The organism is Bacillus sp. RHFS10, assembly GCF_016757475.1.
Taxonomy (GTDB): Bacteria; Bacillota; Bacilli; order Bacillales; family Bacillaceae; genus Bacillus; species Bacillus subtilis_G.
Genome location: NZ_JAESPO010000006.1, coordinates 57,672 through 115,342 on the forward strand (window position 1 = coordinate 57,672; position 57,671 = coordinate 115,342).

Below are 57,671 nucleotides of genomic sequence, written 5' to 3' on the forward strand. Positions count from 1 at the left end.
ATTGAAGCATATTTTATTGCTTGCGAAGGATCGAGGCGTGCCTGTGGAAGAATACAAGAATATGTCATATCGCTGCTGCGGGCTGATTCGTCCGGCGGAGAAAAGCCTATGAACGCATTCGCCAGTGATTTAGACAGAACATTAATTTACTCGAGGCGCATGATCAGCAATCCTGATAAGGAAGCGGGGGTTGAGCTGATAGAAACACTGAACGGCCGTGACATCTCTTACATTTCGGGAGTGACAAAAGAACATTTAAGGCAAATTCAAAAGGATCACTATTTTATTCCTGTCACCACACGCACAAATGAGCAGTACAAGAGAATTGTTTGTTTTCAGCAGGACATTGTGCCCGAATATGCTGTGACTACGAATGGCGGCTGTATTTTAAAGGACGGCCAGCCTCTGAAAGAGTGGGACGAGCTCATAAAAGAGCAGCTTGCATCGTGTCTGCCGATTGAGGCTATGCTGAGAGAAATCGCAAGTCTGCCTGTAGCGCAAGCGGTTGAAAGAACCCGAACGGCACATCATTATTTTGTCTATCTTATCTTGAACGAAGAGAAAATAGCCGGCCTCGATCCCGCTGCTGTGAAGGAGTGGGGGGCTGAAAAAGGATGGCAGGTATCCCTGCAGGGGCGAAAGCTTTACTTTATTCCGAAGCCGCTTAATAAATGGAGGGCGGTCGAATATCTGAAATCGAGGCTTTCGCTTGATGAAATCTATACAGCGGGAGATTCGCTGCTGGATCTTGAACTGATTCAGGAAGCTGATTTCGGCATCGCGCCCGCTCATGGCGAGGTGCTGCGCCACTGTCCGGAATTACGCAAAACGAAAGCAAGCGGCATGATGGCAGGTGAAGAAATCACAGCGTCTGTTTTATCCCGAATAACCCGATTAAAACAAGTATAATGCATACAAACAGACCAGAAAGGAGGATATGATGAGACAAGAAGAGTTAATCATTCATAAAACAGTTCCCGCCGACGGTGATTGGAAAAGCATGTTGTTTCAGACGCTGCCTGAGCGGGACCGCTATGAGAAGGAACACGGGCTGTCTTTTTCGAGGCTCGCCGGACAAATACTGGGTACGCCCATAGATGAAACGGACTATTATAACGACTTGTATGAGCTGTCGATTAAGGATCATATTTATATCTTAAGCGAGACGCTTGATAAAACGATCGCGCCGGAAACGTTTCAGGCGCTTCAGCATATTCATTCCATCAACCAGAAAGAAAAAGGGCTGTCGGTCAGCCGTTTTGTCGCCTTTCTGGACGGGGAGCAGCTGATTGCGAAGCATGCAAACCCCCTCATGCACCGCCACTTGAGAAAAGCATTGATGACGCTTTTACATACCTTTGCAGACCATCATGAGCAGGGGCTGAATCATCCTGATTTTCGCAGAGTATTGCTTGATGTCTCGAAGTTTTCTTTGAATCACCTGAATCCTTGGCTGGAAAAAACCGATATAGAACGGGAGATGCCAAAAGTTGTTTGGTACGGAGACGCAACGAAGAGCCAGCTCTATTTCTTATATTATCTGATGTTAGCCGGCTGCGATGTCCTATTGTTCCATCCGGCGGGAACCGATCAGCTGGCGCTTGTCGATCCGAAGCAGGGGCTCAGTTTTACGGAAAAGCTCCCTGATGTTTCGGAGCTTCAGCCGTTTCCGAAAGAAAAACCGGACCGGAAATCAACCGTAGCCTACCGCTCAACAAAGGAAATTGAACATGTGCTGAATCATGAGGAATCCATGCTGTACAAGCCATGGCAGTTCAGGGATCATACACCGATGTCTGTTACGCTGAAAACGACCTATGATGAACTGTTTTTAATCGCAAAAGAGCGGGCCTTCATTCGGCCGAATTTCAAAGCCGATAAACATTCCATTGAGATTCCGAATGTATTCGCCAAAATCATGGGCGTGTCGAAAGACCATAAAGAATATTGGAACAGGCTTCATACATTAGAGGATTACCAGGAAACAGAAATGATCAGAAGCTTTCCGTTTACAGAAGAAATCAAATCGAACTATCAATTTCATTACAGCCACGCGCTAGACCATGAAGGGAACATTGATCCGGACAAGCTGATGGCAAGCAATGTGTGGCAGTACAAGCAGCTTCCGGCGGGCGTTCAGGCTGCCATTGCCAAAACGATTTCGAGAATGTGCAGGCACCCGCGTCTTAAAGCTTTGCATCAGGAACAAGTCAAGGATGTTCAAATTTACTTGTTTAAACAAACAACGAACCTGTCTGCTAAGCTGCTGAAATTGATTCAGATGTTCGACTATGCGCAAACTGTTCCGAAACTCGTTTTATATCATACGGAAATGAGCGGCGGACTCACGCGTTCAGATGCTGCCGCCCTGCTGTTCCTGAATGAAATCGGAATCGATATCATCATGTATAACCCTCCCGGCCATCAAGACATTGAGCAGTTTATTGAAGAGGATCAGTATGATATCCACTGGCTGGACGACATGGTGTTTCAGCAGGACTATAAGGAGCCTTCACTTGTAAAAAGGCTGTTCAGAACGATTACCCAAAAGTAAGGAGAGAAGAAAAGCATGACAACAGAAAATCAAAACCCGCTTATTCTTGATAAAAACGAAGAAATTTCCCAGCAAAAAGCTGACGATATCCGCCTGCAGCTCCGCCAGGAACCAGAGGTGAAACGGCTAGTACAACAAATTGACGTTAAAAACCAAATGGAGCTGCTTGAGTACGGAAAGGAGCCGGCCGTTGAAATCTCTAAGTTCTCTGACCGCATCTTGGGGATGATGAAAACGACAAGCGTGACAGACTCAGGCACGATGCTGACCCAGCTTGGAAAAATCATGGACCGTTTTGACAAAAACGATTTTGACGAGCCAAAGGGACTGATGGCTAAGATTTTCAAACGCGGCGGCAGCATGATTGAGAAAATCTTTAAAAAGTACCAGACGCTCGGCGGAGAAATTGAAAAAATCAACGTTGAGATTTCTAAATATAAAGATGAGATGACCAAAACAAACTATACGCTCGATGAAATGTATGAAAACAATATTAATTACTATATGGAGCTTGAAAAATACGTTGTTGCCGGACAAATGAAGCTGGAAGAGATGCAGTCCACTCTCCCTTCATATGAAGAAAAAGCAGCAAGCGGAAATCAGCTAGCGCAAATGCAGCTTGATACGCTGCGCAACGGCATTCAGGCGCTTGAGGAGCGGGTATACGACCTTGATATGGCGCGAATGGTGGCACTTCAAACCGCACCGCAAATCCGCCTTCTTCAGCGCGGTAATGCGAAGCTGATCGGAAAAATCAACTCCGCTTTCATCATCACCATTCCGATTTTCAAAAACGGCATTATTCAGGCTGTCACAGTAAAACGGCAAAAGCTTGTGGCTGACTCCATGAGCGAGCTTGATCGCCGGACAAACGAGATGCTGAAACGAAATGCGGAAAACATCTCGAGCCAGAGTGTTGAAATTGCCAGAATGGCCGGCAGACCGAGCATAGATATTGAAACGATTGAATCGTCTTGGAACACGATCGTCAGCGGTATGCAGGAAACAAAACAAATTGAAGAAGAAAACAAACGTCTCCGCGAAGATGGTGCAAGACGAATTGCCGAGCTTCAGGATAATATTAAAAAAGCAGCATTGCAGCAATAAAAAGCCCCCCGCTTGTGAAATATAAGCGGGGGTTCTACATTTACACCATTTAGTTAATGACATTGTGTAAAGACAGTTGTAAACTTAAACGGTAATCATTTTGCATATCAGAGGTGTTGACAATGGGAAAACAACAGCCTATATCCCAGCGTAAGCTGCTGGGTGTCGCCGGTTTAGGGTGGCTGTTTGATGCAATGGATGTCGGAATATTATCGTTTATTATCGCCGCGCTCCACGTGGAGTGGAATCTTGCGCCTGAAGAAATGAAATGGATCGGAAGCGTGAATTCCATCGGCATGGCTGTGGGTGCGTTTTTATTTGGGCTGCTGGCTGATCGAATCGGCCGAAAAAAGGTGTTTATCATTACCCTTTTGTGCTTTTCCATCGGAAGCGGCATTTCAGCTTTTGTGACAAGCTTATCTGCATTCCTTATTCTGCGTTTTGTTATTGGGATGGGGCTTGGCGGCGAGCTGCCAGTCGCTTCAACTCTTGTTTCTGAAGCGGTTGCGCCTGAAAAGCGGGGCAGAGTGATTGTGCTTTTGGAAAGCTTTTGGGCAGTAGGCTGGCTCGTAGCAGCACTGATTTCTTACTTTGTGATACCGAGCTTCGGCTGGCAGGCCGCCCTGCTGTTGACGTCGCTGACTGCTTTTTATGCTCTGTACTTGCGGACGAGTCTGCCTGATTCGCCGAAATATGAGTCGCTTTCTGCTAAAAAGACATCGGTATGGGAGAATGTAAAAAGCGTTTGGGCAAGACAGTACATACGGTCGACCGTGATGCTGTCGATCGTTTGGTTCTGCGTGGTGTTTTCTTATTACGGCATGTTCCTATGGCTGCCTAGTGTCATGCTGCTCAAAGGCTTTAGCATGATTGAAAGCTTTGAATACGTCCTGCTGATGACGCTTGCTCAGCTTCCGGGCTATTTTTCTGCTGCGTGGCTGATCGAAAAAGCGGGACGGAAGTGGATACTCGTCTTTTACCTGATTGGTACAGCAGGAAGCGCCTATTTCTTCGGAACTGCGGATTCATTAGGCCTTCTGCTTACAGCTGGAATGCTGTTATCGTTTTTCAATCTTGGTGCGTGGGGCGTGCTGTATGCCTATACACCGGAGCAATACCCGACAGCAATTCGCGCCACAGGTTCAGGGACGACAGCGGCGTTTGGAAGAATCGGCGGTATCTTCGGGCCGCTACTCGTCGGAACGCTCGCAGCCCGTCATATTTCATTTTCAGTGATTTTTTCAATCTTTTGCATTGCGATCTTACTCGCGGTTGCTTGTATTTTGATTATGGGGAAAGAAACGAAACAAACTGAGCTTGAATAGGAAAAGCACCTCGCGATTGAGGTGCTTTTTTACATTTGAACCCGGGCTGCGGATCATCGTGTTTGTCTGGCAGAGCGCCATGGCAGTATAAACAGAATCGTGTAAAGTACCGAAACGGTGTGTGTTGATATAGAAAACCTGCAAGACATGTGCCGACAGTGGTTCCTCGCCGCAAAATGGATTGAAAGACACCATCACTTCTTATCACGCCTATAAATTTTATAATGTTGAAAATATGAAACAGATATGTATTGAGAAACCTCTATTTCGTCCACGAATCTTTTCGGGGTGCGTCTACCCCGCTTCTCACATGAGTAAGATGCGGTGATTTTGACAATGTTGCATTTTGACCTGCATGTCGGTAGGTGAGTTCTTTTCCGCTGTAATCAAGCGTACGAATAATAGCAAGTCCTGATTTATCAGACAGCATTTTAAAAATTTGGCAGTTGTTTGATCATTTGGTTGTTTCTAGTCGTGAAACTGCAAATAAGTCAACTTATTTTTCCAGATCGAGAGCAATAAGTCCTGAAATATAAAGAACAAAAGATTTTTTGTAAGCGCTTAATAGTAGAAAAAGCCTGAATTTTATCTGCAATATGCACTAATTAAGAAGGATTAAAGAGTATTTAGGAGTATTCACAAGGTTAAGGAGCTATAATAAAGAATATAGAGAAATGATACAGAATAAAAGCGTATATGCTGTTTGTATGGAATGTTACATAAGTGTTACGGTAATAAAGATTGCTTCATATGGAGGGAAAATATGAGTGTAGATGAGAAATCAATTAAGATAAAAGTCGAGAAAGTATCTAAAATTTTTGGGAAACAAACAAAGAAAGCAGCTCAAATGCTTGCCAACGGAAAGACAAAAAAAGAGATCCTGAAAGCGACTGGATCAACCGTTGGGGTAAATCAAGCAGATTTTGATGTGTATGATGGTGAGATATTTGTCATCATGGGTCTATCAGGGAGCGGTAAATCAACATTAGTACGGCTGCTAAACCGTTTGATTGAACCGACTGCCGGAAACATTTACATTGATGGTGACATGATAACAAATATGTCTAAAGACCAGCTCCGGGAAGTCCGCCGGAAAAAAATCAGTATGGTCTTCCAAAAGTTCGCTCTGTTCCCGCACAGAACGATACTTGAAAACACGGAATACGGGCTGGAGCTTCAAGGTATAGACAAACAAGAACGTCAGCAAAAAGCGCTTGAGTCCCTTAAGCTTGTCGGACTTGAAGGATTTGAACAGCAATATCCTGACCAGCTTTCCGGCGGAATGCAGCAGCGTGTCGGCCTTGCCCGCGCGTTGACGAATGATCCGGACATCCTTCTGATGGACGAAGCGTTTAGTGCGCTCGATCCATTGATTCGTAAAGATATGCAGGATGAGCTTCTTGATCTTCACGAAAATGTCGGGAAAACAATTATCTTTATTACGCACGACTTGGACGAAGCGTTGCGGATCGGTGACAGAATTGTTCTAATGAAGGACGGTAACATTGTTCAAATCGGCACGCCTGAAGAAATCCTGATGAATCCATCTAACGAATATGTTGAGAAATTCGTCGAGGATGTTGATTTATCTAAAGTCCTCACAGCAGGCCATATTATGAAACGCGCTGAAACGGTGCGGATTGATAAAGGGCCTCGCGTAGCTTTGACACTGATGAAAAACCTTGGAATTTCTTCGATTTACGCAGTGGATAAACAAAAGAAATTGTTAGGTGTTATCTATGCGTCTGATGCGAAAAAAGCGGCTGAGTCTGATTTGTCACTTCAAGATATCTTGAATACAGAATTTACGACTGTACCAGAAGATACGTATCTGACAGAGATTTTTGATGCTGTTTCTGACGCAAATATTCCAATTGCGGTTGTAGATGAGAAGCAAAGAATGAAAGGGATTGTCGTAAAAGGCGCACTGATTGGCGCGCTTGCCGGCAATAACGAGTATATCAATGCTGAAAGCACTGACGAACAAACACAAGATCCTTCTGTACAGGAGGTGAAGTAAGATGGATAGACTGCCTAGAATACCTTTAGCAGATATCATTGACCGTTTTGTTGACTGGATTACGATGACGTTTGGCGGATTCTTCGACGGAATCTCAAACGGACTTGCCGCTTTTGTAAATGGAATTGTCAGCGGACTTGGATTTATACCATCTATTTTGTTAACGATTATTTTCGCCGCACTTGCGTGGTGGATCAGCACAAGGGGAATTGCGTTATTTACGTTGATTGGTTTCCTCTTGATCGATTATTTAGGATATTGGGACCCAATGCTTCAAACATTGGCGCTTGTTCTGACATCGGTCATTATTTCGATTGTGGTCGGGGTACCGATCGGAGTTTGGGCGTCCCAGAAAGAAACGGTTCGCCGTATTGTAACACCTATTCTTGATTTAATGCAGACAATGCCTGCTTTCGTATATCTATTGCCGGCGATTTTCTTCTTCAACATCGGTGTTGTGCCGGGGGTTGTAGCATCTGTTATCTTCGCGATGCCGCCGACAATCCGCATGACTGTTCTCGGTATTAAGCAAGTGCCGGCAGATCTGATTGAAGCAACTGAGGCGTTCGGTTCTACGACAGCTCAGCGTTTGTTTAAAGTTCAGCTTCCGCTTGCGACAAAAACCATTCTGGCCGGAATCAACCAAAGCATCATGCTTGCGTTATCAATGGTTGTTATCGCCGCAATGGTCGGTGCACCGGGACTTGGTTCTGAAGTATACAGTGCCGTTACACAGCTGAAAACCGGGGTCGGCGTAGAGGCCGGTATCGCCATCGTTATCGTTGCCATTACGCTGGACCGCATTACTCAAAACATTAAAGTGAAGAAGAAAAGCAGGGGGAATGCCTGATGCTTAAAAAAATCATCGGTATCGGCGTTTCCGCTATGCTGGCGCTCTCACTTGCGGCTTGCGGTTCAGAAAGCGATGAAAATGCAACCGCGGCTCAACAGGTGAATAAGACCATCATCGGGATTGATCCCGGTTCAGGGATTATGGCCCTGACCGACAAAGCGATGAAGGATTATGAGCTGAACGACTGGACATTGATTTCGGCGTCAAGCGCCGCGATGACCGCAACACTTAAAAAGTCATACGACCGTAAGAAACCGATTATCATTACAGGGTGGACACCGCACTGGATGTTCTCCAGATATAAGCTGAAATATCTCGATGATCCGAAACAATCATATGGCAGCGCAGAGGAAATCCATACGATCACACGCAAAGGCTTCAGCAAAGAACAGCCGAATGCCGCTAAGCTTCTGAGCCAGTTTAAATGGACGCAAGACGACATGGGTGAAGTCATGATCAAGGTGGAAGAAGGCGAGAAACCTGCCAAAGCCGCTGCTGAGTATGTGAAGAACCACAAAGATCAAATTGGGGAGTGGACAAAAGGCGTTCAGAAGGTGAAGGGAGACAAAATCAACCTTGCCTATGTGGCGTGGGACAGTGAGATTGCCAGTACAAACGTGATTGGCAAAGTCTTTGAAGACTTGGGCTATGACGTAACGTTTACTCAGGTAGAGGCTGGCCCGATGTGGACCGCGATTGCCACGGGAAGCGCGGATGCATCCCTTTCCGCATGGCTGCCGAATACCCATAAAGCATACGCTGCCAAATATAAGGGCAAATATGACGATATTGGCACCAGTATGACTGGCGTGAAGATGGGACTTGTTGTGCCTCAATATATGAAAAACGTTAACTCAATTGAAGATTTGAAGAAGTAAAGATAATGAAGGCTGCCGAGTAATTCTCGACAGCCTTCATTTTTTCCTTCAAGAAAAGCGAAGCCAACAAAGAAAACCTTAAGTGAGAATGTAAAAAGGTTATGATGACTTAGTCACTTATCACTTTTTCCTAATCCAAATGGTCTTTAGGTTTTTCTTTATGATTTCTAGCTTTCACTTCCGTAAATATATTATTTGCAGGTTTTTCAAATTCATTGGAGGGCTTAGAGTGATGTGATTCAATCAGTGATTTTAGCATTTGAATATCCTCTTTCGTCGCGGATTGTTTTTCGGATTTTAACATATAACCTAACTGGCCGTTCGATTCTATTGTAGCCCATTGTAAATCAGCCAAGTGCTGAATATTTTGTTGTCTTAACCTTACTTCAAGCATATCAACTGTTAAGCGCAGTTTTTTTAAATTTTTTTCATTCACTTCGCCGTTTTCGACTACTGTAAGTGATTTTCCATAAATAAACGTCTCAAGGGTATCCGATTTCAAAACGATATATTCAATGAAAAGAAGTGTGAGTACCATTAAAAACGTAATCACCATTGTAATCCAAATGTTCCTGTTGCCAACAGGTTGAATAATTAATGATCCAACAGCTATCATCATGACAGTCTGAGCTACCGTAAGCTGAGAAACGGATTTTCTCCCAGCTAACCGCAAAATAAGAACTCCTCCTGCGACGACCACTATAGATTTCCATATGAAGTTGAAATCCAAAAAAACATCCCCTCTTTTCAACCAATCAATAAATTCCTGCGCTGTTTTTATTGTGGATTAAATTTTGAATTCTATTCTTCAGCGATAATCACCAAACGGAATCTAAATGCAGCAGACTGCTTTTTTAATTTCATTATGCCTAAGGCTTTTTTTTCTTTTCGACATTTTCAATGGTTTCTCCGTGAGCGATTTGATATAACCTGCTTTTAGGTTCATATATTTTTTGAGAAGGCCATAGTCCATGATGTCCTGAAAATAAATAACTAACGATACAAGCGACAAAAAAGTACTCTAACCCCTTTCCGTCAAACATCTCCATTGCCAATAGGAAGGCTGCTATAGGAGTATTGGCACCGCCGCAAAAAACAGCGATCAATCCTAATGCAGCGAGAAATGACATGGGTAAATCCATGAATGTGTGTAAGGTGTTCCCTAATGTTGCCCCCATAAAAAATAAAGGTATGGCCTCTCCGCCAACAAAGCCGGTTCCAAGCGTAACTGCTGTAAAAACCAGTTTGGCGAGGAAGGCAAAAGGAGGAACATCTTCTTTAAAGGATTGCTGCAGCATCTCTAATCCCCGGCCATTGTAATCTTGTGAACCTGCTATTAGCGTTAATGCCACAATGACTATTCCGCCAACAAAGGCCCTCTTCATATGATTTTTTTTGAAAAGCTTCTCCGAAAATGTTTGTATACCGTGTCTCATTTGACAGTATAAAACACTTAATAGACTGAACATAACAGCTGCGAGAATCACTTTTATAAACGTCATAACAGATATTTGAGGCACAATTTGTATAATGAATTTTTCGTGTTTATGTCCCAAAGCTGCTGTTGTCATAAAGTGACCGACAAAGCTGGCCGCCAGACAAGGAACAAGTGCTTCGAATTTCAGCTTTCCTAAAGCAGCCATTTCCATCCCAAAAACAGCACCTGTTATGGGGGCTCCAAAGGCGGCGCCAAACCCGGCGCTTATGCCGCTCATGATGAACAATTTACTGTCGAATATGTTTAAACGAAAAAACCTGTTTACTGCTGCAGCGATACTTCCTCCCATTTGAACAGCCGCACCTTCTCTTCCTGTAGAACCGCCAAAAAAGACTGTTATGAAGGTTCCCAAGTAGACGATAGGTCCCATTCTCCGCGGAACGCTTTTTTTTCCATGAACCGCGTCTATCACTAGATTATTTAATTCAGCAGTATCATTTAAGGTATTATTCAAAAATACCTTTCCGTAGCTCATATAGACGTATCCTAAGACCAACCCGCCTAAAGGGAGAAGGAAAATTAACCAATCCCTTTTTTCTCGTATTTCTCCTAGATAATCGTTTGTCTCTAAAAGAAAAGTTGTTGTCGAGCCAACAATGATACCAATAATGCTTCCAAAAATAATCCATCGAACAAGAACTGAAAAAAAGTTTTTATATCTTAGTATGATTTCATTCATCCATTACCCTCATTTCACACTTGTAGCCGCATTACTTATGTAAGATTCTGATACGCTTGTTTGATTTGCTTTTGGAAATTGGTGGAGAAACGAATTTACAACCATCTAAGCTAACCGTTTGAACCTATTGTTGCCCATTGTTCAAAAATTGATGATCGAAATTTTAATGAAAAAGGAAAAGCTTCTACATGATCAGCTCTTACATAGGCGGTGGCGAATGGTGAAAACCTGGCTGAAGGCCGCAGCCAAGTCCGGGTGCAGATATCTTGTATGGCTGTGCATGCCGCAAGCGGAATTTCGTAAGTGAAGCGGCTTCGGTATATGCTCCTGCTTGCTCTGATTCGGTCTTAATCGGTCTTTGTGTTGAGTTGTAACTAGGGAGCGTTTTTCTATAATGCTGCCCGCCGGCTTGTACGACGGGCTTTTGAGTTATTCATTGCAGAAGCACAGGCTGTTATTGTAAGATGTAAGCCAAAGCCATTCGTAAAAGTGCGGGAGGAAGGTCATGAATAATCTGCGTAATAGACTTTCAGGCGTGAATGGGGAAAATAAGAGAGTAAAAGAAAAAGAACAAAAAATCTGGACGGAGATTGGGATGATAGCGGGAGCGTTTGCACTCCTTGATGTGATCATCCGCGGCATTATGTTTGAATTTCCGTTTAAAGAATGGGCTGCAAGCCTTGTGTTTTTGTTTGTTATGATCTTATATTACTGCATCAGGGCAGCGGCATCTGGAATGCTCCTGCCGAGAATAAACACCGAAGAAGAATTGAAAAAACGGGTGAAGCAGCAGCGATTAGATTCAATTGCGGTTGCTTTTGCGGTAGTGATGCTCACGATGTACGACAGGGGGATTCCCCATACATTCTTCGCTTGGCTGAAAATGATCCTTCTTTTTATCGTCTGCGGCGGGGCACTGTTTCTGCTTCGGTATGTTATTGTGAAGTGGTCTTACAGAAGAGCGGTAAAAGAAGAAATAGAGAAGAAATCATCTTAGGTGAGATGGTTTCTTAACCTTAAGAAACAAACCCAAAAACCCTTTAATATCAAGGGTTTTGGGTCACTTTATCTATTTTTGTGAATTTACATTTACTCCTTTTTACTCCACTTACTAAAAGTTACCGAAAAAAAAGAAAATCCTCCTTTCGTTCAATGAAGAACAAATGAAGGACTTTTTTTATTTATGCGGCTACTCTATCGGAAGCAATCTTTATCGTTTTGTCGTTAGTTCCTACATCAAAATTGGAAAAGGACAGCACGCTAGTTAACACCACTACTGCCAATATAACTCGACTGATTTTCATTAATGATCTCTCCTTTTTTGATTTTATTTTTTGCTTCAACGCTCAGCATATAATATTCACTTGAACGTTGGAAATCCTGTTTTTGATGAAAAAATTGTGCGACTTCAATTGCATAGTTCTCTAAGTCTGCATACATTTTCATTGAATCAAAATATGCAAAAGCCTCACTAATTAATTCATATTCACCATCTGAAAAATAAAGTCCTTCTAATATTTTGAATTTGGAAGTATATTCCGGCTCATTTGTTTTTTTTACAAACTCGTGTCCTTTTTTAAAATAAACAACAGCAGATTCTTTGTCGCCTTGCTTTATCTTCACATGGGTCAAGATAAAAAGAGTTTTTGCAACAAAACTATGATCATTAACCTCAAGCAAATTCAACGCCTTTTTTAGATGGGTAGATGCACTTTCGTAATTTTTCAACTCATCGAAGCAAATACCTATATTGATGTGTGCCATCCCGATTAAATAATCTATTTTAATTTCTTTAGCAATTTTCAACGCTTCCAAAAATGTATCCAAAGCCTTTTCGTATTCTAGAGAGTCAATAAAGTTTCCACCTAATATAAATTGACACCTTAATCTCTGTATAAAGTAATCATCATACTTTATATATATTTCAAGAGCTCTATAAGCATAGTTAAGAGAAAAATATGTTTGCTTCATATAATAATAAACATATGATACTTTAAAAAAGAATTCTGCTTTCTCAATTTCGTCATCTACTTCGGTTAATTTAGATTCCGCTTTTCTATACGAAGTAATTGCCGCAGTTAATTCTTTTCTTCTAAATTCATACATCCCCATAAAGAAATGAAAGTAATATTCCAACATTCCAGTAACATTGCCCTGATCCTCCAACCTTTTCATAGCTAAATATGAGGTTTTTAACTCTTCTGTTTTTTCAGAATTCATATAATTAACTAACAATTCGTGTCGGAATTCGAGCAATTGATAATATAACAAAGCATCTTTACTTTTTTCCATGTTCTTTAGATCTATTTCAACTTCTTTTTTTATTCGCTCAGCTTGATCAAGATGCTCATTTTTTATATGAGTGTACCAATCATTTAATTTTTTAGTAACTACATCATATGGAATTTTATCTTTATCCAAAACACCTCGCAAAAAAATTCCCCCATCCTTACAATAATTGTGCGAATATTTACATTAATTGTATTATGTCAGAACACCCTTTATTTTACAAAGATGAATTGCAAAAAAGGTACATTATATCCACACTTTTGCGGTTTTTTTGCGGTTATAGCAATACTTTTGCGACTTGACGCCAACATCACGGCAATCCTTTTATAAACAGAAAAAAAAGAGGAGCAAACACATGGTTTACTCCTCTAACTTAGTTTCTTCACCTTTTGATTCTTCATAGTCTGGTGTTTTCCTTGATAAGCCAAGACGATCATTTTCACCGTTCATTGGCATACCATCCATCTCTTGATACTTATCGCCGACTTTCTCATAATAGGTATACGAAGTCAGTTCACGAAAAGCATCTTTCGGAAGGTAAAACGCAAATTGAATATATTTGCCTCCGTCATAAACTCTAATTAGTGCATTGTCTCGTTTATATATGGGGTCACTGTCATCTTGTTTTTCTTTATATTGATTGATTACCTCATCAATCGCACTATCATATTTGTTGCCTCCGCATGCAGATAAAACAATCATCATTATTAAACTAAGGAAAATTAAAAGGTTTTTCAAAATAAACATTACCTCCTTTTTCAATATTTAGTATAAACAAACAAATTAATCTTTTCCACTTTTTATCCATTTCCCTTAACCTGCACATTATCGACTAACCAACCATCTTCCTCTTTTTTCATAGTCGTTTGAACAATCAGTACTTGATTCGTAGTAACTGAATTTGCAGTTGTTGAAATTTCAACAATGTTTAAAAACAATTCATGAGATTGATCTAACGGTTTTGAATAACTCTCCAATGAAAGTAATTCACTTTGCACGCTGACTGTGTGCTTTTGATCTGAACGAGAAGGGAATGCATAATCAAACCCTTTTTCGGTTGTATGCTTCTTAACTGTTTCATATCGCTTATCTATGTCGGAATAATTAAAAAATGCTTCGAAAAATGCTTTATTTTCCGAAGCGCTGCTTGTTGATTCTATATGGTTCAATTCCTTGATTTTTTCTGTCAAAACTTCATTCTTATCCTTTAACTTTTCAATCTTATATGTTTGATGTCCATTCGTAAAAAATCCGGTCAGTAATATTAATAATAAACAAGCCGAAATCCATGCAATATGTGTTTTCATGTTTTCACTCCCAGTTATTTAATGCGTCCAAAAGATACAAGGTGCTCTCTCCAATAACCTGATTTCAGATTAGAATATTGGATTCCACTGTCATTTGAATTAAACATTCTGCCATTCCCTACATAGATGCCAACATGAGTAATAGCTTTGCCTTCATATGTGCCGCCAAAGAACACTAAGTCGCCCGCACTCGCTTCTTTTTCACTTATTTTCTTTGTTGCCCCATGTTGTTCTTGTGCTGTTCTAGGTAGAGTGATTCCAGCTTTCGCAAAAGACCACTGAACAAGGCCCGAACAATCAAATCCAGTTTTCGGGTTTGAACCGCCCCAAGCATACGGTTGCCCTTCATACTTCAAAGCTTCTTTCATGACTGTTTCATAAAAGTCCATAGAGCCATTCACAGGCGCTACATTTTTATCAGAACCTTTTACATACCTCATGACATGATCCACATAACTAGGGTCACCATAGCTTTTCCAGCCCATTTTAAATGCTTGCAATCGGCTAAAATCAAGTGCCAATTTCTTTGTGTATTTCCCGCCATTCTTTTTCACATAATCTATAAATCCAGAACCGAAGTTGTAAGCCTGTAAGGTTAAGCGAACATCACCGCCAGCCTGTTTAAAAACCTTCTTAAAATGTTTAATGCCGACTTCAATCGAATATTCAGGATCAGTTATGGAGTTTGGAGGTAAGCCGATACTTTCGGAACTTTGCATTATATCTAAAGAACGCCCACCACTTTCTTGCATGGTGAGCGCCATAATAATATTCACTTGGTCAAAAACGCCTTCCTGACGGGCGTATTTCTCAAATACTGCCCTAAATCGTTCCACTTCTGGTGCAATGCCAACCGTTTCATATTCGCCATCCCCACCACCTATGAAATCGTCTCCGACTTGATTTTCCCTTGAAATCGTCATAACTACTACGATACATAAAGCAAAAAAGAAGATAAAAGGAGCTGAGAACACCAAAGGAAGAACTACCTTTTTACTCATCATCTTGTTCTTTCATCCCTTCTCAGTCGATCTTCTACTTTTGATGAAGAGCGTCTTGCAATTTCATTTAACGATACTTGTTCAAACGTATTCAAGTTTTGTTCAGTTCGCTTAATGGTTTGTGATTGTGGCTGTTTTTCTCTTATTACAGTCTTGCTTTCAGCAGGTGCATCCGTCTGTTTTTTCCCAGCACGAATACCATCTGAATGAACTTTTGCGGGTTCAGATGGTCTGATTTTATGTTCGTTATTGGCAATAGGTTGATTTTCTACTTTTGCAGGTTGAGGGCTCTCAAAGCCATATTGCGGTTCAGATTGATTCGTCATGACTTTTTGGTCTGATCGTTTGATGTCTGCTGTTCTCTCTTGTGCTACAGGCTCACTCTTAGAAACTGAATCATCCTTCTGTTCTTCAAAGTCATGATGTTTTTCAGTTTCAGTATTCTGGTTTAGTCCTTCATGAACATATGCCTTTTGGTCTGTACGTTCTGTATCTTTCTCATTTTCCTGTAAGACTGGCGCTCTATTAGAAGTAGTTTCTTCATCATGTTGTAATGATGCATCGTCAGTTTGTTGCTGATTATCGGGCTGTTTAAGAAGCTGTTCAACATATTCTTTTTGATCTGTTCTGGCTGATTCATCCTTTTTATCCTGTAAGATAGGTGCTCGTTTGGATAACTCCTCATTTCTTTCATTCAAAGCATCTTTCAGCATAGGAGAGTTTATCCCGTCTTTTCTCAATCTGTCTAAATGGGATTGCTGTTTATTTTCTTTTGCATTCGCAAATGCTTCTTTTTGTTTCGCTTGTTCTTTCGATAGAGTTTGAGGATTTCGTTTTAAGTTTCGACTGTTATGACTAGCTATTCCGTTAGCAGTCTCTTTTTGCGGGGTTCTTGCAATGGCATGAGTATTATCATATCCCATAGTTGCCCCACTCGATGAATTACCGCCACTTCCACTTGAATCACCAGTTGCGCCATCAGCATTCGAACTATCTTTTCTTCCCCTAAAATTCTTTGCAAAATTCGTGAATGTGCCTGCCGTTCCTGTACTTAGTGCTCCACCTACTTTTTTCGCATTTTCCCAAGCAGGCTGAACAACGTTTTGTCTCATGTTTTCCAACATATTGTTATCAACTGAAACCACTTTTCCAGCAGTCACAAACTTGATAATTGCATCCCTTTTCACAAAACCAATCCAAAGAATTAAAGCGAGTACAGTAACATTCAGTAGATACTTTCCAAAACCATTTGGAGGAATTAACGTATCAACCATAAAACAAATGACATACACAAACAGAACAATGACTCCCAACATCGCTTTAAGTAGGTAAACACTCCCTAAGCGTCCAAGCGTAACAAATCCCGAATAAGCTAATTGGGGAACATACGCTAAGATGAAAGCAAATGGCACAAAGAACACAATCACGAGAGCGATTATTTGAAGCAAGAAATTAAAAAACGCTAGTGCTAAAAATGGAACACCAATCACAACAGAAGCGATCACAGCAATAAAAGACTCTCCAAGTTGAGCAAAGACATTTCCAGTGGTCATCGACTCGTTTTCATATTTTCGTATTTCCGTATCTTTAATATGGTCTTTTTTTGCTTCCTCTCCATCCTCAGAAAGCTTATATGAGAGAAGTTTATCGACCCTCGATAATTTACTTTTCGGATCGCCTTTTTCATTAATTTTTGCTTCACTCGTTTCACCAAAATTCACGATTAGAAAAGGTTTCATTAAAGCCATGTCAAAGTAAAGGTTACGCATGACCGCAACTGTACCTTCCATTTCCTTTCCTTTTTCAATCGCAGAACCATCTGCAAAATTCCCTTCATCTTGAACAATGCCAACCAACCCATTTCCCGCAGTCAAAAGCTTTCCTTGTGCTTCTACAGACAAAGCATTCAGCGCTTTCATGTAATAACCAGCGTTGGACATCCAAAGCCCGCCGATCACCATGACACAAATAAATAGAATACTCCGCCGCATTGCTTCTTTTGCGCTACCTCTCACACAGAACAGATAGACGACATAACCACACGTGAAGATGAATAATGCTTCACCAAAATTCTTTTTTAGAGTTTTATAAACCGATTTAGAGACATTTGTAATGGAGTTTGCGAACTCGTCAATCGGTTGTAAGTTATACAAAATATCCATTCCCGCATCAACTACACGAACGATGTTTCCCGCAAAAGAAAAAGTGACGTTTGTCAGTCCAACAAACGCCCCCTTTATTAAATCGCCAGATGCTTCATTATTCGCTTGATAGCGTGAGATAGGAAACCTTTTCACCTTTAATTCAACGCCGCCAGCCTTTTCGACTTTTGGCTGCGTGGTGGTATCTCCATCAGCCGAAAATACTGTTACAGTCGAAGCGACAGTTAAAAACAGCAACACAATAGCCGATACAATCAGAATCTTTTTTTTCTTCATCACAGCCACCTCCTAATCTAATCGAGTTAATAAATAAAATTGGTATCTGGCTTTCTCTAAGTCTCTCTGCGTTAGCAGTACGTTTTCGGGATATCGTTCATACAAAGAGAAACAGATTGCTTTTTGATATTTCATATGCCTAAAAGTCTTTCGGTTTTGTTCAATCTTGATGCCTAATAATTTTTGCAGAAACTGTGCCGTTGATTTATGCCCAATAAAACTTTTATATCGACCTTCATAATGATTCAGCCATTGTTTCACTTCGTCCAATGTGATTTTTTCTGCTTTATAAAAGCCTGGACTCGTAACAACGAGAGAGTTTAAGAAAGCTATTTCCATGTACGATTCAACCCCTTTTACAAATATTTTTCTTCCGCATATGCGACAGCTTTTTTCTCAACTGTTTTCAGAGCACCTTGCCATTCTTCGAATAGGCATTCAATTGAAATTTTGGAGGTACGGCCATAGTAATCTTTAAATAAGCATTGACCTTGGAACATGGATTCCATCATTTTTTTGTTTTCTTTTGTGACCTCCATGTTCATCCATTTCAACACTTCCTCACGTTCGTTTGGTTCATCAAAGGCGAAGGCAACGCCAAAGTTTCCGGAATCTTCTTCTTTCAAAGCGTCTTTTGTGGATTGGGAAATGAAGTATTCCGCATTGTTGTATGAGCGACCAATCCGGCGCATTTGTCTTTCTACTTTTTTTCCTTGTTGTGACGTGGTAAATATCCACGCTTCATCTATAAATTCAACAGTCTGTTCATCTTGATTCATGCCGAATAGTTCGCAGAACTTACCAAGCGCAAACATGACGGCACTAGACTTTAATTGTGATATGGTATAGTTCTCAAGTCGCTCAGCATGATCCGGCAAATCCATATTTTCAACTTCTAAAATGGTGATTCGCTTTTCAAGTGACAATGCAGGATTTGAACCATCATGAATACAAAGTTTCAAAATGGAATCTGACACGACCTCATTTAAATAGTCACCAGCTTTTTGTACAGCTTCTTCCGGATGGTTCTGCATCCTCCGAATAATATCAAGTGAGCCGACCTGTTCACCTTTCTGTTTTGCCTCAATTACTTCCGACGTAGCACGAAGGAAGGCTGTGTTCACATCGTCTTTCCCTTTAAAGTCATATACTTGTTCAAAAATGACTTGAACAAGCTCTTTCGCTTTCATAGGAGGGAGAAAGGAGATAGGGTCAAGCGCTCCCCAGTTGTGCGTGTTTTCATGATCTAGCGTGATATAGTTGTATTTCTCTAAATGTGCAATATATAAGGGAAAGTTCTCCCGAATGTACTCATCATTCAAGACTCTTTGAATCCACTTCCTCATTTCCTTTTTAGGGTCTATATACAGAGATTTGATGTTTAACATGCTGATATAGTTAAAGATCAATTTCGCCAAATACGACTTGCCGTTTCCTGTGTCTCCTGTGATCAGACAGTGGGGAGAACGGGTCTTTGAACCCTTTAACTGCTGATTGGCTAAAAACGGGTGAAATAACACAAAATCACGGCTAGACATAATGGCACTTTCTAAGTCAGTGTGTTCTTGGAAACGGTCAACCCAACCAAGGAAGAACCCAATTTTCGAACCAATATCAGAGTTAACAGCGAAAAGACCTTCTGCAACTCCATCTTGTGTCGTTTTTTGAATCCAGTTCTTGTCGGTTATATCCAATTTTTCGCCGGGAAGCATTTTATAAAAAAGGTTCAGTTGATCAGCTACCGGAAGGCGACATGTAATGCCAGCGCCTTTTAAGTGTCTTTTGACAATTGTTGCTTTACCCACACATTCTTTTTTTGTTTTCCCATGAACGACAATCACAGACAGCCAGTTCATCAAATGAACTTCTTCTTTCTTAATCTCATCTTGTAAATGTCTAACCATCGTTGCACTTGTGACAGTGGAGACATCACTTCGATCACCTGTACTTTGTTGTTCTTTTTGTTCTTCTTTTAGTTGCTGTTTTTTGAGGTTGAGGGCAGGTTTTGTGATTGATTTTGATTCCGTTTGAATTTTCATTTGGACTTCGACAGGGAAGGGAAGAGACTGCGCTTCATAAAACAAATCACTTTCAGACATGTTGTGGAGAAATTCATCAATCACCACAAAAGCCGTATAGCCTTCATCTTGATCACTATGCAGATGTAAAACTGATGGGTCAGTGGGGTCTATGATAGTGTTTGTAATAGAGCGAACATCCTTTATTTCACTTTCCTCATTCGTCTGGTGTTTCAATCCACGCACAAAGTGATAACGGTTAATGTATGTCATTTCTGATTCTGCAAGCCGTTCTCCGCGAACAGAAGCCATGATATTGGCTAGTGTTTCTTCGACTTCCTCATATTTTTCAAAAAAAGAGGTGGAAACATTTTGTTCCCACCCGAGCATTTTTACAACAGTATCAGTCGCCGTATTGAATAGAGATAAAATATTATCTTTTAGTTCGACACTAATATTGACAAGACTGCTTTTCAGTTTTACACCTAAAATGAAATCATACTTTGTCAGCCTTCCTAATCGCTGTTCTAACAGCCTTACTGTTTCTTCATTGTAGTAACGAGTCACATCCATTGCGTCTGCCGAAATATCTGTTTCTAAGTCCTTAAATCGTTTTTCCAATTCATACTCACTTGGATACATCATCAAGTGGAAATCCTCATAGGATGTAATTTCTTCAAAAAGATGCTGCCACTTCTTTTTATACGATTCAACTTTTTCTCTATTTTGCATAGGAATCGAATTGCTCTTTATTCGGTAGTACGCCCACACGTCGCCCGTTCTTGTTAACAGCAAATTCTTGTGTATTGCCTTCATAGGCGTTTTTAGTCTCATTCGAATAATCCACCACCTTCACAAGTTTTCGAAACTCAATTTGTTTTTCATTACTTAAATCAACCTTTCGGTCATTGCAAAACTTCTTTTGTGGAAGCTTGATGAAGAAGTAATACTTTGCAAAATCAATGAAGTATAAATAGATGTTTTTGCCTTCCGGCTTTATTTTCGTAACAAGCATTGTTAAAAAAATTGGTATTCCAAAAATCACGATGACGAAACTGTTATCAAAAGCGTGAGGAAAAATCATCCTCACGCCGTACCAAAATCCAAAGCAGATACCAACAAAAATGAAGTAGTTAATAGCCGGTATTAATTCAACTGCAAAAGGTAATGAATAGTTGTCGGTTAATTGCTGAATTTTTTTCGGCTCTCTCATTGCCTTCCGATAGTTGAACACCAGACGACTCATTCAAATGCCCCCTTACAATTTTTCCATTAGTGCATTGATCCAGCCGGAGAATTCTGACCAGTGTTTAATAATCCAAGTCACCGCACTGCCAATACAGCAGACAAAAATAATGCCGCCCATTTTTAATTTAGTAAGATGCTTTGCGGCTATGAACATGACCACGATCGTAATGAATTGGACAACAACATCTGATGCCCATCCTTTTACCCCTCCAAGTGTTGGAAGGTCTGCGCCAAGAATAAAGAAATTCACGAAATCCATATTTAAACCTCCTATTGATGTTTGAGTTTATTTACATAAAACTGACCGCTGTTTTCCGTAATCTCCAAACTGAATTTTTCATTTACCGGAATATCATTTTCTTTTTCCTTAAATCGAACAGCACAAAAAACCTCGAAACCTTTTTTCGTCTCGAAGATTTTCATTGACTGCACTTCCCCAAATAACAAGTTTCCTTCCAACGCTTCCGGCTTTTTCATCATATAAACCATTTCTTCTTTCTTTTCAGAAGCGTATTTCTCAAAGAAAGTATGAAGGAATGATTCGATAGATTCTTTTTTCTCGCCTGCATATTCGTCTCTAGTGTCTTCTTTACCCTTAGAAGCAATATCGCCTTTCAGATCATAAATCTGTGTAAAGTAAGGAACAGCAGACACCGCAAAGGAATCACCTTTATTTGTGACTGAAATATTCAGCAACATTTGTTTTTCGGATTTCTCGTTTGTTTTAACCTTTTCTTTCACCTTCTTTTTCTTCTTTCCGTCTTTAACTTCTTTTTCAACTTCCTTTTCTACAGGATATAAATTTTCATATGTGACCTTATATTGAAAAAGGCTGTTTTTATCACCTTCTTTCACGTTATATAAGCTATAACCCTTTAACTCTCGATCACCTTTTAAGCCATCTACATTAAAGCGATCTTCATCCTCAAAATGGTTATCTTCCTGTTTCACCATGTAGCTTTCAAGGCTCTGCATACGTTTTTCAATAGATTCTTGATCGTTCTTTACATTGACGTATTCATTGATGAACCCTGACAGAAAGTTTTCGGCAGCAGTCACCGAAATTTTTTGTTTGTCGTCATTTGTTGGCTTATTCGCTTCATCTTTAATGTCATTAAGTTGAGAGCGAGTATTAATTGACAGAAGCACAGCGAGCAAGCAGATGAACAGCAAGCCTCCTACACAAGACCACAATGTGACGGCTATCAGCTTCGACCTGTCGCGAGGTACTTTTTGTTTATCTTTTTCCGGTCTTTCAATTCGTTTCAGTTTTTGAAAGGCAGACCGAAAAAATGAATCTTCTTTTTTATCAGAGCTGATTTCTTTATTGAGCAACTTTTTCACACTCCTTCTGTTCAATTTGTTTCGTTCTTTCCAAGAAAGATAAAAAGGATGCTACACGATGTAACACCCTTTTTATGCTTTGATTCTCCATATAAACTTTTAAGCTAGTCATTCGACCGTCCGGCAAATACCTTGTCTTGTAGAATGTGTAACGATATTCAGCAAACCCTTTTACTCGTTCGCCCTCGACAACCAACATGCAGTCTCTGCTTAAACTTCTTACAAAGACTAAAGAGGGAATACCAACATTAAAACCCAAGCTTTTGAATCGTTTGTCTACAGCAGACAACGCACATTTTCACCCCTTATTGGTAGTAGCTAATTCCTTCAAACTCTACTATTCTTTCATCTGTCTCGGCGTCTTCATCCTCCAGTATGTTAAATGTGGCTTGAAGTTTGGCATTCACGTTATCTATAACCGCAAGAGTTTGGACTATGACCCTTTGAGCAACATCACTGTAAAAGACATCTTCCATCATTTTTTCAATCAATTCCTCAGCAATATCTAAACAGCCAAGAGACTCCAAATCACTCTCTAGTCGGGCCTGATTCAAAAGGTTAATATTAAACATGAACAATCCCCCCTTTAGTTCTTTCAATGCCAAGAACCACATAACCGGGACGCTGTTTATAATCAGTAATATATATAATTTGCGCTTCTAATTTCCGCCCAGTAAATTCATCCATCCATTCATGAAGTACCAGCGTATCTCCGACCATATAGAACCTGTCGTTTTTTCGAATTTCAAATTTCTTTACGTCTTTTAATACAGCTTCATAGTACTCTGGATATATCTTAAGATGATGCACTACCATGACAGCACACCTTTCTTATTTAATATCTTGGGTTTCACCCAAACCCACCAACGGAAGCCCGTTGGATTGCTGTTAATCTATCCCCCTATTCCCCCGAATCATCGGGGGACTCCCTCGCCGGTAGGCAGGAACAAACGGTTGTTTGTTCAATGCCAAGAGGGTTTTGGTGGCGCTGAATATGTCAACTCCTTATCCTCACTTCGTTCCGGTACCGTTGACACATACGTTTAATCGCATCACCTGTGTTTATAAAGATTTAGCAGCTTGTTTTTAAACGACCATGTCAGCAACATCAGCTATAAACACATTCAACATTTGTTCATGTTTTTTTGCCAGTTCAGCTTCTACGATCATATCTGACAGATCAGTTTGCCCTAGATGCTTATCAGCTTCAAGCACCATTTTCATAGTGGGAGCGCAAGAGTTACGAAGCCAGTTTCTTGATTTTTGATAGAAGTCTTTTTGTGGTTTGACGTACAAATGAAGTCTCCCAACATCACCTATAAATTCAGACCAAAAAAGGCTCGTTTTCCAATGCTCTCTAGTGATGGTTTCATCAGCATCAACGAACCTTACATAGTTATTAATAATTTGCATAGCGATTAAGGTTAAATCCTTTGTTTTCAATAAAGCATCTATTGCAACTTGTGCACGTTCATTTTTAAGCCGCAGTTCATAACGATTCCAATCGCCTAGTTCTTTCAACGGAATGTTATACTTTTCTGCTTGTTCATAGTTTTTTTCGTAAAAGCAAAGGTACGCTTCTGACTTTTTAGAACCAAAATATATTGTCGTTCCACCTGTATTGCCATCAGATAGATCAAAGGAGCCATTGAAATCCGATTTTCTAAATCGTGAAATACATTCGCCCTTTCGGGCTTTCTTCAATAATTCCGGTATAGAGAAGTACGTCTTTTTATCATCAATCGCCAAGTCAAAGCGAGTAAATGAACCGCCTTGCGCCATGCAATCTTGAAAGAAGTCATACCATGTTTTCTTCCGACATTCCAAGAAGGATTCAAACTGACGACAACCTTGACCGGACATTTCTATCAAAACACCTCTGTTATCATCCGGCGCAGAATAAAAGACTTTGATATAGTCCAGTTCGTACGTGCCAACGTAGCCATAGAAACCAGACGATTTTTCAGTCATAAAGTCTTTGTTAAGGTGAAGAATTCCTTCAATAATTCGGTCAACATCATGAGTTTTAAAAGAGACTCGAATATAGTCAACCATTGATACTAAAGGACTTTCAACGGTTTCATTTTCTTCTTTTACGATTACTACCCCCCTGTTAGCGTGGGGGGGTTGTTTTAGCTCATCCATTCGCTTCGCTCACTCCTTCGCCGCTGGCCGCCTGGTCGCTTACGCTGCCGCTGGCGACTGCCGTCGCCTGCGCTCCCTCGACTCCAGCCAGCGAATCTTTAATAGACGACATAAAATCATATCCTTTCGGCACGATAGGGCTGTAAAACTCCAACACCGAACCAGTACCAACATTGGCATATCCTCGCCCTGTCTCTTTTTTATTCACGTATGCTTTATCAACATCTCCAAACATCATTCCGTAACCCGTATCAGACATTAAACCTAATGACACACGGAAACTAAACTGATCACGGATACCGTCAGCCAAATATTTTGCATCTGGACGTTGTGCGCCTAAAACGAGAAAATAACCCGCCTGTCTCCCTAACATGACTAACTGTTTCATGTAAGAAAGGGCTTCATTTCTTTCTTTCATATCTAACAAATCCATAAACGCCACATACTCATCAAAGAAGATAAAAACCGGTTTTAAGCCTAAATAGGCATAGTTTTCACCTGTCTTATAGTTAGGCATCTGCTTCATTTCATCCATTCGTTCCATCATGCCGTCCACAGACTTTCTCAGACACATAAGAATACCGTTCTTTTGGGAATAAACCTTTTTCGGAAGCACTTCTTCCAAGTCTGCTAAATCAGCATTTTTAGGGTCCAATATTCTTACATCTGCCCCCAGTCCAACACATGCCTTGATGATCGTTAGCATGAAGTATGTTTTTCCTCCACCTGTACCACCCGCAATAAGCATGTGGGGCAACTTATCAAACTGCCATGAAATATGCTTCATTAACGGAAGGACTCCATTCTCTGCTACTGCATCATCAATAGAAATACGATTCTTTTTCACATCGTAAAGAAGCTTAAAGCATACAAAACCTTCTTCCATTTGCTTATCAACCAAGTCACAAAATAAGCCGTTTTCCAAATCCTTTCCTAAGTCTAGGAAGCGATTCTGAAAACGGCTCATGTCCATAGCAATACGAATATAAATGTGATTGTTTTTGACCTGATAATACATTCTAGGAAAGTATGCGATCTTTTCCTTTGTGTCAGTTTCATTTGAGAAGAGTTTTCTTACTTTCACATTTTCTTTCTCGTAATACTTATTGGAGAAAATCATTTTTGCGATCTTTTGTCTATGAAGGATTTTCTTATAACTGTTAAAGAAAAGAAAGTAAGATGCAGCTATACTTCCAACAGCAATTAACACAGAGCATAAAACGCTTTTAATAATCAAAGGCACATTCCACTCAAAGTGTTTTATTACTCGAGATATATCAAAATGAATCAGTTGTTCTCTCCAAAAGATGAACATAGACAATAAAAAAACAGGCACAAAGATGATTGCGCCTGCTAATTTTACGTTATTTCTCATGTACGGGCGGATTCGTTTGCCCCTGTATTTCCATAACCTTTTATTAAAGAAATCACTCATATTGATCATTAGAATTCATACCCCGACGATTTTTCTCTACAAGAGTGACAATACATTTCCCACACATAACCTCTCGGGACTTCTTCTTGATAATACTCTACGGCATTGTCTTCCTCACAACAATGACATTCGCCGAGTTCATTTGTAGGGATAACGACATTTTCAAAGTACACAGATTTAACGGTCTTCACTTCGTCATTACCTCCGTTTCCTTCAACATTAATATATCAACAAATTATTTCTTATCATTCCCGCCAGTTGCCGCCGCAGGTTTCACAGAAGAACCGCCTTTTACAACAATATCATCAGCTTCAAGTTTCCACATCACATTGGCAAAGGTTGAATCCCTTTGACTAGTCGCTATAGCGCTAATTTTTGGGTTTTTTAACTCAATGTCAGCAAAAGCAGGGATTTCTTTTGCTCCTGCATACTCAGGAATAGTTACTTCAATTTGACCACCTTGAACAGCACTAGCAATGTTATAAATCCTAGATTCCAGTATGTCAGTACGCTTATTGTTTTCCCGATCATAAACATATCTTTCTTTGTTAAGTCCCATGAATTTCATGTCTCCAAAAGTCATATTGATATCCGGTACAATAAAGTTTAAGTTCATTTTTCATATCCCCATTTCATTTTTTATTATTTATTTTCAAAAGAACATTAAATTTCAATTTTATACTTTGGATTCGCTCCGGTTCTGTATCCATCTTGGCGCTTATCAGTTGCTAACGGCTTTACGCCCTCATGGCAACCTAGTAGGCTAATTATAGCCATAAAGCTGACTACAGCTATTCCGCACGCTTATTCTAGCCTGCTACAGCATTTAAAGTGATTGCTGTTCATCACTCAAATACTCACGCATGACATTTTTATAAAAGTGCCGTATAATAAAGGTGTCTAATCTTTACACGGCGTTCTTGATGATCATTCGTCAAGGCGCTTTTTTTGTATATGTAGTTTTCAAGGAACAAACACTCCTAGCGACATAAGTTATACAAATCATCGTTATACAAAGTAAACACTTGGTTATCCTTCTTACTCAATGGACGAGTAGACCAGATACACCACCAATTCCAACCTTTTAAAAGCTCAGATATTTCTTCATTAGCCTTCAAATAATTATCAGCATCAACAACAAATGTTTCACACGTGGCATAGTCTTTAAAATGATTTAAATCCTTATCAGCCTTTAAAGCTTCAACATCAGTAATGATTGTTGCATTCACCCTTATTTTCATCGCATCCCCCCTTTCAAAGGATTCTTAACGGCTCCCTATAGTGGTATATAACGTCACACTATGGATGATTGTCGCAGCTTTTCAATGTCTTTTCTTCCAATGCCGTAATGCTTACATAACTTGCGATATGAAACGCCTTTTCGCAGTAATTCATTAACATTTTCATTTGTTAAGGGAAGGTTCAAATGATGATTTATGATGACTGAATTCAGAGCAATTTTCATTCGTGCTATCCAATCGCCTTCCATTTGTCTGGCTAAAGGAACTGCTTCCCGCATAAACGAATGTGTCTGATGTAAGTTCATACAATTTACCCCGTTTTACTTTGATTACTATCATATAAGAAACACTTTTCAAAATAACGTCTGTTAACTCTTCCTTTAACAACCTTATATCCCTGTTGTTTTAATTGTGCATTTAACTGTCTAATGACTTCATATGCTTTACCTTTTTTAACTTTCAGCAATTTAACAATGTCATCTACATTAAGAAAGTCATCCACTTTTCTCCCTCCATTTTGAAACGATATGTTGATAATTTAATTATATTGAAACTTTTTGTATAAGTCAATGATTTTTTGAAACAAAATGATTAAAATAAAAATACAAACACAATATAAAAAAACATAATGAATAAGAAATAATTTCAAATATCTTTTAAAAGCGATTGGATGATATAAAAATGACATTAGGACAAAGATTAAAAGAAGCCAGATTGAAAGCTGGTTATAAATCTCAAACAGAAGCCGCAAAAAAATTAGGTATTACAAGTCAGGTGTTATCTAATTACGAAGGAGGAAGACGCGATCCAGACACACAAACTTTAAAAGCATTAGCAGAGCTTTACAATGTATCCGCAGACCACTTGTTAGGAACTAAAAAAAAGAAGTCCTCAAAATTAGACGAATCAATTAACGAAGCAATAGAAGAATTAAAAAGAGAAGACACTTTATTATTAATGAGGAACGCTGATATAGATGAGGAAACAGCCCAATTGATTAAACAAGCATTAATCAATGGAATAAAATATGTTGATGCCATGAAGAAAAAGAAAGAGTGATTAAAATTTATACAAATCAATCGATAAAACACAAAGCACAGGAGATTATAAAAAAATTCACTTACAATGACCCTTATGAAATTTGTTCTATCCTAAGTATTCCTATTCTTGAAAGTAACTTAGGCCAAAAATTAAATGGTTTTCTTCAGTATTACGAAGAAGAAGATCAATACATTATTCAAGTAGCTAAGCACAGAGAATGCAAGAAGTTCATTGTTGCGCATGAACTTGGACACTACTTCTTACACAAACAATTAAACACGTTTAAAATGCTAAATTGCTCAATTACTTTAGAAGAAAAACTAGAAAGACAAGCTGACATTTTTGCCGCAGAACTTCTTATTACTGACAGGATGATATATGATGAGTTACCTTACATAAAACATTTATCTAACATCCAGTTAGCATCATACTTTAACATCCCACTATCAGTAATGAACTTAAAACTAGAACAAATGAAATTTTTCCCCTTACACAACTCTAATAATATTCCAAATATGATTTTAAATATCATTTGAAGTAAGGAGGTAATTCAAATATGCCTATAAGAAAATTGCCAAATGGTAAATATAGAGTTGATATAAGTTTAGGGATAGACCCAATCACAGGTAAAAGAAGAAGAACAACAAAAATTGCGACGTCTGCTAAAGAAGCAGAAGAAATTTACTATTCAACACGTAGAAAATTTCATAATGGCGATATGCCAAGTAGTGTTAAACGCACCGCATATTCATTTTCGGAACTAACCGAAAAATACTTAACGTTTAAAAAAAACGAAATAAAGTCATCCACGTACAAAGCTGTAGAGAATATAGTAAATAGCAGGATACTCCCTTATTTTAAAAATTCCACAATCAAATCCATTACACACCATGAAATCTTAAAATATAGAGAATCACTCCAAAAAGATAATCTAAAGCATACATACATCAATAAGATTATGTCTTATGTAAAAGATATATTTAATTTAGCGATCGAGGAAAACCTTTTATCAGAGCATCCAACGAAGAAAATAAAAAACTTGCAAATTAAAGACGCTTTGAATGAAGAGGATATTAGGTTCTGGACTCCAGAACAGTTTCAAACATTTGTCAGCATATTTGATGAAAAAAAATATAAGGATTTTTTCAAGAAATTATATTATACTTTTGCTTATTTTACAGGCGTGAGAATGGGTGAACAATTAGCGTTAGAGTGGAAAGATTTTAATAAATATACTTTTGAAATAAAAGTAAATAAAACACTAACAAAAATAAAACAAGGAGATGATTTTCTTGTTACAAACCCCAAAACTCCAAGTTCCAAAAGAGTAATTACAATTAATAAAAAATTAGCATCTTTACTTGTAGAGTGGAAATTAAAGCAAAAAGAAGGTCTTGGAAAATACGGTATAGAACAATCTGAAAAAACAAGGATTTTTAAATTTGATTATAAAACGCCAGACCGCGCATATTTAACAAATTTCATAAAGAGAGTATGCGAGAAGCATAATCTTGATTTACCACCAATTAGCATTCATGAACTCAGACACTCACATGTCGCCTTACTTATTAATAGGGGAGAAGACATTTATATCATTTCACAACGTTTAGGTCATAAGAGAACCACAACAACTTACGATATTTACGGACATCTTTTTCCTAGTCGACAAAAAGAACTTGCAGATCGTTTAGATGAACTATTTTAAATGAGACGCTTACCAATCTGAGTGCTCACCAACTGTACTCCAAAACACACGAGAAAATATAAAAAACAAGAAAAATAAACATAAAAAACACCTGAAATTCCAACATAATTAACTATTTGAAGCCATATTCAATCTTAGGTGAGATGGTTTCTTTTTTTTTGTTTGGGAAAACGGCTCATGTTCCGGGCAGCGTTTTCTAGTTGGATAGGCACATGGATTTGAATTCACTCTACTAAGTTGTTTTGATAGAGTGATTGTGATAATTTAAAATGTAAGCGTTAACAAAATTCTCCAGTCTTCACATCAGTTTGAAAGGAGGAAGCGGAAGAATGAAGTAAGAGGGATATGTTTGACTCCGCATTAAGTCTTTAATAATTAAATAAGGAGTGTCAATAATGTTTGAAAAACGGTTCAAAACCTCTTTACTGCCGTTATTCGCTGGATTTTTTCTGCTGTTTCATTTGGTTCTGGCAGGACCGGCGGCTGCGAATGCTGAAACAGCGGACAAATCGAATGAGCTTACAGCGCCATCGGTCAAAGACGGGACCATACTTCATGCCTGGAATTGGTCATTTAATACGTTAAAACACAATATGAAGGATATTCATGATGCAGGATATACAGCCATTCAGACGTCTCCGATTAACCAAGTAAAGGAAGGGAACCAAGGAAACAAAAGCATGTCGAACTGGTACTGGCTGTATCAGCCGACATCGTACCAAATTGGCAACCGTTACTTAGGTACTGAACAAGAATTTAAAGAAATGTGCGCTGCTGCTGAAGAATATGGCGTAAAGGTCATTGTTGACGCTGTGATCAATCATACCACCAGTGACTATGCTGCGATTTCTAACGAGATTAAGAGTATTCCAAATTGGACTCATGGAAACACACAAATTAAAAACTGGTCCGATCGATGGGATGTCACGCAGAATTCATTGCTCGGGCTGTATGATTGGAATACACAAAATACACAAGTACAGTCCTATCTGAAAGGCTTCTTAGAACGAGCATTAATTGACGGCGCTGACGGATTTCGCTTTGACGCCGCCAAACATATAGAACTGCCGGATGACGGGAATTACGGCAGTCCATTTTGGCCGAATATCACAAATACATCTGCCGAGTTCCAATACGGAGAAATCCTGCAAGATAGTGCCTCCAGAGATGCTGCGTATGCGAAATATATGAATGTAACAGCATCTAATTATGGACATTCCATGAGGTCTGCTTTAAGGAACCGTAATCTGAGCGTGTCGAATATCTCCCATTATGCGTCTGCTGTGTCTGCGGACAAGTTAGTCACATGGGTGGAATCGCATGATACGTATGCCAATGATGAGGAAGAGTCCACATGGATGAGCGATGACGATATTCGTTTAGGCTGGGCGGTGATTGCTTCCCGCTCAGGCAGTACGCCTCTCTTCTTTTCCAGACCCGAGGGCGGCGGAAATGGTGTAAGATTCCCGGGGAAAAGCCAAATCGGCGATCGAGGGAGTGGTTTATTTGAAGATCAGGCTATCGTTGCGGTCAATACATTTCACAATGTGATGGATGGACAGCCTGAGGAGCTCTCGAATCCGAATGGAAACAATCAGATATTTATGAATCAGCGCGGCTCGCACGGCGTTGTGCTGGCAAATGCAGGTTCATCTTCTGTCACTATCAATACGTCAACAAAATTACCTGATGGCAGCTATGATAATAAAGCTGGAGACGGTTCATTTCAAGTAACGAATGGTAAACTGACGGGCACGATCAATGCCAGATCTGTGGTTGTTATTTATCCTGACGATATCGCAAATGCGCCTCATGTCTTCCTTGAGAATTATAAAACAGGGGTCACACATTCTTTCAATGATCAGCTGGCGATCACCCTGCGTGCAGATGCGAATACAGCAAAAGCCGTGTATCAAATCAATAATGGGCAAGAGACAGCGTTTAAGGATGGAGACCAATTAACAATCGGAAAAGGAGCTCCATTTGGCACAACATACACCGTTACGTTAAAAGGAACGAACGGTGATGGTGTAACGAGGACCCAAGAATACACGTTTGTCAAAAAAGACCCGTCTTCAGCCAAAATTATCGGCTATCAAAATCCAAATCATTGGGGCCAAGTAAATGCTTATATCTATAAAGATGATGGAGGCCGCGCAATAGAGTTGACCGGATCTTGGCCGGGAAAAGCAATGACCAAGAATGCGGATGGTATTTACACGCTGACGCTTCCTGCGGATACGGATACAACGAACGCTAAAGTGATTTTTAATAACGGCAGCGCCCAAGTGCCCGGCCAAAACCAGCCTGGCTTTGATTATGTTCAAAACGGTTTATATAACAACTCTGGGTTAAGCGGTTCTCTTCCTTATTGAGGGAAGTGGAAACTCTCATAGAAACCATCATAGATGGTTTCTCAGCGTGTCGACAAACCCTCGCATTCGTTGTCAGTCCTGCGCGTTGGTGCTCACGAATTCCTACATTCGCTGTGCTCCAATGCTCGTCCTTCCTAGACTTCAAAGATTTTCAATCACGCTGAAAAGATGACAAAATGCTAAAATGGTTTTCATTTTAGCATTTTGTCAACAATCTGAGAAACCATCATAGATGGTTTCTTTTTTGTTCATAAATCAGACAAATCTTTTCTCTTGCAAAAGTTTGTGAAATGTTGCACAATATAAATGTGAAATACTTCACAAACAAACACCGAAGAAAAACAACCCTTGGAAGGATGATTAATGATGAATAAACATGTAAATAAAGTAGCTTTAATCGGAGCGGGTTTTGTTGGAAGCAGTTATGCATTTGCGTTAACGAACCAAGCGATCACAGATGAGCTTGTGGTCATTGATTTAAATAAAGAAAAAGCAATGGGCGATGTAATGGATTTAAACCACGGAAAGGCGTTTGCGCCGCAACCGGTCAAAACATCTTACGGAACATATGAAGACTGCAAGGATGCTGATATTGTCTGCATCTGCGCCGGAGCAAACCAAAAACCTGGTGAGACACGCCTTGAATTAGTAGAAAAGAATTTAAAGATTTTCAAAGGAATCGTCAGTGAAGTGATGGCGAGCGGATTTGACGGTATTTTCTTAATCGCGACAAACCCGGTTGATATTCTGACTTACGCGACATGGAAATTCAGCGGCCTGCCAAAAGAGCGAGTGATCGGAAGCGGCACAACACTAGATTCTGCCAGATTCCGTTACATGCTGAGCGAATACTTTGGTGCAGCGCCTCAAAACGTGCACGCGCATATTATCGGCGAGCACGGCGACACAGAGCTTCCTGTCTGGAGCCACGCGAATATCGGCGGTATGCCGGTTAGTGAACTTGTTAAGAAAAATAATGCATATAAACAAGAGGAACTTGACCAGATCGTAGATGACGTGAAAAACGCCGCTTACCATATCATTGAGAAAAAAGGCGCGACTTATTACGGTGTTGCGATGAGTCTTGCCCGCATTACAAAAGCCATTCTTCATAATGAAAACAGTATTTTAACTGTCAGCACATATCTGGACGGACAATACGGCACAGATGACGTGTACATCGGCGTTCCGGCAATCGTCAACCGCGGAGGAATTGCAGGCATCACTGAGCTGAACTTAAATGAGAAAGAAAAAGAACATTTTCTTCACAGCGCCGGCGTTCTCAAAAACATTTTAAAACCTCATTTTGCAGAACTAAAGGTCAACTAATCGCAACTATAGAGTAAAGGGCTGATTGTCAATGGTTGAGCAGCTGTATGATCCGTTTGGAAACGAGTATGTGAGCGCACTTGTGGCGCTCACTCCAATTCTCTTTTTTCTCTTAGCTTTAACTGTTTTTAAAATGAAAGGCATTCTCGCGGCATTTCTTACCTTAGCCGTCAGTTTCATCGTCTCCGTTTTGGCATTTCATATGCCGGTAGAAAAAGCGATTTCTTCTGTTTTGCTGGGAATCGGAAGCGGGCTGTGGCCGATTGGCTATATCGTCCTGATGGCGGTGTGGCTGTATAAAATCGCAGTGAAAACCGGAAAATTCACTATTATTCGTTCCAGCATTGCCGGCATTTCGCCTGACCAAAGGTTACAGCTATTATTAATTGGTTTTTGTTTTAACGCGTTTTTGGAAGGCGCGGCCGGTTTTGGTGTTCCGATTGCGATTAGTGCGGCGCTGCTTGTCGAACTTGGTTTTAAACCGTTAAAAGCGGCGGCGCTCTGCTTGATTGCGAACGCAGCCTCTGGAGCCTTTGGGGCGATTGGGATTCCTGTGATCACAGGGGCGCAGATTGGTGATTTGTCCGCTCTTGAGCTGTCACGGACATTGATGTGGACACTGCCGATCATCTCATTTTTGATTCCGTTTCTGCTTGTTTTCCTATTAGACCGAATGAAAGGAATCAAACAGACTTGGCCTGCCCTATTGGTTGTGAGCGGGCTGTATACAGCGGTTCAGACACTGACAATGGCGGTGCTCGGGCCGGAATTAGCAAACATCTTGGCGGCTCTATTCAGCATGGGCGGGCTTGCGCTCTTCCTTCGCAAATGGCAGCCGAAAGAGATTTACCGGGAGGAAGGAGCCGGCGAGGCTGGTGAGAATAAGGCATACAGTACCGCTGACATTGCGAAAGCGTGGTCTCCTTTCTACATCTTAACTGCGGCGATCACAATCTGGAGCCTTCCTGCTTTCAAAGCGCTTTTTCAAGAAGGCGGACTGTTGTATCAAACAACGCTTCTTTTTAAAATGCCTTTTCTGCATCAGCAAATGATGAAAATGCCGCCGATTGCGCCATCCGCCACGCCGTTAGATGCAGTCTTTAAAGTCGATCTGCTGTCAGCTACTGGTACAGCGATTTTAGCGGCGGTCATCGTGACAGGCCTGTTCAGCAAAAATTTCTCTTGTCGGGATGCCTTTGCGTCCATGAAGGAGACAGGAAAAGAGCTGTGGGTGCCGATTATGACGATCTGCTTTGTGATGGGGTTTGCCAATCTGGCCAACTTCGCAGGGCTCAGCTCTTCAATTGGGTTAGCACTGGCCAAAACAGGAGACTTGTTCCCGTTTGTCAGTCCTGTTCTCGGCTGGATCGGCGTGTTCATTACTGGTTCTGTTGTCAGCAATAACGCTTTGTTCGGACATTTGCAGGTTGTTACCGGAGCGCAGATCGGTGCTGGTTCTGATTTGCTGTTAGCCGCAAATACGGCGGGCGGGGTGATGGCGAAACTCGTTTCTCCTCAATCCATCGCAATCGCCGCCGCAGCGGTCGGCCAGACAGGCAAGGAATCTAAACTGTTTAAGCGGACAGTGGCGTACAGCCTCATTCTGTTATTGATCATTTGTATATGGACATTTATTCTAGCAAGATTAGGAGTGTAATCAAAAAAAGCAGTACATGCCAGCCATGTACTGCTTTTTCGTGTTAATTTACTTTCTTCGCCATTTCCGCTGTTGTTTTCACTCTGGCTTTTCCCATAAACAAAATGGTAACCGCCGCGAGGATAATTGGAATCAAAGCGAGCAAAAAGATGTACGTGATACTTGATGACATCGCGTCAATGATGCGATTCAGGATCACATCAGGAATTTGGGAGCGTGTTCCCGCTTGGAAAATCTCCTGTGGATCGCCGATATTTTGCGCGGCGCCTGAGCCTGCTGAGCCTTTCATACCGCTGAAGGCATCACTCAGCTTGTTTGTGAACACGTTTGTTTGCACCGTTCCGAAAATGGTGACGCCCAAGGTCATGCCGAATGACCGCAAAAATGAATTTGTAGAATTGGCCGTCCCCCGAAAGCGAGGTTCAAGATCGTTCATCGATGCCGCCGGCAGCAGAGAAAAATTAAAGCCTACACCAAAGCCGGTAATCATCATAAAGACTGTCAGCCATACCCGTGCCGTCTCCGGTGTCATATTGGATAAAAGCAGCATGCCGATAAAGAAAGCCGTGACAGATATCAGCATCAAATTGCGGAAGCTTGCCTTCGTTTGGAAGATCCCGCCGATCATGCTTCCGATGACTGATCCAATCATCATCGGCGTCAAAATAAAGCCTGCGCTTGTCGCAGAGCTGCCGTAAACCGCCTGAACGAAAATCGGAATAAATACCGCTAAAATAATAAATGTGCCGCCATACAGGAAAGCGAGAATCTGCGCTGTGGCAAACAATCGGTTTTTAAACATCCAGAAAGAAATGATCGGCTCTTCCGCTTTTCTCTCCACAATAAAAAAGGCAATGAAGAAAACGGCGAACACAATAAACAAGCCAATGATCTGAATCGAATTCCAATCGTATGTTTTGCCGCCAAGCTCAAGGGCGAACATCAGGCATACAATGGATACGACCAAAGTAATCGCGCCGCCCCAGTCAATTTTCTGCTTTCTGTGCTCCAGAGATTCTTTGTAATAGCGAATAATGAAAAACAATGACAATGCGCCGATCGGCACATTGATGTAAAACACCCAGTGCCAGCTGATCGCGTCTGTAATGATCGCGCCTAACAGCGGTCCAAGAACACTGGATAATCCAAATACAGCGCCGAACATGCCGGACATCTTACCGCGTTTTTCCGGCGGAAACAAATCAAAGATAATGGTAAAAGCAATTGGCAGGAGCGCGCCGCCTCCAATACCCTGAATGGCCCGGTAGATGATCAGCTGATTCATCGTCTGTGCAATCCCGCATAAAGCCGACCCGATTAAGAAAAAAATAAGTCCAAACAGGAAAAAACGTTTTCGGCCGTACATATCGGAAAGCTTGCCGTAAATCGGCATTCCGGCCATGACTGCCACCATATAGGACGCCGTTACCCAAGCGAATTTATCGAAGCTTCCAAGATCGGCTACAATGCTGCCCATCGCGGTGGCAACAATCGTATTGTCCATCGCAGACATCAAGATGCCCAGCAGGAGACCGAGGACCACAAATTTGGTGGAAGCCTGCTTTGCTAATGTTGTGTCCATTTGTTCTACCTCCTCTTACTTTTCTATGTAAGTTCTGATATCATGATAATAGTTTGGTCGTCGAATATCTCGATTATCAAGATAAATTCGATTTTATAGGGAGGATTGTCAGTTGTCAACAAGAAATTCCAGAAGTGAGTTGGAAAGGACTGCCGTTCAGCTTTTTCGGAAATTGGGCACAAGAACGGTTCTGTTTCACCAAGCAGCCGCTCAAGCTCTCGGTCTGTTTCCCACCGATTTAAAATCAGCTGACATCTTAAATGAAGCAGGGCCAATGACGGCTGGAGAGCTGGGGAAAAAGACGGGCCTCAGCACGGGTTCGGTCACGGCGCTTGTTGACCGTCTGGAAAAAGCGGGGTATGTGGCTCGTGAAAAGGACCCTAGTGATCGCCGTAGAGTCATAATTGTCCCATTGACCGCTTCAAAAAAACATGTAAAAGATTTGTTTCGTTCACTGTCGGAGTCTACGATGGATTTATGCCGCGACTATACCGAAGAGGAACTGGAACTCATTTTCAGTTTCGTAAGAAAAGCCGCCGATATTATGGAGGAAGAGCTTGAACGTCTGAAACAGTAAGCGAAATTGTGCATAGCTTGGCCCGTTCCCGAATAAATTGTACAAGTTACGTAAGAGAAGGGAGTACGGGCAGGTGAACATTTTTTTGAGCTATATTGTGCTTGGACTGTCCTTGTCTGCGCCTGTGGGACCAGTGAATGCGGCGCAAATAGACAAAGGAATTAAAAACGGTTTTTGGCATGCGTGGGTTTTTGGTTTAGGCGCCATGACAGCGGACGGACTGTACATGCTTTTTATTTATTTCGGGCTGTCACAGTTTTTGACCGCTCCATTTGTGAAAACGTTTTTGTGGCTCTTCGGCTTTTTTGTTCTGACCTATACCGGAATTGAAACGCTGAAAAATGTCAGAGAACCGATGGATGTGCGAAGCTCACGAGGAAAAGCGTCGTACCAGAAAACATTCGCTTCGGGTTTTCTCATTTCACTGTCAAATCCATTGAGCATCCTGTTTTGGCTTGGGATTTACGGCAGCATACTTGCGAAAACAGCAGAGGCCTACGATATGAATCAGCTTCTCATCTATAGCTCCGGTATCATGATCGGCATTTTAATCTGGGATTTTTGCATGGCGATCACAGCCAGCATGTTCAGAAATCTGCTTCATGAAAAGCTATTAAGAGGATTGACCGGAATCGCTGGTGTGTCTCTCCTTGTATTTGGATGTTACTTCGGTTATCAAGGCATCAAACAGTTATTGGGCTGATTCATCAAGGACAGTCACCTGCCGCTTCTGGTTTTAATATAGTATCCAGATGATACTGGAGGTGGATCAATGTGGATGGGATGTACACCAAAAGTTTTCTGGAACGTAATCAAGAAGAGCTTCTTGAATGGCAAAGAATCGCTTTTGAGCTTCTGGCAGAAACTGTGGCCGATGACGCGGATACGTTTCCATGCATTCCCGGACGGCAGGCGTTTCTGACTGACCAGCTCCGCATTGCGTTTGCCGGAGATCCGCGGGAAAACGGTACGGCGGAGGAACTGGCTCCATTGCTTGCGGAGTACGGAAGGATTTCACGGGACACTGGAAAATACGCTTCTCTCATCGTGTTGTTTGACACACCGGAGGATTTGGCTGAGCACTATACGGTTGAAGCGTATGAAGAGCTGTTTTGGTGCTTCTTGAATAGACTAAGCGATCAAGATAAAAAAGAGTGGCCGGAAGACATTCCGACCGATCCCGAGCATTACAAATGGGAGTTTTGTTTTGACGGTGAGCCTTATTTTCTGCTCTGCGCTACACCGGGGCATGAGGCGAGGAGAAGCCGGAGCTTTCCTTATTTTATGATCGCGTTTCAGCCAAGGTGGGTGTTTGAAGAGTTAAATGGATCAACCGCATTTGGCCGCAACATGAGCAGGTTGATCCGCTCGCGTTTAGAAGCCTATGATCAAGCTCCGATTCATCCGCATTTAGGCTGGTACGGAGGAAAGGATAATCGCGAATGGAAACAGTATTTCCTCCGTGATGACGAAAAGCAGGTGTCGAAGTGCCCATTTTCTTATTTGAAGAACATGTTCAACAAAATGAAATAAATCACGAGCTGGCAGGGCGGTCTTTATGTCCCTGCTTTTTTTGATAGATCACTGTAACGACCGCAATAATCGTGAGAAAACCTATACTCACAAAAAAACCGGGCCGGCTTGATTTTTCAAACAGTGTGCCGGACACAGCCGCAGTAATCAGAATCATTGCTGAATAAATTTGCGTTTTCCCCATGCCTTCGGGATCGGTCAGCTTTTTGCTGGAGAACAGGATAAACAGCCAAGTGTATAAAAGCATAAGCCCCGCTGCTGTGGTCATGTGCTCATAAATGTTTTTGGGCAGCACTAAAGACAGTATGATGGATAAAATAAGCCCTGCAAACGTCAGCCCCAGCGCCGGCCAGCATATTTTTTTGCCTTCCTTTAAGGTAAAGCATTTCGGCGCGTCGCCGTCATCAGCCATCGTACAAAGCAATGTCGTAACCGCAAAAAGGGAAGCGACTAGGGTCGAGAACCCGGCGATAATGAAAATTCCGTTAAAAATATCGAGGATAATCTTAAGGTTGTATCCTTTTAGCGACGTAATGAACGGGCTGTCCTGCTGTGTAAACGTGTCTAATGGAACCAGCAGCAAAGCCAGTCCGATCGAAATAATATAAATAACCGCCAGTGTCGCCAGCATCAGCTTCCCTGATTTTGACGCTTCCTCTGGTTTTTTTAAGTGAACCGCCATCAGCCCCATGACCTCAATTCCGCCAAAGGCGTAAAACGCGTAGATTAAACCTGTCCACAGCCCCATGGCGCCGTATGGGAAAAACTCACTCGTCTTATTTGGAATTTGTACATCGTGCTTTCCGCCGGATAAGATGCCGCATAATGCCAGGATGGCAATCACAATAAACATAAAAATAGCGGCTGTTTTGATGACTGCCAGTACGTTTTCAGTCTTCTCAAAAACAGACAGCCCGGTGAAAATAATCAGAAGCCCAAGTACCGCGTAGATTGAAGCGAACACCCATAGCGGGACTTGTGGAAACCAATGCTTCGTAAATAGCGAAATGGCTGTCAGCTGGCTTCCGGTAATCAGCATTTCTGATGACCAATACACCCAACCGTTGCTGAACCCGGCCCATCTGCCGAATGCTTTTCTTGCATACGCGCAAAACGAGCCTTTTTCCGGCTGCTTTGCCGACAGCTTGGCAAGCTGCTCGAATACAAAATACGTGCCGATTGCCCCAATCAGAAATGAAAGCAGAACGGAAAAACCGCTTTTCACTATGGCAATGCTGGAACCGAGAAAAAATCCTGTTCCGATTGTGCATCCTATCCCGATTAATGACAGCTGCCACCAAGCCAAGTTTCCTTTTTGCTGGTCTTTTTTTGTTTGACTCATCAATTTCAACCCCTTTTATCTAAGGTTAGATTGCGACCCGCCTGAAGCTTATATACATCGGATTTTTGCCTCTTTTTACATGGAGAAGGCGGCGAACGCCCATACTAATGAAAAAAGGAGCGAAGCAATGACACAGCAATATATTATTGAGCCGAAAAAAGGGCTTGGTCTGAAGCTGAAAAAGGGGCAGGTTTTGAAGGTGATTGATGTAGAAGGGCAGCAGATAGCAGATTTTGTCGCGTACCATGCCAAAGATTTTTATGAGCACCTTGATCAGGGCGCGACCATTGATGCCAATCATTCTATTCATGTGAAGGTCAATGACCATCTCTACTCCAATCTGTACAAACCGATGCTGACGCTGATTGAGGATACGGTCGGCAAACATGATCTCCTGCTTCCCGCCTGCCGACCTGATATGAACAGGCTGTTATACGGCAAGCAAAAGGATGAGTTTCAGGATACGTGCTATGACAATATGAACCGGGCGCTTGAGCAGTTTGGCGTACCGAAGCCTCACATGCATTACCCATTTGCGATTTTTATGAATACTGTCCTTGATGAGAGAGGGAACCTGTCTGTGGAAACGCCGCTTTCGAATGCCGGCGATTATGTAAGGCTGAGAGCGGAAACGGATTTGATTGTCGCGTTTTCTTCCTGTCCGATCGAAAAAGGAAAGTGTAATGGAGACAGTGTAACGTCAATACGGGTGGAAGTCAGCTGATCTCTCTTGTTCACTGCAAATGAAAACCTATGCTATATTTAATAGGGATACATAACGATGATTCATTTCCATTCAGTTGGGGAAATGATCAAATAAGAAACAGCGATTGTACAGGAGGAATGAGTAGGATGAGTGTGCAGGAAACGATTATGCGTGAATTACATGTGAAGCCCTCAATTGATCCAAAACAAGAAATTGAGGACCGAATCAATTTTTTAAAGCAGTATATAAAGAAAACCGGCGCTAAAGGCTTTGTATTGGGAATCAGCGGCGGACAGGATTCATCTCTTGCCGGGCGCCTTGCCCAGCTTGCCGTGGAAAGCATTCGCGAAGAGGGGGGAGACGCTCAGTTTATCGCGGTCCGTCTTCCGCATGGCACACAGCAGGATGAAGACGATGCCCAGCTCGCTCTGAAATTCATCAAGCCGGACAAATCCTGGAAATTTGACATTCAATCAACAGTCAGCGCTTTTGCAGATCAATATCAGCAAGAGACAGGCGATAAGCTGACAGACTTTAATAAAGGGAACGTAAAAGCGAGAACGAGAATGATTGCTCAATACGCGATCGGCGGCCAAGAAGGCCTTCTTGTGATTGGAACAGACCATGCGGCCGAAGCCGTAACTGGTTTCTTTACGAAATACGGTGACGGAGGCGCAGATCTCCTGCCGCTGACAGGCTTAACAAAGCGTCAGGGAAGAAGCCTGCTGAAAGAGCTGGGTGCACCGGAACGCCTATACTTAAAAGAACCAACTGCCGATCTGCTCGACGAAAAACCGCAGCAGACGGATGAAACAGAGCTTGGCATTTCCTACGATGAGATTGACGATTATCTTGAAGGAAAAGAAGTATCAGCGAAAGTGTCAGAAGCGCTGGAAAAACGCTACAGCATGACTGAACATAAACGTCAGGTTCCGGCGTCTATGTTTGATGACTGGTGGAAATAAGACCAAGAAAGCCCGCTCTCGGAGCGGGCTTTTGTCATGTGCAGGATCTTTATTTGATGCGGATATGATTCAGCTTTACCATCAATCTGTCGGTGAACCTTCGGAGGCTGCCTCTCGTATCAGGGTCTAATGTAAGCTTGGCTTTCGCGGCAATGGTTTCTGCCGCATCCTGAATCGACATGTTGTCTGTTTGGAGGTGATCCGCAAAGACTGGTGATGACAATCCTTCAATGCAGCGGTCGATTTGTTTGGCGGCCCATGAGTTTTGTCCTTCTGCTCTTGTGCGCAGCCGTTTTAACAAGGTTTCCTTTGAAGCCATTAGTGTAAAGTGGTGAACCGTCTGGCCGTCATGTCTAAGCCTGCCGATGATCTCATTAAAGTATTCAGGGTGTACAATCGTCATAGGCACAATGATGATGCCGCGGTATGTATCGGTCAGGGAGGCAAGCAAGCTGTAATTGAACGCCCGCCATAAGGGATAGCTTTGAAAATCGTCCTCCGCGATCTCCGGCGGTATCATGGAGCGCATCGCAAATCCCATTTTCTCAGGATCATACACGTAAGACGGTTTCAGCCTTCTATGCAGTTCGAAGGCTGTTTGTGTTTTTCCGGAACCGAACGCCCCGTTTATCCAAATGATCATCTCCATTTCCCCCTTCTCACTTATGATACAAAAAAAGGCCCTTCGAACGAAGAGTCAGCAGGAAAAACAATAAAAGCAGTGAGTTTGAAAGATTTTAATGCTTTTTTGCGTCGACGTATTAAAATATCTGTAAAAATGTTGTACAATGAATGTCATTCAGGCAAAAGCGCCGCCAAAAGGACGGGCAAGCCGGTATCTATATAAATATTCGTAAAATAAGCATATAATGAATATAAAATTTCATTCCTTAGGAGGATTTCGCCGAAGATGAACGCTAAACGAGCCATCCCAGTAAGAGAAAGAAATATCGTCCTGATCGGATTCATGGGTGTAGGAAAAACGACAATCGGCCAATTGGTCGCTAAAAAATTATATAGAGATTTTATCGATATAGACCAAGAGATTGAAAAAGATTTCAATATGTCGATCCCTGAGATGTTTGAGAAAAAGGGTGAAGATTTTTTTCGGAAAACGGAGAAGGAATATATTTTAGACATTTGCCATCATAAACGATTCAAAATCGTATCTCTGGGGGGCGGGTCATTTAAACAAGAGGAAATCAGAACGTGCTGTCTGGAAAACTGTCTCGTGCTTCATCTAGACCTGTCATGGGAGAACTGGAAGCAGCGAGCGGACTTATTGATCGAGAACCGCCCTGTGCTGCACAACCGTTCAATGGATGACATGGAACAGCTGTTTAACGAAAGAAAAGCCATTTACGACAAACACAATTCAAAAGTCGCAACAGACAACCTTTCTCCTGAAGAGGTCGCCGATTATATTGCGGAGACATTGAAAATCGGCTGGGATCTTTATCAGCCAATGTAAAAGCCGTGCGGAGCGCACGGCTTTTTATTTTACGCCTTGAATCAAAATCGCTTTTAAGCAAAAGGAGTCGGGCTGTCCGTTTTGATTCAATTTGATACAGAACGTGTCACTTGCTTCGTCTGATGCCTGATGTAAATGGCTGATCATCTGTTTTTCTCGATCGGCAGGGGTTCCGCCCCGTTTGATCCAGCTTTCGTATTGAATCGGCAAGTTCCACTTTTGGACTTCTTGATAGCCCAGCTGATGAGCGGCGAACATCGACTGCCATTCTGATAATGAGCTTTCCCGCACGTGGGAAGGGTCTCGGAGCCGGTTCAAATGATTGACAAACTCATCAAGAATGGGATCTTCAGGCGCGTAGTGATCGACCAAGAGAAAACGGCCGTCCTTTTTCAGCACACGTGCAACTTCGCTGACAGCTTTGCGGAGATCTAAAAAATGATGGGCCGCGTACCGGCAGGTAATGAGATCAAATGAATCGTCGGCGAAGGGAAGCGACTCCGCCGTTCCTTGCCGGAAACGTACGTTTTTCGTTCCTTTTTCTTGCGCAAAGGAGGATGCAACCTCTACCATTTCTATCGTCGCATCAATACCGATGCACTCCTGTGCATATGGAGAAAATGCCAGCGCCGTGTGGCCGGCACCCGCTCCGATATCCAGCACCCGATCATCAGCCCGGCATTGCGCCGTTTTGATCATTATACCCAAATCTTCCCCCTCGGCAAATACCTTCTCATCCCGATACATCTCGGCGTTTTTCGAAAACGGCGTTTCATTTGTCATGTCAACCAGCTCCTTTTTTCTGTTTGATGATATGGATTATGTTAGCAATTTCTGTTATGATTCGTCCAAGATATAAAAATGATCAAAACGATAGGTTTAACCTATGGAGGCTGAAATGGATATTAAAGTGATGGAATACGCAGCGGAAATCGCCCGGCGCCAAAGCTTTACAAAGGCGGCGGAGCATCTTCATATCGCTCAGCCATCTCTCAGCCAGCAAATCAAAAAGCTTGAGGCTGAGCTTGGGCTTACCCTTTTCCACAGATCCCACGGCTCTGTTACCCTGACACCCCACGGGCGGCGTTTCATTGAAAAAGCCGAGGACATCATTCGTTCCAGAGATGATTTGCTCCGGGAGATGCAGGAGCGGTCGCAGGGACTTGGGCATAAGCTTTCCATCGGGATTCCCGCTGTCACGGGGAGATATCTCTTTCCGCCTCTGCTGAAGCAGTTTTTGGCGCGCTATCCTCATGTAGAGGTTCAGCTTGTTGAAAAAGACCCTGCTTCATTAGAGGAAATGACGGCAAAGGGAGAGGTCGACCTTTCTGTTTTGTCCTTGCCGATCGAGGATGAACGGCTTGCCATTACACCCTTGCTCACGGAACCGATTGTTCTCGCGGTGCCTAAGGAAAAACAAAGGTGGATGCCTCCGGAAATGACCGCGCTGATTGAGAAAGCGCTGGAAGGAGAGGAGGGCCGCCAGCCGTCCGTGCCCCTTGAAATGGCGAGGCACGTGCCTTTTATTCTGTTAAAAGAAGGCTTCGGTTTTCGAAGGACAGTTCTCGATCTCTGTGCGGAAAGCGGCTTTAAGCCGAATACTGCCTTTAAGACGAGCCATATTGAAACCGCGCAATCTCTTGTGGCAAACGGCTTAGGTGTGACAATGGCGCCGAATATGGTCAGAAGGGATAAGGACCCGGGTGTAATCTATTTATCTATTCAATCAGCGCCATCCCGAACCCTTGTCTTTGTATTTTTAAAGAACCGATATGTCAGTCTGACAGCTCAGGCTTTTATGGAAATGAGCCGGGAAAATCTTAAACAAACGTTTGATGAAGGCTGTTTGGAAAACAAAAGTGAAAATATTTAGAAAACGTGGTAGTATAGAATACAAACTAAAACTAATAAAACAAAGGGGAATAATCGGAAATGCAACTATTCGATATGCCGCTCGACCAATTGCAAGCGTATAAGCCTGAAAAAACAGCACCGAAAGATTTTTCTGAGTTTTGGAAATCGTCTTTGAATGAACTTGCAAAAGTCCAAGCGGCACCTGATTTACAGCCAGTTGATTATCCTGCTGATGGAGTCAAGGTGTACCGCCTTACGTATAAAAGCTTCGGAAACGCCCGCATTGCCGGATGGTACGCGGTGCCTGACAAGGAGGGACCGCATCCGGCGATCGTCAAATATCACGGCTACAACGCAAGCTATGACGGTGAGATTCATGAAATGGTGAATTGGGCGCTTCACGGATACGCGGCATTCGGCATGCTTGTCCGCGGGCAGCAGAGCAGCGAGGATACGAGTATTTCTCCGCATGGTCACGCTTTAGGCTGGATGACGAAAGGTATTCTTGATAAAGATACATACTATTACCGCGGCGTTTATTTGGACGCCGTCCGCGCGCTTGAAGTCATCAGCAGTTTTGACGAAGTCGACGAAACTAGAATAGGTGTGACAGGCGGAAGCCAAGGCGGCGGCTTAACAATTGCCGCAGCAGCTCTGTCAGACATTCCGAAAGCCGCGGCTGCCGATTATCCTTATTTAAGCAACTTTGAACGGGCCATTGATGTGGCGCTTGAACAGCCGTACCTTGAAATCAATTCCTTCTTCAGAAGAAATGGCAGCCCGGAAACAGAAGAGCAGGCGATGAAGACACTTTCATATTTCGATATTATGAATCTTGCTGACCGAGTGAAGGTACCTGTCCTGATGTCGATCGGCCTGATTGACAAGGTCACCCCGCCGTCCACCGTGTTTGCCGCCTACAATCACTTGGAGACAGAGAAAGAGCTGAAGGTGTACCGCTACTTCGGGCATGAATATATCCCTGCCTTTCAAACGGAAAAACTTGCTTTCTTTAAGCAGCATCTGAAAGGCTGATAAATATGAAAAGCCGCCGCACATCATCAGGCGGTTTTTTTCTGCAAACTGCCGGAATGAAACCAGACTGGAGACGAATAGATATGAAACAAAGGATCATTGATGAATTAAAACGAATCGAGCTGTCATACGGAGTCAAAATCGTATATGCCGTTGAATCAGGAAGCCGCGCTTGGGGATTCCCGTCTCAGGACAGTGATTACGATGTCCGCTTTATTTATGTGCCGAAAAAGGAATGGTATTTTTCAATTGAGCAGGAGCGTGATGTCATTGAGGAACCGATTCACGATTTGCTGGATATCAGCGGCTGGGAGCTGAGAAAGACGCTGCGCCTCTTCAAAAAATCAAACCCGCCGCTCCTTGAATGGCTGTCCTCAGACATTGTGTATTACGAAGCATTTACAACCGCAGAGAAGCTAAGAAAGCTGCGGACGGAGGCGTTTAAGCCCGAAGCAAGCGTGTATCACTATATCAATATGGCGAGAAGGAACGTCAAGGATTACCTTCAAGGGCAAGAGGTGAAAATCAAAAAGTATTTCTACGTGCTTCGGCCAATCTTGGCTTGCAAATGGATTGAAAAGCACGGAACCATTCCGCCAATGGATTTTACTGTTTTGATGAATGAACTTGTTACTGATTCTGAGCTGAAGGCAGAAATGGAAACCTTGCTTGAACGGAAAAGAAGAGGCGAAGAGCTTGATCTTGAAGCGCGAATTCATGTTATTCATCAGTTTATTGAAACGGAAATCGAAAGAATCATGGAAGCAGCAAAAACGCTGAAAGCAGAACAAAAGGATATGACACCTGAACTGAATCGTTTGCTTTTGAATACGGTTGAAGAAGTATGGAAGGATGGAGGAAGCTGATGTTTTTTGTCGCTTCCTTTTCCCCTTTATTCGACACGATTCCCCGACTTTCTAACTATCTGATTGTGGTAAATCCACAAAAATAATCAGAATCTTTGTATTTTGAGAATATTGTGAACGTGGGTTTTGTCCATTTACAATTAACTCATACAAATACTTCTTAGATTGCGGGGTGTTGAGGTTGGAAGTGATCACAAGAGATTTTTTCTTATTTTTATCCAAAAGCGGCTTTCTCAATAAAATGGCAAAGAACTGGGGAAGCCGGGTAGCAGCGGGTAAAATTATCGGAGGGAATGATTTTAACAGTTCAATCCCGACGATTCGACAGCTTAACAGCCAAGGCTTGTCAGTTACTGTCGATCATTTAGGAGAGTTTGTAGACAGCGCAGAGGTCGCGCGGGAGCGTACGGAAGAGTGCATTCAAACCATTGCGACGATTGCGGATCAGCAGCTGAACTCACAAGTTTCTTTAAAAATGACGTCTTTAGGTCTCGATATAGATATGGATCTGGTGTATGAAAATATGACGAAAATCCTTCAGACGGCCGAGAAGCATAAAATCATGGTCACCATCGACATGGAAGATGAAGTCAGATGCCAGAAAACACTTGATGTTTTCAAGGATTTCAGAAGGAAATACGAGTATGTGAGCACAGTGCTGCAAGCCTATCTGTACCGAACGGAAAGTGATATTGACGATTTGGATTCTTTAAACCCGTTCCTTCGCCTTGTAAAAGGAGCTTATAAAGAATCACAAAAAGTAGCTTTCCCGGAGAAAAGCGATGTCGATGAAAATTATAAAAAAATCATCCGAAAGCAGCTCTTAAACGGTCACTATACAGCGATTGCCACACATGACGACAAAATGATCGACTATACAAAGCAGCTTGCCAAAGAAAATGGCATCGCCAATGACAAGTTTGAATTTCAGATGCTGTACGGCATGCGGTCGCAAACCCAGCTCAGCCTCGTAAAAGAAGGTTATAACATGAGAGTCTACCTGCCATACGGCGAAGATTGGTACGGCTACTTTATGAGACGCCTTGCAGAACGTCCGTCAAACATTGCATTTGCTCTCAAAGGAATGACAAAGAAGTAAAAAAGGAGAGATTATCATGACAACACCTTACAAACACGAGCCATTTACAAATTTCCAGGATCAAAACAATGTAGAAGAGTTTAAAAAAGCGCTTGCGACGGTAAGCGAATATTTAGGAAAAGACTATCCGCTTGTCATTAACGGCGAGAGAGTGGAAACAGAAGCGAAAATCGTTTCGATCAACCCGGCTGATAAAGAAGAAGTCGTCGGCAGAGTGTCAAAAGCTTCTCAAGAGCACGCTGAGCAAGCAATTGAAGCGGCTGCGAAAGCATTCGAGGATTGGAGATACACGTCTCCGGAAGAAAGAGCGGCTGTCCTTTTCCGCGCTGCTGCCAAAGTCCGCAGAAGAAAACATGAATTCTCCGCTTTGCTTGTAAAAGAGGCAGGGAAGCCATGGAACGAGGCAGATGCTGATACGGCTGAAGCGATCGACTTTATGGAATATTATGCACGCCAAATGATCGAACTGGCAAAAGGCAAACCTGTCAACAGCCGTGAAGGCGAGAAAAACCAATATGTATACACGCCGACTGGTGTAACAGTTGTTATTCCGCCTTGGAACTTCTTGTTTGCGATCATGGCTGGCACGACAGTGGCGCCGATCGTTACTGGAAATACAGTTGTTCTTAAACCTGCGAGCGCGACACCTGTCATTGCTGCGAAATTCGTTGAAGTGCTTGAAGAGTCTGGATTGCCGAAAGGTGTAGTCAACTTCGTTCCTGGCAGCGGGGCGGAAGTCGGTGACTACCTTGTTGACCATCCGAAAACTAGCCTTATCACATTTACGGGATCAAGAGAAGTTGGTACGAGAATTTTCGAACGCGCGTCGAAAGTCCAGCCGGGCCAGCAGCACTTAAAACGTGTTATTGCTGAAATGGGCGGAAAAGATACAGTTGTCGTTTGTGAAGATGCAGATGTTGAACTTGCTGCACAATCGATCTTCCAGTCAGCGTTCGGCTTTGCGGGACAAAAATGTTCTGCAGGTTCACGTGCAGTTGTCCATGAAAAAGTGTATGATCAAGTATTGAAGCGTGTCATTGAAATTACGGAATCTAAAGTGACAGCAAAACCTGACAGTGCGGATGTTTATATGGGGCCTGTCATTGACCAAGGTTCTTATGATAAAATTATGAGCTATATTGAGATCGGAAAACAGGAAGGACGTTTAGTAAGCGGCGGCACTGGTGACGATTCAAAAGGATACTTCATCAAACCGACGATCTTCGCTGACCTTGATCCGAAAGCAAGACTCATGCAGGAAGAAATTTTTGGGCCTGTCGTTGCATTTTCTAAAGTGTCAAACTTTGATGAAGCTTTAGAAGTGGCAAACAATACTGAGTACGGTTTGACAGGCGCTGTTATTACAAACGACCGCAAAAACATCGAGCGTGCGAAACAGGAATTCCATGTCGGAAACCTGTACTTCAACCGCAACTGTACAGGCGCTATCGTCGGCTACCATCCGTTCGGCGGCTTCAAAATGTCCGGAACGGATTCAAAAGCAGGCGGGCCGGATTACTTGGCACTGCACATGCAGGCTAAAACGATCAGTGAAATGTTCTAAAGCGGGACTAAATGGGCATCCTCCCTGCGGGGATGTCCATTTCATCCATATACCATAAAAAAGAGGAGGAAGTGCCATAGAAAACACACAGCTGATTATTTCGATTTGTATTTATATGGCGGGGATGCTGCTGATCGGCTACTTTGCTTACAAGCGTACGTCGAATCTGACGGATTACATGCTGGGAGGACGCTCTTTGGGACCGGCCGTAACCGCTCTCAGTGCCGGCGCTGCCGATATGAGCGGCTGGCTGCTGATGGGGCTCCCGGGCGCTATGTTTTCAACGGGTCTGAGCGGTGTGTGGATTGCGTTCGGACTTTGTCTTGGAGCATGGGCGAACTGGCTCTACGTCGCGCCGCGGCTGAGAACCTATACGGAACAAGCGGGGAATTCCATCACAATTCCCGGATTCCTAGAAAACCGCTTCGGAGATCAAACAAAGCTTCTTAGATTGTTTTCAGGGATTGTGATTTTAGTCTTCTTCACATTTTATGTTTCGTCTGGAATGGTATCCGGCGGTGTTTTATTCAACAGTATTTTGGGGATGGAATATCATACAGGCTTGTGGGTTGTGACTGGTGTTGTTGTGGCATATACTCTGTTTGGCGGCTTTTTGGCAGTCAGCTGGACAGATTTTGTTCAGGGGATCATTATGTTTGCCGCACTCATTCTTGTTCCGATCGTTACGTTTTTCCACACGGGAGGAACAAGTGAAGCAGTTACTGAAATCCGGTCTGTTGATCCAGATATGTTTAATATTTTCAAAGGAACAAGCGTCCTTGGCATTATTTCTTTGTTTGCATGGGGTTTGGGATACTTTGGACAGCCGCATATCATTGTGCGTTTTATGGCAATAACGTCTGTCAAAGAGATCAAAAAAGCGCGCAGAATCGGAATGGGCTGGATGATGTTGTCGGCAGTCGGCGCTGTGCTGACCGGTTTGGGCGGAATCGCTTATTACCATCAGAATGGCATGACACTGAAGGACCCAGAGACGATCTTTATTCAATTAGGGAATATTTTGTTCCATCCGATTATTACAGGTTTTCTGATATCAGCTATTTTGGCCGCGATTATGAGTACAATTTCTTCCCAGCTGCTTGTGACATCAAGCTCTTTGGTAGAAGATTTGTATAAGTCGATGTTCAGGCGCTCAGCCTCTGATAAAGAGCTGGTGTTTTTGGGCCGTTTGGCTGTGCTTGTGATTTCTGTCATCGCGTTATTCCTAGCTTGGGAGAAAAATAATACGATCCTTGGATTGGTTAGCTACGCGTGGGCTGGCTTCGGCGCATCATTCGGGCCGGTTGTACTGCTCAGTCTGTTTTGGAAACGAATGACTAAATGGGGGGCACTCGCCGGCATGATTGTGGGAGCAGCAACTGTAATCATTTGGGCGAATGCCGGTCTTTCGGATTTTCTGTATGAAATCATACCTGGTTTTGCTGCGAGCCTATTATCTGTCTTTATCGTCAGTATATTGACGCAGGCTCCGTCACAAGCTGTCGCAGACCAGTTTAAAGACTACCAAGATACAATGTCACAATAAAGATCGAAAGGAGGAGGAAGGGGCTGTCCCTTTTTCCTCTTTTCTCCTTTTAAACGGGCCGTTTTTTTCTTTTGGAAACAAACGTATTTTTTTTCTATACAAATAGACCCCGTATGGATATGATTAAAGTAAAAAAAAGTATAGGAGAAAAAGGTATGGAAGAGCTTTTAGAGAGAGTTTTTTCATTTTCAGATGTCGATAAGCTGATTGACTTCATCAGTTATGAACTGCAAAAACCAGTCATACTGGAAAGCGCAGATTTCTTTTTGTTAGCCTATAATTCTTACTATATTAACCATTTTGATTCTGCCAACCAGCAGACTATTTTTTCAAAAAAATGCCCGGTTCAGATTTTTGAGAGATTTCTGAAGGATGGAGTCATTGAAAAACTGAAAACAGAACCTGAGCCTTTTCGCGTCAATAAAATTGAAAGCATTGGGTTAAACCAGAGAGTGGTCGTGAGTGCGAAACACAAAGGGGATGTCATGGGCTACATCTGGGTTCAGGAGCTGGACCAAAATCTGACGGAAGAAGAACTCGACTTTTTGTATGAGACCTCTTTCCATGTCGGGAAAATCATTTATAAAACGAACAAGCTGAAACAGGAAAAGGAAGAAAAAGCAGAAGATCTTGTCAAACGGGCGATCTATCAGCAATTTACCTCTGAGAAGGAACTCAAACGGGAAGCCGAAAGGATTAACACCGTGCTGCCTTCCATGTTTTCAGTTGTCATCCTGCACGCCGCGAATGGGGATGGGGAAGCGGTTGAGGATTTAAAGGAAAATATCAGGTCGTACCTAAATTTACGGGATAAAGTCAGTCATGTCTTAACGATTGATTCAAATATTGTCATCGTCGTAGCGAGTTTTTCCCAAAAAAGCTCCGTCTCCTCGGCAGCTTCTGAATTTATTAACAAGCTGTTAACACATTTTCACTTTCAAAGAATTCCCACCCCTATTTATATCGGTATCGGAAACGAATATGATCACCTTTTAAAGCTTGGCAAGAGCTACACAGAAGCGCTTGAAGTGATCAAAGCCGCGGAAATCACCGGCAATCAGGAAAACATTCCATATGAATATGCAAAACTCGGCATTTACCGTTATTTAGAAAGCATTGAACAGAAAAATAAATTTTTAAAATACGAGAATAAGGATTTGGCTTTATTAAAAGCAAAAGACCAAGAAAGCAGCACCGAGCTGCTGAAAACGCTGGAAATCTATCTTCTCAACAACTGCAAAACAAAACCAGCAGCAGAACAGCTGTTTATTCACCAGAATACATTGAATTACCGCATCAAACAGATTACTGAAATGACGTCGATAAATTTAAGCGATTTTAGGACACGATGCCAGCTCTATCTCGACTTGATGCTGATGAAAAAGAAATAAAAAAGAAACCAGTCCGTGTACTGGTTTCGTCTTCACTTAAAATCCTCTGTAAACGTAAGGATCATCAGGCTTTTTAATGGTGTTCCAGTCGGTCACTTTCACAACAGGCAGCGTTGATTTGAAAGGCTGATAATATTCTGAGGCCAGCGTGCCCTTAATATGAATCCATTCATCATCCTCGATGTTGATGTCCTTCGGAAACTCCACAAGCATCCCGTAAACGCCGGAATCAGCGATACAGTGAATGACGCCAAACCTCAACACGAACAGCTGGTTTTTGTTAATCGCATTTCCTTTATACGCAAATCCATGAAATTCAATCGTCCGTCCGAGAAATTCGCCAGGATAGTTATATATGGTTTCCATGCCTTTTAGGAAATCTTCATCGGTCAGCGAAATCTCTTTCTTGCTGGAATATTTCTTAAACAGTTGTTTCATCTGTTTATCATAGCTGTCTTGCGCGTAGTAAAGGCTGGCATCAGGCCGCAAATACTGTGTTTGCGAGTAATGGTCTCCGCTCTCCATCGCCTTAAACGAGAACCCTTTTGTTTTAACAATGGATGAGTCAAGCGTCGCAATCGGGAAGAAAATGCCCGACACCAAAGGGAAAAGAAAAACAACATAAATCAAATAACGCTGATAAAATGGCTTGTTTTGTTCATGCTCGTGATCATGGCCGCATCCGCAATCATGATCATGCCCGCCTTTTTCAGGCGACTTGATAAATACATATGCTTGAACGGCTGTCAGTATGGCCAGCAGGAAGATCGCAATAAAGGAAAGATAGGCATATTTCATATTGATATATTTTGTAAGATTTCCTGAGGCATGCAAGTGATAAAAGAAAAACGTAAATCCCATCAGCACCAATAACCGAAACATCCAATCACCCCTTTACCAGTAGTGATCCCGCTAAGACGAGCACGACAATGTACGTAATCAGCAGGAAAACAAATCGTTTTTTAAAGGCCGCAAGCATCATCAATAGATTCTTAATATCCACCATCGCACCAAAGACGAGAAAGGCGATTAAAGATCCTAATGAAAATGTGCTGCTGAAGGAAGACGCGATGAACGCATCAACTTCTGAACAGAGCGACAAGACAAACGCCAGCCCCATCATCACAAGGGAAGAGGATATATCATTCTGCCCGATCGCAAGCAGAGTGGATGTTTTGACATACGTCTGCATAGCGGCTGCGATAAAGGCGCCGATAATTAAATATTTCCCCACGGAGAAAAATTCTTCAATGGCATGACGCAAGGTCCCTCCCAGCTTTTGCAGCAGGGTGTGGTGATGATGGTGGTGATGCCCGGGTTCATGAGGCTTTAAAAGCTGGTTATCTTTAAATTGATAGGATAAGATAATCCCAATGATCACCGAAACCGCGAGCGCCAGTCCGCCCCGATAAAAGACAACGCTCCATCTGTTCCCGAACGCAATAAAAGTAGAAAATAAGACGATAGGATTGATGATCGGCGCGGTCAGCATGAAAGCAACGCCCGCATGCAGAGGAACCCCCTTTAACAGAAGCCGCCTCGTAATCGGGATAATGCCGCACTCGCAGGCGGGAAATAATACACCGGCCAGCGCACCGAATAAAACGGCGAGAAAGCGGTTCTTTGGCATGATCCTTGCAATCATTTCTTCAGAAACAAACATTTGAATGATTCCGGAAAGGATGACGCCAATCAGAATAAACGGAATGGCTTCTATTAAAATGCTGATAAAAATAGAATTCAGCTGAAGAAAAGATGATTGTGCTGTCACAATAAAACCTCCGCTCATGTTAAGCTGCCTTTTATCATACCAGAAAAAAGGCACTGCTTGTTTGACGGAGGTGGGGGAATGATTGTTTCACTTTGTTTAAGATTCCAAGAATTCGAGTATGATTCTATCTGTTTCAGCAGCTTCTTTCCCGAGCCAGATCAGGTGCCCCCATGAGTGAAGCAAATGGAGAGCAGCGTCAGGAATGTGTTTTTTTGCATAATGTGCATGTGACTTGTTGATAAATCCATCATAAACACTTTGCATAATCAGTACGGGGCACCAGATGGCATGCAGCTCCTTTGAAGAGATAGCGGCGGTTTGTGACAAGTCTAGCAGAAATCCGTCACCGGAGCGCTGCCGGCTGTTCATTTTCCGAAATGCTTCAATGTCTTTTTCATCCATCATGGACTTGATTCGCTGAAACGAAAGCGTGCTGAATTGCGGGCTCATGGCTTGAAACATCAAACGCGGGAAGGCGTTATTCAAATAAGAAATCAGCTTCCATATCCGCTTTTCCAACGGCGGGCGGAAGAGGATTCTCCCCATTTTATATTCAATGTCTTTTGGAGTGAGCCATTCTTTGGTGACCGCGGATTGCAGGGTCAGAGTGTTCACCCTTTCCGGATATTGTGAGGCAAAGCTTATGCCGCTCGGCCCTCCTGCTGAGATGGCTATGACATGGACACTGTCGATTTGTAAATGACTTAATAGTTTTACATAGAAACGACAGGCGTCAGCAAGACTTTTTCCAATCTCTTTTGACGTTCGTCCGTAACCGGGCCTTGAAGGCGTGATGATGGAATACCCATGCTCAATCAGCGCCGTGTACCCGAATTCCTCATAACAATTTGAATGCCCGCCATGCATGACAAGAATGGGAGCTCCCTTGCCTGTAACAGAATATTCTAGTGTATGTCCTTCGAAAGTGATCGTTTCAACTCGTCTTTTCATCTGTTTCTCCTATTTGTTTTTCTGCCTATTATAGGGTTTTCAACAATTTATCACAAGGAGCAGAAATGAATAAACACAGGCTCGTGAAATATGATATACTTTTTATTGATATTCATTCTCAATTAAAACGATTTTGATATAGATGTGAACGGGAGGCAGGACGGATGGCTGAGAATCAACAGGTGTATGACGTCACAATTATAGGCGGAGGGCCGATCGGGCTGTTTACGGCTTTTTACTGCGGGATGCGGGAGCTGAAAACGAAAGTAATCGAATTTTTGCCGCGGCTCGGAGGGAAGGTATCTTTATTCTTTCCTGAGAAAATCATTCGGGATATCGGCGGAATACCGGGGATTGCGGGAAAGCAGCTGATCGAGCAGCTGAAGGAGCAGGCGGCAACGTTTGATCCTGACATCGTGCTGAATCAGCGTGTGACCGGATTTGAACGCTTGGAAGACGGCACCATTGCGCTGACAAGCTCTGAAGGAGAAAAGCATTATACACGTACCGTGATTTTAGCTGTCGGCATGGGAACGCTTGAGGTCAATGAGTTTGACAGTGAGGATGCAACCCGGTACGCGGGCAAAAATCTTCATTATGGAGTGGAGAAGCTTGATGCGTTTAAAGGGAAGCGGGTCGTGATTTCAGGCGGCGGAGATACTGCGGTCGATTGGGCTAATGAGCTGGAACCGATTGCGGCTTCTGTGACTGTCGTTCACCGGCGTGAGGAATTCGGCGGAATGGAAAGCAGCGTGACGAAGATGAAGCAATCATCGGTGCAGGTGCTCACTCCTTATCGTCTGGAGCAGCTGAGCGGCGATGAGGAGCGTATCCAAAACGTGACGATTTGTCATACTGAGTCATCTGGCCAGATGGAAAACATAGAGGTTGACGAGCTGATCGTTAATCATGGCTTCAAAATTGATCTCGGACCGATGAAGGAGTGGGGGCTGGAGATTGAAGAAGGCAGGGTGAAAGCTGACAGACATATGCGGACGAATCTTCCGGGTGTGTTTGTGGCGGGTGACGCGGCTTTTTATGAAAGCAAGCTGAGATTGATTGCCGGCGGCTTTACGGAAGGCCCGACAGCGGTCAACAGCGCGAAGGCATATTTGGACCCTAAGGCCGAGAATATGGCGATGTATTCAACCCATCACAAAAAATTGGTGCATAAATAAAACAGCCCTTAAGAAAAGGGCTGCCGCAATTAGCTGTGAATGAGCTTTTTTTCCGCCTGTTGATTTTGAATTAAAGCAAATAATTCATCCTGCTCTTGGACCGCTGTGAATCCATAAGCATCGGCAGTTGAGTCATCGCCTATGCAGACGATAGGAGGTCGGTTAGCTGATGGCTCCGGCGAAATACCAATTTGTTCGCCTGCGCTGATCAATTGCTGAACGGACGGCTTGCTCGGGCAAATGACCATATGCAGCGGAGATTCACTGATGGTTCGCTGAATCATGTGGGTGAACCGGTCATCTATGACGTTTTCATGGGTGATATAAAACGTACAGGACTCATGCTTCTGCACGTTTTCCACTGAATGGCGGCTCCCGACAACAAGACGTTTTTCTGAATCAGGCTGAGTGGCGGAGACGAGAAAGCCCCGTTTTTCAAGCTCTGTCACTGCCTGTTCAGATGCCGCACTCAGTCGGGCTGTCAGCTGGCGCACGTCGATTTTCTTGGATGCCAGCGCTTGGAAAAATTCACAAACCGCACGGCGCGATGTGAAAACAATGTCTTCAAAGGTGCCGATCTTTCGAAGAATCTCTTCATTGACAGGCATGTTTTCGGTCCGCCATTTCGGCCACTCGATGACATCGGCACCGGAAGCACGCAGCTTGTCTGCAAGCTGGTCTTCATCATTGCCATGAGTGACGACCATCATGTGCTGGCCGATGAGCGGTTTGCTCTCAAACCAGCTGTGTGTT

The 57,671-nt window shown here is 42.4% G+C and carries 59 protein-coding genes and 1 pseudogene (2 of these 60 cut by a window edge); 29 read left to right on the forward strand and 31 right to left on the reverse strand.

The genetic code is table 11. The features are described 5' to 3' along the window. The 5 genes from JMN17_RS17895 to niaP all read left to right on the forward strand — a co-directional run. Window positions 1-112: the final stretch of a cysteine protease StiP family protein gene (locus JMN17_RS17895; RefSeq protein ID WP_202328694.1), read on the forward strand. 998 nt of this gene lie to the left of the window's left edge; 112 of the gene's 1,110 nt are visible here — the last part of the coding sequence; its start codon lies off the left edge, out of view; its stop codon occupies window positions 110-112. Beyond that, window positions 109-909: an HAD family hydrolase gene (locus JMN17_RS17900; protein WP_202328696.1), complete on the forward strand. Its 801-nt coding sequence runs from the start codon at window positions 109-111 to the stop codon at window positions 907-909. The genes JMN17_RS17895 and JMN17_RS17900 overlap by 4 nt, the downstream gene beginning before the upstream one ends. Before the next feature lie 31 nt (window positions 910-940). Next, on the forward strand, window positions 941-2,554 hold the full coding sequence (locus JMN17_RS17905) for a YceG family protein (RefSeq protein WP_202328698.1): 1,614 nt from the start codon (window positions 941-943) through the stop codon (window positions 2,552-2,554). A 15-nt stretch (window positions 2,555-2,569) separates the two neighbouring features. Continuing rightward, window positions 2,570-3,661 carry a toxic anion resistance protein gene (locus JMN17_RS17910; RefSeq protein ID WP_087993123.1) on the forward strand — a complete coding sequence of 364 codons (1,092 nt, stop codon included), beginning with the start codon at window positions 2,570-2,572 and terminating at the stop codon, window positions 3,659-3,661. A 122-nt stretch (window positions 3,662-3,783) separates the two neighbouring features. Continuing rightward, on the forward strand, window positions 3,784-4,986 hold the full coding sequence (niaP, locus tag JMN17_RS17915) for a niacin permease NiaP (protein WP_202328707.1): 1,203 nt from the start codon (window positions 3,784-3,786) through the stop codon (window positions 4,984-4,986). Window positions 4,987-5,248: 262 nt separating this feature from the next. On the opposite strand, the pseudogene JMN17_RS22185 reads toward niaP, so the two are convergent. Then, window positions 5,249-5,416: pseudogene (locus JMN17_RS22185) on the reverse strand (hypothetical protein). Window positions 5,417-5,749: 333 nt separating this feature from the next. Between JMN17_RS22185 and opuAA the strand changes: the two are divergent. The 3 genes from opuAA to opuAC are packed head-to-tail and all read left to right on the forward strand — an operon-like array spanning window position 5,750 to window position 8,737. Continuing rightward, on the forward strand, window positions 5,750-7,006 hold the full coding sequence (gene opuAA, locus JMN17_RS17920; protein WP_202328709.1) for a glycine/proline betaine ABC transporter ATP-binding protein OpuAA: 1,257 nt from the start codon (window positions 5,750-5,752) through the stop codon (window positions 7,004-7,006). A 1-nt stretch (window position 7,007) separates the two neighbouring features. Continuing rightward, window positions 7,008-7,856, forward strand: coding sequence for a glycine/proline betaine ABC transporter permease subunit OpuAB (gene opuAB, locus JMN17_RS17925; RefSeq protein WP_010331371.1), 849 nt, complete (start codon window positions 7,008-7,010; stop codon window positions 7,854-7,856). Then, window positions 7,856-8,737: a glycine betaine ABC transporter substrate-binding protein gene (opuAC, locus tag JMN17_RS17930; RefSeq protein ID WP_202328719.1), complete on the forward strand. Its 882-nt coding sequence runs from the start codon at window positions 7,856-7,858 to the stop codon at window positions 8,735-8,737. The genes opuAB and opuAC overlap by 1 nt, the downstream gene beginning before the upstream one ends. Before the next feature lie 130 nt (window positions 8,738-8,867). Here the strand turns inward: opuAC and JMN17_RS17935 are convergent, their stop codons facing one another. Together JMN17_RS17935 and JMN17_RS17940 are read right to left on the reverse strand one after the other, a co-directional pair. Further along, window positions 8,868-9,467, reverse strand: coding sequence for a DUF421 domain-containing protein (locus JMN17_RS17935; RefSeq protein ID WP_176365303.1), 600 nt, complete (start codon window positions 9,465-9,467; stop codon window positions 8,868-8,870). A 139-nt stretch (window positions 9,468-9,606) separates the two neighbouring features. Beyond that, entirely contained in the window at window positions 9,607-10,914 is a 1,308-nt protein-coding gene (locus JMN17_RS17940; RefSeq protein WP_202328726.1) for a chloride channel protein, read from the reverse strand. A gap of 505 nt (window positions 10,915-11,419) precedes the next feature. Here JMN17_RS17940 and JMN17_RS17945 point away from each other — a divergent pair. Next, the gene (locus JMN17_RS17945) at window positions 11,420-11,911 is read left to right on the forward strand and encodes a DUF6773 family protein (protein ID WP_202328728.1); all 492 of its coding nucleotides are present in this window, start codon (window positions 11,420-11,422) and stop codon (window positions 11,909-11,911) included. Window positions 11,912-12,174: 263 nt separating this feature from the next. Here JMN17_RS17945 and JMN17_RS17950 read toward each other — a convergent pair whose 3' ends face one another. The 20 genes from JMN17_RS17950 to xis form a co-directional block, all read right to left on the reverse strand. Beyond that, entirely contained in the window at window positions 12,175-13,347 is a 1,173-nt protein-coding gene (locus tag JMN17_RS17950) for a Rap family tetratricopeptide repeat protein (RefSeq protein WP_202328732.1), read from the reverse strand. A 216-nt stretch (window positions 13,348-13,563) separates the two neighbouring features. Beyond that, window positions 13,564-13,941, reverse strand: coding sequence for a cystatin-like fold lipoprotein (locus JMN17_RS17955; protein ID WP_445291683.1), 378 nt, complete (start codon window positions 13,939-13,941; stop codon window positions 13,564-13,566). A gap of 62 nt (window positions 13,942-14,003) precedes the next feature. Continuing rightward, window positions 14,004-14,510: a hypothetical protein gene (locus tag JMN17_RS17960; protein WP_202328735.1), complete on the reverse strand. Its 507-nt coding sequence runs from the start codon at window positions 14,508-14,510 to the stop codon at window positions 14,004-14,006. A gap of 14 nt (window positions 14,511-14,524) precedes the next feature. Further along, window positions 14,525-15,514 (reverse strand): bifunctional lytic transglycosylase/C40 family peptidase, encoded by a 990-nt coding sequence (locus JMN17_RS17965; RefSeq protein ID WP_202328737.1) that lies wholly within the window; start codon window positions 15,512-15,514, stop codon window positions 14,525-14,527. Next, a complete protein-coding gene (locus JMN17_RS17970; protein ID WP_202328739.1) occupies window positions 15,511-17,958 on the reverse strand; it encodes a CD3337/EF1877 family mobilome membrane protein in 2,448 nt (815 codons plus the stop codon). The genes JMN17_RS17965 and JMN17_RS17970 overlap by 4 nt, the downstream gene beginning before the upstream one ends. 3 nt (window positions 17,959-17,961) lie before the next feature. Then, window positions 17,962-18,288 carry a YddF family protein gene (locus JMN17_RS17975; RefSeq protein ID WP_084992079.1) on the reverse strand — a complete coding sequence of 109 codons (327 nt, stop codon included), beginning with the start codon at window positions 18,286-18,288 and terminating at the stop codon, window positions 17,962-17,964. A 17-nt stretch (window positions 18,289-18,305) separates the two neighbouring features. Next, on the reverse strand, window positions 18,306-20,801 hold the full coding sequence (gene conE / locus JMN17_RS17980; protein ID WP_202328747.1) for a VirB4-like ATPase ConE: 2,496 nt from the start codon (window positions 20,799-20,801) through the stop codon (window positions 18,306-18,308). Further along, window positions 20,689-21,213 carry a conjugal transfer protein gene (locus tag JMN17_RS17985; protein ID WP_202328748.1) on the reverse strand — a complete coding sequence of 175 codons (525 nt, stop codon included), beginning with the start codon at window positions 21,211-21,213 and terminating at the stop codon, window positions 20,689-20,691. The genes conE and JMN17_RS17985 overlap by 113 nt, the downstream gene beginning before the upstream one ends. Window positions 21,214-21,225: 12 nt before the next feature. After that, window positions 21,226-21,474 (reverse strand): hypothetical protein, encoded by a 249-nt coding sequence (locus tag JMN17_RS17990; RefSeq protein WP_202328750.1) that lies wholly within the window; start codon window positions 21,472-21,474, stop codon window positions 21,226-21,228. 11 nt (window positions 21,475-21,485) lie between these two features. Further along, complete coding sequence (locus JMN17_RS17995) at window positions 21,486-22,550, reverse strand: conjugal transfer protein (protein ID WP_202328752.1); 1,065 nt, start codon at window positions 22,548-22,550, stop codon at window positions 21,486-21,488. Beyond that, the gene (locus JMN17_RS18000) at window positions 22,540-22,848 is read right to left on the reverse strand and encodes a hypothetical protein (RefSeq protein ID WP_009966625.1); all 309 of its coding nucleotides are present in this window, start codon (window positions 22,846-22,848) and stop codon (window positions 22,540-22,542) included. Before JMN17_RS18000 ends, JMN17_RS17995 begins: the two co-directional genes overlap by 11 nt. A 16-nt stretch (window positions 22,849-22,864) precedes the next feature. After that, entirely contained in the window at window positions 22,865-23,131 is a 267-nt protein-coding gene (locus tag JMN17_RS18005; RefSeq protein WP_167340498.1) for a hypothetical protein, read from the reverse strand. Beyond that, the gene (locus JMN17_RS18010; protein ID WP_202328754.1) at window positions 23,124-23,375 is read right to left on the reverse strand and encodes a DUF3850 domain-containing protein; all 252 of its coding nucleotides are present in this window, start codon (window positions 23,373-23,375) and stop codon (window positions 23,124-23,126) included. The genes JMN17_RS18005 and JMN17_RS18010 overlap by 8 nt, the downstream gene beginning before the upstream one ends. 270 nt (window positions 23,376-23,645) lie before the next feature. Continuing rightward, the gene (locus JMN17_RS18015; protein WP_202328756.1) at window positions 23,646-24,704 is read right to left on the reverse strand and encodes a replication initiation factor domain-containing protein; all 1,059 of its coding nucleotides are present in this window, start codon (window positions 24,702-24,704) and stop codon (window positions 23,646-23,648) included. Next, complete coding sequence (gene conQ, locus JMN17_RS18020; RefSeq protein WP_202328887.1) at window positions 24,697-26,139, reverse strand: coupling conjugation protein ConQ; 1,443 nt, start codon at window positions 26,137-26,139, stop codon at window positions 24,697-24,699. Before conQ ends, JMN17_RS18015 begins: the two co-directional genes overlap by 8 nt. Before the next feature lie 235 nt (window positions 26,140-26,374). Then, entirely contained in the window at window positions 26,375-26,755 is a 381-nt protein-coding gene (helP, locus tag JMN17_RS18025; protein WP_202328764.1) for a helicase processivity factor HelP, read from the reverse strand. A 47-nt stretch (window positions 26,756-26,802) separates the two neighbouring features. Next, window positions 26,803-26,916: a hypothetical protein gene (locus tag JMN17_RS18030; protein ID WP_202328766.1), complete on the reverse strand. Its 114-nt coding sequence runs from the start codon at window positions 26,914-26,916 to the stop codon at window positions 26,803-26,805. Between the two features lie 203 nt (window positions 26,917-27,119). Next, a complete protein-coding gene (locus JMN17_RS18035; protein ID WP_202328767.1) occupies window positions 27,120-27,380 on the reverse strand; it encodes a hypothetical protein in 261 nt (86 codons plus the stop codon). Between the two features lie 53 nt (window positions 27,381-27,433). Next, window positions 27,434-27,685 carry a hypothetical protein gene (locus tag JMN17_RS18040; protein ID WP_202328769.1) on the reverse strand — a complete coding sequence of 84 codons (252 nt, stop codon included), beginning with the start codon at window positions 27,683-27,685 and terminating at the stop codon, window positions 27,434-27,436. Between the two features lie 5 nt (window positions 27,686-27,690). Further along, on the reverse strand, window positions 27,691-27,882 hold the full coding sequence (xis, locus tag JMN17_RS18045) for an ICEBs1 excisionase (RefSeq protein WP_202328771.1): 192 nt from the start codon (window positions 27,880-27,882) through the stop codon (window positions 27,691-27,693). Window positions 27,883-28,061: 179 nt separating this feature from the next. Between xis and JMN17_RS18050 the strand changes: the two genes are divergently transcribed. The 6 genes from JMN17_RS18050 to JMN17_RS18075 all read left to right on the forward strand — a co-directional run bounded on the left by JMN17_RS18050 (window position 28,062) and on the right by JMN17_RS18075 (window position 35,487). Next, complete coding sequence (locus tag JMN17_RS18050) at window positions 28,062-28,439, forward strand: helix-turn-helix domain-containing protein (RefSeq protein WP_202328773.1); 378 nt, start codon at window positions 28,062-28,064, stop codon at window positions 28,437-28,439. Next, window positions 28,436-28,957: an ImmA/IrrE family metallo-endopeptidase gene (locus JMN17_RS18055; RefSeq protein WP_202328783.1), complete on the forward strand. Its 522-nt coding sequence runs from the start codon at window positions 28,436-28,438 to the stop codon at window positions 28,955-28,957. The genes JMN17_RS18050 and JMN17_RS18055 overlap by 4 nt, the downstream gene beginning before the upstream one ends. Before the next feature lie 20 nt (window positions 28,958-28,977). After that, on the forward strand, window positions 28,978-30,126 hold the full coding sequence (locus JMN17_RS18060; RefSeq protein ID WP_202328785.1) for a tyrosine-type recombinase/integrase: 1,149 nt from the start codon (window positions 28,978-28,980) through the stop codon (window positions 30,124-30,126). Between the two features lie 395 nt (window positions 30,127-30,521). Continuing rightward, window positions 30,522-32,501 carry an alpha-amylase gene (gene amyE / locus JMN17_RS18065; protein WP_202328792.1) on the forward strand — a complete coding sequence of 660 codons (1,980 nt, stop codon included), beginning with the start codon at window positions 30,522-30,524 and terminating at the stop codon, window positions 32,499-32,501. Window positions 32,502-32,864: 363 nt separating this feature from the next. Continuing rightward, entirely contained in the window at window positions 32,865-33,830 is a 966-nt protein-coding gene (locus tag JMN17_RS18070) for an L-lactate dehydrogenase (RefSeq protein WP_202328804.1), read from the forward strand. 31 nt (window positions 33,831-33,861) lie between these two features. Beyond that, window positions 33,862-35,487 carry an L-lactate permease gene (locus JMN17_RS18075; RefSeq protein WP_087993134.1) on the forward strand — a complete coding sequence of 542 codons (1,626 nt, stop codon included), beginning with the start codon at window positions 33,862-33,864 and terminating at the stop codon, window positions 35,485-35,487. 43 nt (window positions 35,488-35,530) lie between these two features. Here the strand turns inward: JMN17_RS18075 and bmr3 are convergent, their stop codons facing one another. Continuing rightward, window positions 35,531-37,069 (reverse strand): multidrug efflux MFS transporter Bmr3, encoded by a 1,539-nt coding sequence (gene bmr3 / locus JMN17_RS18080; protein ID WP_202328806.1) that lies wholly within the window; start codon window positions 37,067-37,069, stop codon window positions 35,531-35,533. 112 nt (window positions 37,070-37,181) lie between these two features. On the opposite strand from bmr3, the gene JMN17_RS18085 reads away from it, so the two are divergent. The 3 genes from JMN17_RS18085 (at window position 37,182) to JMN17_RS18095 (ending at window position 39,179) form a co-directional block, all read left to right on the forward strand. Next, entirely contained in the window at window positions 37,182-37,646 is a 465-nt protein-coding gene (locus JMN17_RS18085; RefSeq protein ID WP_087993135.1) for a MarR family transcriptional regulator, read from the forward strand. Window positions 37,647-37,719: 73 nt separating this feature from the next. After that, window positions 37,720-38,349: a LysE family translocator gene (locus JMN17_RS18090; RefSeq protein ID WP_010331361.1), complete on the forward strand. Its 630-nt coding sequence runs from the start codon at window positions 37,720-37,722 to the stop codon at window positions 38,347-38,349. Window positions 38,350-38,429: 80 nt separating this feature from the next. Beyond that, complete coding sequence (locus JMN17_RS18095; protein WP_202328889.1) at window positions 38,430-39,179, forward strand: YqcI/YcgG family protein; 750 nt, start codon at window positions 38,430-38,432, stop codon at window positions 39,177-39,179. Window position 39,180: 1 nt separating this feature from the next. Here JMN17_RS18095 and JMN17_RS18100 read toward each other — a convergent pair whose 3' ends face one another. Next, complete coding sequence (locus JMN17_RS18100) at window positions 39,181-40,521, reverse strand: amino acid permease (RefSeq protein ID WP_202328808.1); 1,341 nt, start codon at window positions 40,519-40,521, stop codon at window positions 39,181-39,183. Window positions 40,522-40,648: 127 nt separating this feature from the next. Between JMN17_RS18100 and JMN17_RS18105 the strand changes: the two genes are divergently transcribed. Beyond that, window positions 40,649-41,245, forward strand: a complete 597-nt coding sequence (locus tag JMN17_RS18105) for a DUF1989 domain-containing protein (protein WP_202328810.1) — start codon at window positions 40,649-40,651, stop codon at window positions 41,243-41,245. 128 nt (window positions 41,246-41,373) lie between these two features. After that, window positions 41,374-42,192: an ammonia-dependent NAD(+) synthetase gene (nadE, locus tag JMN17_RS18110; RefSeq protein ID WP_202328812.1), complete on the forward strand. Its 819-nt coding sequence runs from the start codon at window positions 41,374-41,376 to the stop codon at window positions 42,190-42,192. Between the two features lie 49 nt (window positions 42,193-42,241). Here the strand turns inward: nadE and tmrB are convergent, their stop codons facing one another. After that, window positions 42,242-42,835: a tunicamycin resistance ATP-binding TmrB gene (gene tmrB, locus JMN17_RS18115; protein ID WP_087993139.1), complete on the reverse strand. Its 594-nt coding sequence runs from the start codon at window positions 42,833-42,835 to the stop codon at window positions 42,242-42,244. 267 nt (window positions 42,836-43,102) lie between these two features. On the opposite strand from tmrB, the gene JMN17_RS18120 reads away from it, so the two are divergent. Further along, entirely contained in the window at window positions 43,103-43,663 is a 561-nt protein-coding gene (locus tag JMN17_RS18120) for a shikimate kinase (protein ID WP_087993140.1), read from the forward strand. A gap of 24 nt (window positions 43,664-43,687) precedes the next feature. Here JMN17_RS18120 and JMN17_RS18125 read toward each other — a convergent pair whose 3' ends face one another. After that, window positions 43,688-44,446 carry a class I SAM-dependent methyltransferase gene (locus tag JMN17_RS18125; RefSeq protein WP_202328814.1) on the reverse strand — a complete coding sequence of 253 codons (759 nt, stop codon included), beginning with the start codon at window positions 44,444-44,446 and terminating at the stop codon, window positions 43,688-43,690. 115 nt (window positions 44,447-44,561) lie between these two features. Between JMN17_RS18125 and JMN17_RS18130 the strand changes: the two genes are divergently transcribed. The 7 genes from JMN17_RS18130 to putR all read left to right on the forward strand — a co-directional run bounded on the left by JMN17_RS18130 (window position 44,562) and on the right by putR (window position 53,018). After that, the gene (locus tag JMN17_RS18130; RefSeq protein WP_087993142.1) at window positions 44,562-45,536 is read left to right on the forward strand and encodes a LysR family transcriptional regulator; all 975 of its coding nucleotides are present in this window, start codon (window positions 44,562-44,564) and stop codon (window positions 45,534-45,536) included. A gap of 59 nt (window positions 45,537-45,595) precedes the next feature. Beyond that, window positions 45,596-46,552, forward strand: a complete 957-nt coding sequence (gene cah, locus JMN17_RS18135; protein ID WP_202328817.1) for a cephalosporin C deacetylase — start codon at window positions 45,596-45,598, stop codon at window positions 46,550-46,552. 83 nt (window positions 46,553-46,635) lie between these two features. Continuing rightward, the gene (locus JMN17_RS18140) at window positions 46,636-47,418 is read left to right on the forward strand and encodes a nucleotidyltransferase domain-containing protein (protein WP_087993184.1); all 783 of its coding nucleotides are present in this window, start codon (window positions 46,636-46,638) and stop codon (window positions 47,416-47,418) included. Window positions 47,419-47,605: 187 nt separating this feature from the next. Next, window positions 47,606-48,517 (forward strand): proline dehydrogenase PutB, encoded by a 912-nt coding sequence (gene putB, locus JMN17_RS18145; protein ID WP_087993185.1) that lies wholly within the window; start codon window positions 47,606-47,608, stop codon window positions 48,515-48,517. A gap of 16 nt (window positions 48,518-48,533) precedes the next feature. Beyond that, window positions 48,534-50,081: an L-glutamate gamma-semialdehyde dehydrogenase gene (gene pruA / locus JMN17_RS18150; RefSeq protein WP_148962934.1), complete on the forward strand. Its 1,548-nt coding sequence runs from the start codon at window positions 48,534-48,536 to the stop codon at window positions 50,079-50,081. 91 nt (window positions 50,082-50,172) lie between these two features. After that, on the forward strand, window positions 50,173-51,627 hold the full coding sequence (gene putP, locus JMN17_RS18155) for a sodium/proline symporter PutP (RefSeq protein ID WP_087993145.1): 1,455 nt from the start codon (window positions 50,173-50,175) through the stop codon (window positions 51,625-51,627). Between the two features lie 155 nt (window positions 51,628-51,782). Then, window positions 51,783-53,018 carry a proline utilization transcriptional regulator PutR gene (gene putR, locus JMN17_RS18160; protein ID WP_087993146.1) on the forward strand — a complete coding sequence of 412 codons (1,236 nt, stop codon included), beginning with the start codon at window positions 51,783-51,785 and terminating at the stop codon, window positions 53,016-53,018. A gap of 36 nt (window positions 53,019-53,054) precedes the next feature. Here the strand turns inward: putR and JMN17_RS18165 are convergent, their stop codons facing one another. From JMN17_RS18165 to JMN17_RS18175, 3 genes are all read right to left on the reverse strand, one after another. Beyond that, window positions 53,055-53,900, reverse strand: coding sequence for a TIGR03943 family putative permease subunit (locus tag JMN17_RS18165; RefSeq protein ID WP_202328818.1), 846 nt, complete (start codon window positions 53,898-53,900; stop codon window positions 53,055-53,057). Between the two features lie 4 nt (window positions 53,901-53,904). Next, a complete protein-coding gene (locus JMN17_RS18170) occupies window positions 53,905-54,789 on the reverse strand; it encodes a permease (RefSeq protein ID WP_202328820.1) in 885 nt (294 codons plus the stop codon). 96 nt (window positions 54,790-54,885) lie between these two features. Continuing rightward, the gene (locus tag JMN17_RS18175) at window positions 54,886-55,740 is read right to left on the reverse strand and encodes an alpha/beta fold hydrolase (RefSeq protein ID WP_202328822.1); all 855 of its coding nucleotides are present in this window, start codon (window positions 55,738-55,740) and stop codon (window positions 54,886-54,888) included. A 164-nt stretch (window positions 55,741-55,904) separates the two neighbouring features. On the opposite strand from JMN17_RS18175, the gene JMN17_RS18180 reads away from it, so the two are divergent. Further along, window positions 55,905-56,918 carry an NAD(P)/FAD-dependent oxidoreductase gene (locus JMN17_RS18180; protein WP_087993149.1) on the forward strand — a complete coding sequence of 338 codons (1,014 nt, stop codon included), beginning with the start codon at window positions 55,905-55,907 and terminating at the stop codon, window positions 56,916-56,918. A gap of 29 nt (window positions 56,919-56,947) precedes the next feature. On the opposite strand, the gene cobA is transcribed toward JMN17_RS18180, so the two are convergent. Beyond that, window positions 56,948-57,671, reverse strand: partial view of a uroporphyrinogen-III C-methyltransferase gene (cobA, locus tag JMN17_RS18185; RefSeq protein WP_202328824.1) — the 3' portion only. It continues 722 nt past the right edge of the window; only the last 724 of its 1,446 coding nucleotides appear in the window; its start codon lies off the right edge, out of view — the gene reads right to left on this strand; it ends in the stop codon at window positions 56,948-56,950.

Coding starts and splice junctions, on each gene's coding strand:
- JMN17_RS17900 (WP_202328696.1), top strand. CDS start 109: ATGAACGCATTCGCCAGTGATTTAGACAGAACATTAATTTACTCGAGG.
- JMN17_RS17905 (WP_202328698.1), top strand. CDS start 941: ATGAGACAAGAAGAGTTAATCATTCATAAAACAGTTCCCGCCGACGGT.
- JMN17_RS17910 (WP_087993123.1), top strand. CDS start 2,570: ATGACAACAGAAAATCAAAACCCGCTTATTCTTGATAAAAACGAAGAA.
- niaP (WP_202328707.1), top strand. CDS start 3,784: ATGGGAAAACAACAGCCTATATCCCAGCGTAAGCTGCTGGGTGTCGCC.
- opuAA (WP_202328709.1), top strand. CDS start 5,750: ATGAGTGTAGATGAGAAATCAATTAAGATAAAAGTCGAGAAAGTATCT.
- opuAB (WP_010331371.1), top strand. CDS start 7,008: ATGGATAGACTGCCTAGAATACCTTTAGCAGATATCATTGACCGTTTT.
- opuAC (WP_202328719.1), top strand. CDS start 7,856: ATGCTTAAAAAAATCATCGGTATCGGCGTTTCCGCTATGCTGGCGCTC.
- JMN17_RS17940 (WP_202328726.1), bottom strand. CDS start 10,914: ATGAATGAAATCATACTAAGATATAAAAACTTTTTTTCAGTTCTTGTT.
- JMN17_RS17945 (WP_202328728.1), top strand. CDS start 11,420: ATGAATAATCTGCGTAATAGACTTTCAGGCGTGAATGGGGAAAATAAG.
- JMN17_RS17960 (WP_202328735.1), bottom strand. CDS start 14,510: ATGAAAACACATATTGCATGGATTTCGGCTTGTTTATTATTAATATTA.
- JMN17_RS17965 (WP_202328737.1), bottom strand. CDS start 15,514: ATGATGAGTAAAAAGGTAGTTCTTCCTTTGGTGTTCTCAGCTCCTTTT.
- JMN17_RS17975 (WP_084992079.1), bottom strand. CDS start 18,288: ATGGAAATAGCTTTCTTAAACTCTCTCGTTGTTACGAGTCCAGGCTTT.
- conE (WP_202328747.1), bottom strand. CDS start 20,801: ATGAGACTAAAAACGCCTATGAAGGCAATACACAAGAATTTGCTGTTA.
- JMN17_RS17985 (WP_202328748.1), bottom strand. CDS start 21,213: ATGAGTCGTCTGGTGTTCAACTATCGGAAGGCAATGAGAGAGCCGAAA.
- JMN17_RS17990 (WP_202328750.1), bottom strand. CDS start 21,474: ATGGATTTCGTGAATTTCTTTATTCTTGGCGCAGACCTTCCAACACTT.
- JMN17_RS18005 (WP_167340498.1), bottom strand. CDS start 23,131: ATGTTTAATATTAACCTTTTGAATCAGGCCCGACTAGAGAGTGATTTG.
- JMN17_RS18010 (WP_202328754.1), bottom strand. CDS start 23,375: ATGGTAGTGCATCATCTTAAGATATATCCAGAGTACTATGAAGCTGTA.
- JMN17_RS18015 (WP_202328756.1), bottom strand. CDS start 24,704: ATGGATGAGCTAAAACAACCCCCCCACGCTAACAGGGGGGTAGTAATC.
- conQ (WP_202328887.1), bottom strand. CDS start 26,139: ATGAGTGATTTCTTTAATAAAAGGTTATGGAAATACAGGGGCAAACGA.
- helP (WP_202328764.1), bottom strand. CDS start 26,755: ATGAACTTAAACTTTATTGTACCGGATATCAATATGACTTTTGGAGAC.
- JMN17_RS18030 (WP_202328766.1), bottom strand. CDS start 26,916: ATGGCTATAATTAGCCTACTAGGTTGCCATGAGGGCGTAAAGCCGTTA.
- JMN17_RS18035 (WP_202328767.1), bottom strand. CDS start 27,380: ATGAAAATAAGGGTGAATGCAACAATCATTACTGATGTTGAAGCTTTA.
- JMN17_RS18040 (WP_202328769.1), bottom strand. CDS start 27,685: ATGAACTTACATCAGACACATTCGTTTATGCGGGAAGCAGTTCCTTTA.
- JMN17_RS18050 (WP_202328773.1), top strand. CDS start 28,062: ATGACATTAGGACAAAGATTAAAAGAAGCCAGATTGAAAGCTGGTTAT.
- JMN17_RS18060 (WP_202328785.1), top strand. CDS start 28,978: ATGCCTATAAGAAAATTGCCAAATGGTAAATATAGAGTTGATATAAGT.
- amyE (WP_202328792.1), top strand. CDS start 30,522: ATGTTTGAAAAACGGTTCAAAACCTCTTTACTGCCGTTATTCGCTGGA.
- JMN17_RS18070 (WP_202328804.1), top strand. CDS start 32,865: ATGATGAATAAACATGTAAATAAAGTAGCTTTAATCGGAGCGGGTTTT.
- JMN17_RS18075 (WP_087993134.1), top strand. CDS start 33,862: ATGGTTGAGCAGCTGTATGATCCGTTTGGAAACGAGTATGTGAGCGCA.
- bmr3 (WP_202328806.1), bottom strand. CDS start 37,069: ATGGACACAACATTAGCAAAGCAGGCTTCCACCAAATTTGTGGTCCTC.
- JMN17_RS18095 (WP_202328889.1), top strand. CDS start 38,430: ATGTACACCAAAAGTTTTCTGGAACGTAATCAAGAAGAGCTTCTTGAA.
- JMN17_RS18100 (WP_202328808.1), bottom strand. CDS start 40,521: ATGAGTCAAACAAAAAAAGACCAGCAAAAAGGAAACTTGGCTTGGTGG.
- JMN17_RS18105 (WP_202328810.1), top strand. CDS start 40,649: ATGACACAGCAATATATTATTGAGCCGAAAAAAGGGCTTGGTCTGAAG.
- nadE (WP_202328812.1), top strand. CDS start 41,374: ATGAGTGTGCAGGAAACGATTATGCGTGAATTACATGTGAAGCCCTCA.
- tmrB (WP_087993139.1), bottom strand. CDS start 42,835: ATGATCATTTGGATAAACGGGGCGTTCGGTTCCGGAAAAACACAAACA.
- JMN17_RS18120 (WP_087993140.1), top strand. CDS start 43,103: ATGAACGCTAAACGAGCCATCCCAGTAAGAGAAAGAAATATCGTCCTG.
- JMN17_RS18125 (WP_202328814.1), bottom strand. CDS start 44,446: ATGACAAATGAAACGCCGTTTTCGAAAAACGCCGAGATGTATCGGGAT.
- JMN17_RS18130 (WP_087993142.1), top strand. CDS start 44,562: ATGGATATTAAAGTGATGGAATACGCAGCGGAAATCGCCCGGCGCCAA.
- cah (WP_202328817.1), top strand. CDS start 45,596: ATGCAACTATTCGATATGCCGCTCGACCAATTGCAAGCGTATAAGCCT.
- JMN17_RS18140 (WP_087993184.1), top strand. CDS start 46,636: ATGAAACAAAGGATCATTGATGAATTAAAACGAATCGAGCTGTCATAC.
- pruA (WP_148962934.1), top strand. CDS start 48,534: ATGACAACACCTTACAAACACGAGCCATTTACAAATTTCCAGGATCAA.
- putR (WP_087993146.1), top strand. CDS start 51,783: ATGGAAGAGCTTTTAGAGAGAGTTTTTTCATTTTCAGATGTCGATAAG.
- JMN17_RS18165 (WP_202328818.1), bottom strand. CDS start 53,900: ATGTTTCGGTTATTGGTGCTGATGGGATTTACGTTTTTCTTTTATCAC.
- JMN17_RS18175 (WP_202328822.1), bottom strand. CDS start 55,740: ATGAAAAGACGAGTTGAAACGATCACTTTCGAAGGACATACACTAGAA.
- JMN17_RS18180 (WP_087993149.1), top strand. CDS start 55,905: ATGGCTGAGAATCAACAGGTGTATGACGTCACAATTATAGGCGGAGGG.